The 57,671-nt window shown below is 61.8% G+C and carries 47 protein-coding genes; 23 read left to right on the forward strand and 24 right to left on the reverse strand.

The annotated features are described in order from the left end of the window. Window positions 1-85: 85 nt before the first annotated feature. The 5 genes from CWS72_RS13010 to CWS72_RS13030 form a co-directional block, all read right to left on the reverse strand. Window positions 86-400 (reverse strand): hypothetical protein, encoded by a 315-nt coding sequence (locus CWS72_RS13010; RefSeq protein WP_146002737.1) that lies wholly within the window; start codon window positions 398-400, stop codon window positions 86-88. A gap of 159 nt (window positions 401-559) precedes the next feature. Then, on the reverse strand, window positions 560-1,246 hold the full coding sequence (locus tag CWS72_RS13015) for a prepilin peptidase (protein WP_101251053.1): 687 nt from the start codon (window positions 1,244-1,246) through the stop codon (window positions 560-562). After that, window positions 1,243-1,854 carry a lytic transglycosylase domain-containing protein gene (locus CWS72_RS13020; protein ID WP_158240639.1) on the reverse strand — a complete coding sequence of 204 codons (612 nt, stop codon included), beginning with the start codon at window positions 1,852-1,854 and terminating at the stop codon, window positions 1,243-1,245. Before CWS72_RS13020 ends, CWS72_RS13015 begins: the two co-directional genes overlap by 4 nt. Window positions 1,855-1,909: 55 nt before the next feature. Next, window positions 1,910-2,602 (reverse strand): hypothetical protein, encoded by a 693-nt coding sequence (locus CWS72_RS13025; protein ID WP_101251055.1) that lies wholly within the window; start codon window positions 2,600-2,602, stop codon window positions 1,910-1,912. Between the two features lie 313 nt (window positions 2,603-2,915). Further along, window positions 2,916-3,731: an oxidoreductase gene (locus CWS72_RS13030; protein ID WP_101251056.1), complete on the reverse strand. Its 816-nt coding sequence runs from the start codon at window positions 3,729-3,731 to the stop codon at window positions 2,916-2,918. An 83-nt stretch (window positions 3,732-3,814) separates the two neighbouring features. On the opposite strand from CWS72_RS13030, the gene CWS72_RS13035 reads away from it, so the two are divergent. Continuing rightward, window positions 3,815-4,252 carry a winged helix-turn-helix transcriptional regulator gene (locus CWS72_RS13035; protein WP_101251057.1) on the forward strand — a complete coding sequence of 146 codons (438 nt, stop codon included), beginning with the start codon at window positions 3,815-3,817 and terminating at the stop codon, window positions 4,250-4,252. Window positions 4,253-4,316: 64 nt separating this feature from the next. Continuing rightward, on the forward strand, window positions 4,317-5,120 hold the full coding sequence (locus tag CWS72_RS13040) for a 2-keto-4-pentenoate hydratase (RefSeq protein ID WP_101251058.1): 804 nt from the start codon (window positions 4,317-4,319) through the stop codon (window positions 5,118-5,120). Between the two features lie 108 nt (window positions 5,121-5,228). Here the strand turns inward: CWS72_RS13040 and CWS72_RS13045 are convergent, their stop codons facing one another. The 4 genes from CWS72_RS13045 to CWS72_RS13060 all read right to left on the reverse strand — a co-directional run bounded on the left by CWS72_RS13045 (window position 5,229) and on the right by CWS72_RS13060 (window position 9,432). Beyond that, window positions 5,229-5,987 carry an SDR family oxidoreductase gene (locus CWS72_RS13045; RefSeq protein ID WP_101251059.1) on the reverse strand — a complete coding sequence of 253 codons (759 nt, stop codon included), beginning with the start codon at window positions 5,985-5,987 and terminating at the stop codon, window positions 5,229-5,231. Between the two features lie 227 nt (window positions 5,988-6,214). Next, a complete protein-coding gene (locus CWS72_RS13050; protein WP_101251060.1) occupies window positions 6,215-7,786 on the reverse strand; it encodes a DHA2 family efflux MFS transporter permease subunit in 1,572 nt (523 codons plus the stop codon). Then, window positions 7,783-8,892, reverse strand: a complete 1,110-nt coding sequence (locus tag CWS72_RS13055; protein WP_101251061.1) for an HlyD family secretion protein — start codon at window positions 8,890-8,892, stop codon at window positions 7,783-7,785. Before CWS72_RS13055 ends, CWS72_RS13050 begins: the two co-directional genes overlap by 4 nt. A gap of 39 nt (window positions 8,893-8,931) precedes the next feature. Next, complete coding sequence (locus CWS72_RS13060) at window positions 8,932-9,432, reverse strand: winged helix-turn-helix transcriptional regulator (RefSeq protein ID WP_101251062.1); 501 nt, start codon at window positions 9,430-9,432, stop codon at window positions 8,932-8,934. A 141-nt stretch (window positions 9,433-9,573) separates the two neighbouring features. On the opposite strand from CWS72_RS13060, the gene CWS72_RS13065 reads away from it, so the two are divergent. Together CWS72_RS13065 and CWS72_RS13070 are read left to right on the forward strand one after the other, a co-directional pair. Continuing rightward, complete coding sequence (locus CWS72_RS13065) at window positions 9,574-9,975, forward strand: tautomerase family protein (protein ID WP_158240640.1); 402 nt, start codon at window positions 9,574-9,576, stop codon at window positions 9,973-9,975. A 31-nt stretch (window positions 9,976-10,006) separates the two neighbouring features. Further along, complete coding sequence (locus tag CWS72_RS13070) at window positions 10,007-10,465, forward strand: PaaI family thioesterase (protein WP_101251151.1); 459 nt, start codon at window positions 10,007-10,009, stop codon at window positions 10,463-10,465. Window positions 10,466-10,513: 48 nt separating this feature from the next. On the opposite strand, the gene CWS72_RS13075 is transcribed toward CWS72_RS13070, so the two are convergent. From CWS72_RS13075 to CWS72_RS13085, 3 genes are read right to left on the reverse strand one after another with little or no spacing between them, the layout of a single operon-like run. Next, the gene (locus CWS72_RS13075; RefSeq protein ID WP_101251064.1) at window positions 10,514-13,627 is read right to left on the reverse strand and encodes an efflux RND transporter permease subunit; all 3,114 of its coding nucleotides are present in this window, start codon (window positions 13,625-13,627) and stop codon (window positions 10,514-10,516) included. Then, a complete protein-coding gene (locus tag CWS72_RS13080; RefSeq protein WP_101251065.1) occupies window positions 13,624-14,724 on the reverse strand; it encodes an efflux RND transporter periplasmic adaptor subunit in 1,101 nt (366 codons plus the stop codon). The genes CWS72_RS13075 and CWS72_RS13080 overlap by 4 nt, the downstream gene beginning before the upstream one ends. Next, window positions 14,708-16,264 (reverse strand): efflux transporter outer membrane subunit, encoded by a 1,557-nt coding sequence (locus CWS72_RS13085; RefSeq protein WP_101251066.1) that lies wholly within the window; start codon window positions 16,262-16,264, stop codon window positions 14,708-14,710. The genes CWS72_RS13080 and CWS72_RS13085 overlap by 17 nt, the downstream gene beginning before the upstream one ends. A gap of 543 nt (window positions 16,265-16,807) precedes the next feature. Here CWS72_RS13085 and CWS72_RS13090 point away from each other — a divergent pair. Beyond that, a complete protein-coding gene (locus tag CWS72_RS13090; RefSeq protein WP_338056188.1) occupies window positions 16,808-17,827 on the forward strand; it encodes a GlxA family transcriptional regulator in 1,020 nt (339 codons plus the stop codon). Between the two features lie 354 nt (window positions 17,828-18,181). Here CWS72_RS13090 and CWS72_RS13095 read toward each other — a convergent pair whose 3' ends face one another. The 3 genes from CWS72_RS13095 to CWS72_RS13105 form a co-directional block, all read right to left on the reverse strand. Continuing rightward, window positions 18,182-19,531 carry a c-type cytochrome gene (locus CWS72_RS13095; protein ID WP_101251067.1) on the reverse strand — a complete coding sequence of 450 codons (1,350 nt, stop codon included), beginning with the start codon at window positions 19,529-19,531 and terminating at the stop codon, window positions 18,182-18,184. A 114-nt stretch (window positions 19,532-19,645) separates the two neighbouring features. After that, complete coding sequence (locus CWS72_RS13100) at window positions 19,646-21,904, reverse strand: xanthine dehydrogenase family protein molybdopterin-binding subunit (RefSeq protein ID WP_101251068.1); 2,259 nt, start codon at window positions 21,902-21,904, stop codon at window positions 19,646-19,648. Then, a complete protein-coding gene (locus tag CWS72_RS13105) occupies window positions 21,901-22,362 on the reverse strand; it encodes a (2Fe-2S)-binding protein (RefSeq protein WP_101251069.1) in 462 nt (153 codons plus the stop codon). The genes CWS72_RS13100 and CWS72_RS13105 overlap by 4 nt, the downstream gene beginning before the upstream one ends. 634 nt (window positions 22,363-22,996) lie before the next feature. Between CWS72_RS13105 and CWS72_RS13110 the strand changes: the two genes are divergently transcribed. The 5 genes from CWS72_RS13110 (at window position 22,997) to CWS72_RS13130 (ending at window position 28,157) form a co-directional block, all read left to right on the forward strand. Then, window positions 22,997-23,551 carry a flavodoxin family protein gene (locus CWS72_RS13110; RefSeq protein WP_101251070.1) on the forward strand — a complete coding sequence of 185 codons (555 nt, stop codon included), beginning with the start codon at window positions 22,997-22,999 and terminating at the stop codon, window positions 23,549-23,551. Beyond that, window positions 23,548-24,345 carry a carboxymuconolactone decarboxylase family protein gene (locus CWS72_RS13115; protein WP_199175675.1) on the forward strand — a complete coding sequence of 266 codons (798 nt, stop codon included), beginning with the start codon at window positions 23,548-23,550 and terminating at the stop codon, window positions 24,343-24,345. Before CWS72_RS13110 ends, CWS72_RS13115 begins: the two co-directional genes overlap by 4 nt. Window positions 24,346-24,398: 53 nt before the next feature. Continuing rightward, on the forward strand, window positions 24,399-25,559 hold the full coding sequence (locus CWS72_RS13120; RefSeq protein WP_101251072.1) for an iron-containing alcohol dehydrogenase: 1,161 nt from the start codon (window positions 24,399-24,401) through the stop codon (window positions 25,557-25,559). A 183-nt stretch (window positions 25,560-25,742) separates the two neighbouring features. After that, window positions 25,743-26,648: a LysR family transcriptional regulator gene (locus tag CWS72_RS13125; RefSeq protein ID WP_101251073.1), complete on the forward strand. Its 906-nt coding sequence runs from the start codon at window positions 25,743-25,745 to the stop codon at window positions 26,646-26,648. Window positions 26,649-27,035: 387 nt separating this feature from the next. Further along, window positions 27,036-28,157 carry an alpha/beta hydrolase gene (locus CWS72_RS13130; protein ID WP_199175676.1) on the forward strand — a complete coding sequence of 374 codons (1,122 nt, stop codon included), beginning with the start codon at window positions 27,036-27,038 and terminating at the stop codon, window positions 28,155-28,157. A gap of 221 nt (window positions 28,158-28,378) precedes the next feature. On the opposite strand, the gene CWS72_RS13135 is transcribed toward CWS72_RS13130, so the two are convergent. Beyond that, a complete protein-coding gene (locus CWS72_RS13135) occupies window positions 28,379-29,107 on the reverse strand; it encodes a RibD family protein (protein WP_101251154.1) in 729 nt (242 codons plus the stop codon). A gap of 134 nt (window positions 29,108-29,241) precedes the next feature. After that, window positions 29,242-29,727, reverse strand: a complete 486-nt coding sequence (locus tag CWS72_RS13140; RefSeq protein ID WP_199175677.1) for a cyclophilin-like fold protein — start codon at window positions 29,725-29,727, stop codon at window positions 29,242-29,244. Window positions 29,728-30,017: 290 nt separating this feature from the next. On the opposite strand from CWS72_RS13140, the gene CWS72_RS13145 reads away from it, so the two are divergent. Beyond that, window positions 30,018-30,911, forward strand: a complete 894-nt coding sequence (locus tag CWS72_RS13145; RefSeq protein ID WP_101251074.1) for a LysR family transcriptional regulator — start codon at window positions 30,018-30,020, stop codon at window positions 30,909-30,911. Between the two features lie 394 nt (window positions 30,912-31,305). Here the strand turns inward: CWS72_RS13145 and CWS72_RS13150 are convergent, their stop codons facing one another. From CWS72_RS13150 to CWS72_RS13160, 3 genes are read right to left on the reverse strand one after another with little or no spacing between them, the layout of a single operon-like run. Beyond that, window positions 31,306-31,536 (reverse strand): non-oxidative hydroxyarylic acid decarboxylases subunit D, encoded by a 231-nt coding sequence (locus CWS72_RS13150; protein ID WP_101251075.1) that lies wholly within the window; start codon window positions 31,534-31,536, stop codon window positions 31,306-31,308. Window positions 31,537-31,571: 35 nt separating this feature from the next. Continuing rightward, on the reverse strand, window positions 31,572-32,996 hold the full coding sequence (locus tag CWS72_RS13155) for a non-oxidative hydroxyarylic acid decarboxylases subunit C (protein WP_101251076.1): 1,425 nt from the start codon (window positions 32,994-32,996) through the stop codon (window positions 31,572-31,574). A 53-nt stretch (window positions 32,997-33,049) separates the two neighbouring features. Beyond that, a complete protein-coding gene (locus CWS72_RS13160) occupies window positions 33,050-33,625 on the reverse strand; it encodes a non-oxidative hydroxyarylic acid decarboxylases subunit B (protein ID WP_101251077.1) in 576 nt (191 codons plus the stop codon). A 168-nt stretch (window positions 33,626-33,793) separates the two neighbouring features. Here CWS72_RS13160 and CWS72_RS13165 point away from each other — a divergent pair, with 168 nt between their 5' ends. Together CWS72_RS13165 and CWS72_RS13170 are read left to right on the forward strand one after the other, a co-directional pair. Next, on the forward strand, window positions 33,794-34,207 hold the full coding sequence (locus CWS72_RS13165) for a MarR family winged helix-turn-helix transcriptional regulator (RefSeq protein ID WP_101251078.1): 414 nt from the start codon (window positions 33,794-33,796) through the stop codon (window positions 34,205-34,207). 354 nt (window positions 34,208-34,561) lie between these two features. After that, a complete protein-coding gene (locus CWS72_RS13170; RefSeq protein WP_101251079.1) occupies window positions 34,562-35,761 on the forward strand; it encodes an MFS transporter in 1,200 nt (399 codons plus the stop codon). 6 nt (window positions 35,762-35,767) lie between these two features. On the opposite strand, the gene CWS72_RS13175 is transcribed toward CWS72_RS13170, so the two are convergent. Both CWS72_RS13175 and CWS72_RS13180 read right to left on the reverse strand, forming a co-directional pair. Further along, window positions 35,768-36,298 carry a response regulator gene (locus CWS72_RS13175; protein WP_199175678.1) on the reverse strand — a complete coding sequence of 177 codons (531 nt, stop codon included), beginning with the start codon at window positions 36,296-36,298 and terminating at the stop codon, window positions 35,768-35,770. Between the two features lie 242 nt (window positions 36,299-36,540). Then, the gene (locus CWS72_RS13180) at window positions 36,541-37,269 is read right to left on the reverse strand and encodes a nitroreductase family protein (RefSeq protein ID WP_101251080.1); all 729 of its coding nucleotides are present in this window, start codon (window positions 37,267-37,269) and stop codon (window positions 36,541-36,543) included. Window positions 37,270-37,450: 181 nt separating this feature from the next. Between CWS72_RS13180 and CWS72_RS13185 the strand changes: the two genes are divergently transcribed. Beyond that, window positions 37,451-37,948, forward strand: coding sequence for a MarR family winged helix-turn-helix transcriptional regulator (locus CWS72_RS13185; protein WP_101251156.1), 498 nt, complete (start codon window positions 37,451-37,453; stop codon window positions 37,946-37,948). Here CWS72_RS13185 and CWS72_RS13190 read toward each other — a convergent pair. Next, on the reverse strand, window positions 37,938-41,498 hold the full coding sequence (locus CWS72_RS13190; RefSeq protein WP_101251081.1) for an EAL domain-containing protein: 3,561 nt from the start codon (window positions 41,496-41,498) through the stop codon (window positions 37,938-37,940). The genes CWS72_RS13185 and CWS72_RS13190 overlap by 11 nt on opposite strands. Before the next feature lie 283 nt (window positions 41,499-41,781). Between CWS72_RS13190 and CWS72_RS13195 the strand changes: the two genes are divergently transcribed. The 5 genes from CWS72_RS13195 to CWS72_RS13215 all read left to right on the forward strand — a co-directional run bounded on the left by CWS72_RS13195 (window position 41,782) and on the right by CWS72_RS13215 (window position 48,650). Further along, window positions 41,782-43,281 carry an MDR family MFS transporter gene (locus tag CWS72_RS13195; protein ID WP_101251082.1) on the forward strand — a complete coding sequence of 500 codons (1,500 nt, stop codon included), beginning with the start codon at window positions 41,782-41,784 and terminating at the stop codon, window positions 43,279-43,281. Window positions 43,282-43,590: 309 nt separating this feature from the next. After that, window positions 43,591-44,214, forward strand: coding sequence for a RibD family protein (locus CWS72_RS13200; RefSeq protein ID WP_158240641.1), 624 nt, complete (start codon window positions 43,591-43,593; stop codon window positions 44,212-44,214). Continuing rightward, window positions 44,214-44,984 (forward strand): hypothetical protein, encoded by a 771-nt coding sequence (locus CWS72_RS13205; protein ID WP_101251084.1) that lies wholly within the window; start codon window positions 44,214-44,216, stop codon window positions 44,982-44,984. Before CWS72_RS13200 ends, CWS72_RS13205 begins: the two co-directional genes overlap by 1 nt. A 9-nt stretch (window positions 44,985-44,993) precedes the next feature. Beyond that, window positions 44,994-46,850, forward strand: coding sequence for a WD40 repeat domain-containing protein (locus CWS72_RS13210; protein ID WP_101251085.1), 1,857 nt, complete (start codon window positions 44,994-44,996; stop codon window positions 46,848-46,850). 114 nt (window positions 46,851-46,964) lie between these two features. Then, entirely contained in the window at window positions 46,965-48,650 is a 1,686-nt protein-coding gene (locus CWS72_RS13215; RefSeq protein ID WP_146002739.1) for a hypothetical protein, read from the forward strand. Between the two features lie 84 nt (window positions 48,651-48,734). Here the strand turns inward: CWS72_RS13215 and CWS72_RS13220 are convergent, their stop codons facing one another. Beyond that, complete coding sequence (locus CWS72_RS13220; RefSeq protein WP_101251087.1) at window positions 48,735-49,958, reverse strand: hypothetical protein; 1,224 nt, start codon at window positions 49,956-49,958, stop codon at window positions 48,735-48,737. Window positions 49,959-50,069: 111 nt separating this feature from the next. Between CWS72_RS13220 and CWS72_RS13225 the strand changes: the two genes are divergently transcribed. From CWS72_RS13225 to CWS72_RS13240, 4 genes are all read left to right on the forward strand, one after another. Beyond that, window positions 50,070-51,215 carry a glycosyltransferase family 4 protein gene (locus CWS72_RS13225; RefSeq protein WP_101251088.1) on the forward strand — a complete coding sequence of 382 codons (1,146 nt, stop codon included), beginning with the start codon at window positions 50,070-50,072 and terminating at the stop codon, window positions 51,213-51,215. 8 nt (window positions 51,216-51,223) lie between these two features. Further along, the gene (locus CWS72_RS13230; protein WP_158240642.1) at window positions 51,224-53,362 is read left to right on the forward strand and encodes a GNAT family N-acetyltransferase; all 2,139 of its coding nucleotides are present in this window, start codon (window positions 51,224-51,226) and stop codon (window positions 53,360-53,362) included. After that, window positions 53,359-54,222 (forward strand): glucosamine inositolphosphorylceramide transferase family protein, encoded by an 864-nt coding sequence (locus CWS72_RS13235; RefSeq protein ID WP_101251090.1) that lies wholly within the window; start codon window positions 53,359-53,361, stop codon window positions 54,220-54,222. Before CWS72_RS13230 ends, CWS72_RS13235 begins: the two co-directional genes overlap by 4 nt. A 249-nt stretch (window positions 54,223-54,471) precedes the next feature. Next, window positions 54,472-57,468, forward strand: a complete 2,997-nt coding sequence (locus CWS72_RS13240) for a DUF748 domain-containing protein (RefSeq protein WP_158240643.1) — start codon at window positions 54,472-54,474, stop codon at window positions 57,466-57,468. Window positions 57,469-57,671 lie beyond the last annotated feature (203 nt).

A 57,671-nucleotide genomic window follows, 5' to 3' on the forward strand; every position in this document is an offset into this window, starting at 1 on the left:
TTCTCCTGCGCGTTCTGCTGTACGCCCTGCTTGGTGCGTTGGAAGGTTTCGGTGGCCGGGCAGCCTGTCAGCAACGGCAGCAGCGTCAACAGGGCGGCGTGATCGATACGCCCTGGGGGGTGAAGTTCGCGACCAGCCCAACCGGAGCAAGCGCGTCGGACAAGGTCTGGCGCCATGACGTCCCGCCCCGCCAGTCGACATGAAGGTTCCGGTCGGCGACGCCATCGAAAGTGACGGAAAGACCTGGGGGAACAATCCAATGAACCGCCTGATCGAGAGGCATCTGCGCGCCGAAGCCGTCGATCGGTCCATCGGCGACAATGGCCTGTTTGTCCTGCGCGGGCAGCAGCGACTGAGGTTGTTGGGTCGCCATCGCCAGGGACGCCGGCGGGATCGTCATGGCGATCCATATCCCGCAAGCGACCATGATCGCCGGGACATGACCGATCTTTTTCCCCGCCTGTCGCGCGGGAACGAAGAGGGCATTCGGTCTGCTATCATGCCTTGCTCGCATATCGGCTCAGGTCCTCTACAATGGTCATTCAGTTCAAATAATTGATTAAAATTTTGTCTGATATATTTGAGCTACTGAAATTATACCTGAAGAAAGTAGTAGATATGGTCCAAATGGTATTTCGGTAATTTCATCTATATTTTTTTCTTTGCTCATTTTATTATTTTTTATAACTAAAATTACTATCCCGAGCGCCAGACTCAGGCAGCCGCCGACACCCCCCAGCCAGGCCCCGATCGCCGCGCCGAGTTTGACGTCGCCCTCGCCGAAGACGGTGTCTCCGTCCACGCCCATCCATCGTCCGGCAAAAACCTGTACGGCCTTGAATCCGCACCATGTGACCGCGGCGCCGGCCACGGCGCCAGTCACGGGCATTCCCCGGAGGTGAAATCCATTCGCGGCCAAGCCCGAGACCAGGATGGAAAGGCTGAGGTGATCGGGAATGAGGCCGTGCCGGGCATCGACCGTGGCCGTCACTGCCAAGCTCAGAATGAAGAACGCGTGGCAGAGCAGGACCCAGGGATCGCTGGTCCGGCCAAGAGCGGCGCCAATAAACAGACTGCATGTCAGATGGGGAAAGGCCGCAGGGGTGGCACTGTCGTCCAAGACGTCAAACGGCGAGGGCAGAGCGGTTTGCCACCGGTCAGGCAGGTCGAGCGAAATGCGTCGGGCCACAGTCGCCGATGCCATCAGCGCCAAGGGAAGGCAGACAATGGCGAGCAGGCCGATCATCGCCACCACCGGGAGGAACCTCCGGCCGTCGTCGAGCTGGGCCGCTCAACGGTCATCACGGACAGCTTGACGGTTTTCAGTTTCGGTCTGGGACGGAGATCTGCTGGGGCGATCGAGAGGGTGGGGGCCAATCCTTTGAGGGCGGCGTAGCGTGACGCCACCTTGCCCAGATAGTCCGCCTGGCGGGACGGCTCGCTCGAATGGTAATGGGCGATGGCCGTCGGCCAGCTTCCATGCTGGGCGAGAAGCTCGTTCAAGAGACGCGCCCCATAGGCCACATTGGTAAACGGGTCGAAAGCCTCGGACAAATCGTGGAAGGCGTCTGGATGATAATGCAGATCGATCTGCATGCAGCCGACGTCGATATAGCGGGCTCCCTGGCTTTGCAATGTGCGAACCATGGCCTCCGCTTCGATTTGCGATGCCGGATGGAACGAAACTCCATCGGCATTGATGGCATAGGGGTCGAGTCCGCTTTCCTCGTGGCCGATGGCGAGCATCAGGCCGGATGGAAAAAGATTGGCCGCCTCTGCGGATTGGATATGGTCCCGGCAGGTGGCGGCGAAAGTCGGGGCCGAGACGGACGCGACCGTGAGGGCTGCCATCATTGCCGCCTGGCTGCATCGTTTGGTTCGGCACCGGTTGCGGCCCATCTTGGCTCTCCTAATTTACCTGGCTGGAGAACCAGCCCTTGCTGGTCTCGACGACCCATTCCCCGCCGCGTGAAAAGATGGCGCTGACGTGGCCCAGCAGGTCATAGTCCTGGCCCTCGACGATTTCGTCGGGCTTACCGCTGACGCCGCTGGGTCCGATGATCCAGGCGCGCCCGGCGATTGCTCCTCGGACCCGCCAACCAGGCAGACGTGGGGAGCCGACGGGGACGGGCGCGGCAGGGAGCGCCGCCGGCGCCGCGACGATCACCTGCGACTGCCCGACGGCGGCGGCCGGCAAGGCGTTGCGGGACACGACGATCCCCGGGCCCGTCTGCGCGAAAGTCAGGCCTAAAGGCGCCAGGGCATCGTTTAGAACCTGCTTCCATCCGCGTCCTCCGCGCCAGTCCGCCCGTTGACGGGTGTCGATGTCCGGATTGAAACTCACCGGCAGGGTCCTAGGAACGATCTGGCGGACCACCAGTTCCAGAGGCAGTCCTTTGGCGAAGCCGCTGACGACCGGGCCCTGATCCTCGATTTGGAGTGCCGCAACATCGACGGGAGGAACTTCCGTGGGAGGGGCTGCTTCGAGGCTGAAACTTCCCGCTAGCGCTTGCCCGCCGAAGAGGCTCGCGCCCAGGAACACCACGAGAAAACGTGCCTGACGGATGTGAAGAGCCACGGGCAATGCGGGGGGCGAAGGCATCGGTTATGTCGTTCCATGGAAGCCTAACTGGTGTATAACATACATAGTTTACTATATCAAGGCATTCTCCCGTTCCTGGAATAGCCAGGGGAATAGTCGTCCCCTACACGCTACGACGGCCGATCTGCACCGGTTTTGCAAATTTTAAATAAGCGCCGAGAGGGGGCTCCCCCGGGGAGCTCGTTCCAGCATGGGTGACCCGCATATCTGGGCCATGAGCACGACCGAAACCGAGCTTAGGCTCTTTGTTCCCTTGGCCAGATCTCCTCCTCCATACTGCCGCGACGGTAGCCGGCCATGGCGTGGCCGCCATTTAGACGGGAAGGCCGCTTTGCTTTCTCAGGCTCTTGTCGAACGCCGATTCGGGGACGAAGCGGCGCAGGAAACTGACCTGTCGTGCCATTTTGCCAGCGGCGTAACGGTGTTTCGGGCGAGCATCCGTGGCGGCCTTCAGCACGGTATCGGCGACGACTTCCGGCATGTCGCCCGTTTCCATGGCTTTGCGCATCACCAGGTTCGTGCTCGCGCGGCCGGAATTGTAGATATCAAGCATTTGATCCGGCTTGACCAGATTGTCCTCGAACGAGGTCCGGGTGTAGGCGGGCTCGACCAGGGCGACGCGAACGCCCTGTGTGCGCAGTTCATGGTCGAGCGATTCCGAATATCCCTCAATTGCGTGCTTGGTCGACGCATAAAGGGCATTGAACGGGGCCGGTATCAGGCCAAGAACAGAGCTCATATTGATGATGCGTCCGCTCTTCTGGCGTCGCATGATCGGCAAGACGGCATTTGTCACGCGCATGACACCGAAGACATTGATGTCAAAAAGGCGCTGCGCCTGGGCTATCGAGGATTCTTCGGCGCCGCCCAGCAGCCCGATGCCGGCATTGTTGACCAATAAATCGATGCGACCGGCCTTGCCTTCGATGTCTGCTATCAGTTTTGACACGGAAGCGTCGTCACCGACGTCGCAGGCCAGCATCGTCACGCCGGCAGGGCCGCCGGATGTGGGCTTCCGGCTGGTGCCGAAAACACGAAAACCGGCTTTTGCCAGCGTGATGGCGGTTGCGCGCCCTATGCCCGTGGATGCCCCTGTGACCAGGGCGACGCCGCGATTGGGGTTGCTCATTCGGATTTCTTTCCATGCAAGGGTGGAACGGGTTTGGAAAGTTTGATACTATCATTTCGATATTAAGTCACTATCGAAATGATATGAACAGTAAAAATTTCTCTCAGCCCACCTGTCCGATCGCTCGTGGCGTCGCTTGCGTCGGCGATTCCTGGAGTATTTTGATCCTTCGGGATGCCGCCATGGGCATCCGTCGCTTCGACGAATTTCGAAAGGGGCTTGGGATCGCGCCGACCATTTTGACCAGGCGTCTTGCCGCCCTGACGGACGAGGGGCTGCTTGAAAAGCACCGCTACTCCGAGCGGCCGCCACGGGACGAGTATGTCCTGACCGACGCCGGGCGGGATTTCTTGCCGGTTCTGGTGATGATCGGCGCCTGGGGCCAGAAATATCGCGGCGGAGGCCGGATCGCGCGATATGTCGACGCCGAGACGGGAAGGGATATCCGTGCGAAGGTGGTGGATGCGGAGACTGGTGCGGAAATCGGCAGCCGTGCATTCAAGGTGATCGAGCCGGAGTGATGCGGATTTAACGCTTTCCGCTCTAACAGCCGTTCAAGTGCAAAATATCTGAAGGAGACGTTCGATGAGTGCCGTTTTCGATCCAGGCCCGGCCGCATCCGCCTTGGCTGACGCCCTGAAGACGGGGCGGCAACTGGTGGAATTGCCCGTGGAGATCCGGCCGTCGACGTTGAGCCAGGGCTACGACGTACAGGACCGCTTTCTTGCCCTGTTGGACGAGCCGGTTGCCGGTTGGAAACTGGGGGTCGGCAGTCCGAAGGGAAAGCGGGACACCGGTCTCGATCGGGCCATTGCCGGTCGCGTCCTCACCTCGCGGCTGCATCGTTCGGGAGAGACGGCGCGGTTGCCCAATCGTGCGCCGGCGACTGTCGAATTCGAGATCTGCTTCGTTCTGGGGCGGGACGTCGAACCCGGCGCCGTGTCAGGATCGCCGATGGTTGCCGTTTCCGCCGCGCATGTGGCGTTCGAGTTGGTGTTGTCTCGCTTCGTCGACCGACGTGCGGTTGGCTGGCCGAGCTTCGCCGCCGACAATGCGGCGTTTCAAGCTCTCGTTCTCGGCGAGGCCGTCGATCCGGCCCGGATTGGCGAGATCGCAGGGGCTGTGGTCGTCAGCGCGGATGGCAAGGAAATGGCCGGGGGGCTCGTTGGCGACGACGCCATCGACCCTGTTGGCGCTCTCAGCGAGATGTTCGCCCATGCGCGAGAGCGCGGTATTACGCTTCCCGCAGGGACCCTGGTTTCGACCGGGACGCTTTCCAAACCCTTTACCGTCGCCGGTCATGGCGCGGATATCGTTGCCCGGTTTCCCGGTTCGGCGTTGCGCATCCGCACTTCGGTGCCCGAGATGCCGGATCTCGCAACGCCGTAATCCACAGGAAAGGCTGTCTCGCCGTGACGGCATCCTCTCCCGCTGCCGCCCCTCTCGGGAGCCGGCTCCCGAGAGGGGCGGCCGGATGGCTGGCCGCTGTGTTCTTCCTCAGATCGGAATTGGGTTTGCGATCAGGCTGGCGTTGAAGTCGTTGACGAGCTTGTGCTCGCCGCTTCCGGGATTGTCGCGGATCGCTCGGACATCATCGACGATCACCTCCTCCGCTTCGGTCGCCAGTCCGGCCATCGTCTTTTCGATGAAGATGTCGAGCGGCATGGCGCGCGGGTCTCCGCTTTTCTTGATGAGATCGGTATCCACCCACGGCGGGGCGATTTCCTGAACCGTCACGCTTGTTTCCCGCAGCATGAAGCGCTGTGACAGCGCATAGGAATGCAGCGCCGCCTTGCTGGCGGAATAGACCGCGGTGACAGCCAGCGGCAAGTAGGCGAGAATCGATGTGTTGTGAATAATCGTGGCGCGAGGCTTCCGTTTGAAATGTTCGATCAGCGCCGATGTCAGCCGGATGGGGCCAAGCAGATTGGTGTCGATGATCTTGCGGGAAACCGTGTCGTCGATCGCTCCGCCCGCATCGTCGAAAGGCATGATGCCCGCATTGTTGACCAGCACGTTGAGCGAGGGGTAATCGCGGACGAGCTTTGCCGCGACCCGCTCTATGTCGGCTGGATCGGCGATATCGAGTTCGATTCCGTCGATGCCCGGATTGGCCGTGGAAACCGCATCGAGAAGCGCCTTGCGACGCCCTGCGATGATTACCTTGTTGCCTCGCCTGTGGAAGGCTTCCGCCAAAGCGCGGCCAATGCCCGAGGTGCCGCCGGTGATGAATATCGTGTTGCCTGTCATCTGCATGATCGTTGCTTCTTCTGATGTGTCCGCGGCCCTGATCCAACACTGCGGCACCTTGTTTCGATGGAGGCATCATGGTGCAAATGTGCGGTGTCTCAAATGACATATAAACATCAAAATAAGACATTGGCGCAGGCGGCACCGGTATTGGCTTCGCCCTTGCCAGGCCTTCGTCGGGCGCTCTGGCCGACGCGCTCGGGCTGGGCTGCTTCGTGAGGCTGGCGTTCTTGTCAGTGGGCGCCGGCTGCGGCGGGGCGCGGGTTGACCCCCGCTTTCCGCAGCAGCGGCACCAGAATCGTGGCGAAGGCGAAACAGGCCATGATGGCCAGAAAGGCGTCGGCGTAGGTCAGGGTTTGCGCCTCGCGCATGGTCAGCGACCACAGCATTTTCAACGCCGCGGCATGGCCATGCAGGGGGTCGCCGGCCATCGCCGCGGTCTGGCTCACCGTCATCCGTTGCAGCAGGCCGGTCATTGCCGCATTGCCGCTGGTCAGATGCTCGGCCAACCGCAGGAAATGCAGATTGATACGGTCGTTGAGGATGGTGCCGCAGGCGGCGATGCCGATGGCGCCCCCCAGGTTGCGCATCAGGTTGAACAGGCCGGACGCCAGTTTCAGTCTGTCGGGGGCCAGGCCGCCCAGGGTCAGGGTCACCGTCGGCGCCACCATGAACTGCTGCGAGAAGCCTCTCAGTGCCTGCGGCCACAGCAATTCGCGCCAGCCCCAGTCGTGGGTGATTGGCTGGAACAGCAGCATGCTGAGGGTGAAGGTGGCGAGTCCCAGCATCAATAACCATCGCAGATCGACCCGTCTGGCCAGGAAGGCATAGATGGGGATCGAGCAAACCTGAAACAGCCCGGTCGAGAAGACCGCCAGGCCGATCTGCCAGGCGCTGAAATCGCGCACCCGCCCGAGGAACAGCGGCGTCAGATAGACCACCGAGAAGATGCCGACCCCGCTGACGAACGAGAAAAAACAGCCGAGGGAAAAATTGCGGCTTTTTAGTGCCCGGAGATCGACGATCGGACGGGCGAAGGTCAGGCTGCGCCAAATGAAGGCAATGCCGGCGATGCCCGCCACCCAGGCGGTGGCGCGGATGGTGCCGTCGCTGAACCAGTTCCAGCGCGGCCCTTCCTCCAGCGTATATTCCAGCGTGCCGAGGAACAGCGCCATCAGCCCCATTCCGGGATAGTCCGCCCCCGCCAGCAGTTCGGGATTGGGCCGGTCGACATGGACCAGGATGGGAACAACCACGGCGACGAAAAGGCCCGGTACCAGATTGATGAAAAACAACCAGTGCCAGGAATAATTATCGGTGATCCAGCCGCCGACGGTTGGGCCCAGGGTCGGCGCCAGCGATGCCAGAGACCCGATCACGGCGGCGGCGATGATTCGCTGGTGGCCCTGGAAGAAGAAGAACGACGTGGTGAACACGGTGGGGATCATCGAGCCGCCGAGGAACCCCTGCAGGGCTCGGAAAAAGATCATGCTCTTGATGTCCCAGGCCCAGCCGCACATCAAACTGGTGATGGTGAATCCCGCTGCCGAGACACAGAACAGCCATCGGGTCGACATGACCCGGGACAGCCAGCCCGACAGCGGAATGACGATGATTTCGGCGATCAGGTAGCTGGTTTGCACCCAGGCCACTTCGTCGGCGCCGGCCGACAATCCGCCGCCGATATCACGTAACGAAGCGGAGACGATCTGGATGTCGAGAAGCGCGATGAAGAAGCCGACGGCCATGGTGCCGAAGGCGAAGATCTTGGCGCCCGTCGTCATCTGGTCCGACGTTGGGCTCATGATCCTCCGTCCCTTTCGGCCCGCTGGTAGACGTTTGCGGTGACCGACAGGCCCGGCCGTAATTGACCGAGGTCTCCAGCCGCGCCGTCAAGCAGGATACGGACAGGCACCCGCTGGACGATCTTGGTGAAATTCCCCGTGGCATTCTCGGCCGGCAATACGCTGAACTGGGCGCCGGTGGCAGGCGCCAGACTGGCGACATGGCCATGGAAGACCTGTCCGGGCAGAACGTCCGCCTCGACGGTCACGGCTTCTCCCGCCCGCATGCCCGCCAATTGATTTTCTTTGAAATTGGCATCAACCCATAACCCCCTGGCCGGTATGACCGACATCAGGGATGCGCCGACGGTGGCATAGGCTCCTTGACGGGCACTGCGATTGCCCACCGTACCGTCGAAGGGCGCCCGCAATTCGGTGTAACTCAGATTGAGCCGGGCCGTTTCAAGGTCGGCATCGGCGGCGGCCATGGCCGCTTCCGCCTGTTGCCTCTGGGTGTCAATCACGTCCAACTGGCGTTCGGTGGCGTCGAGCCCGGCGCGGGCCCGCTGATCGGCGGCGACCGCCTGTTTGTAGTCGGCATCGGCTTTCTGGAAAGCTTGGATAGAGGTTGCCGCGCTCGCCGATAGTTGCTGGTAGCGAACCCGGTCGTGGTGGGCGCGTTCGGTCTCCGCGGCGGCGGCCGTAATGCCGGCCCGGGCCTCGGCCACTTTGGCTTGCTGCAGCCGGCGGGACGCCTCCAGGTTGGCCAAAGTCGCCCGCTGGCCGACGACCAGGGCCTCCGCCTTGGCCAGGGCGGCGCGATAGTCGCGGTCATCGAGTTTCAACAGAAGATCGCCGGCATGGACGGCCTGATTATCGCCGACCGGCACCTGCGCGATGAAGCCCGAAACCTTCGGAGCCACCACGGTCACCTCGCCGCCGACATAGGCGTCGTCGGTGGTTTCGATGAAGCGTCCGACGGTCCACCAATCGAAGCCGTACCAGATTGCCCCCGAGGCGGCGGCCAGTGTCAGTCCGGCAAGCGCCAACCGCCTGGTGCCGAAGGTGCGCCGAATGCGTTCCGGACCGATCGCATTCTTGGTCTTTTCGCCAACCGTCGCATCCATGTCACCTCCTGGAGTGGCTAAGAGCGTTTCTCCGCGTCCTTAAGCTTCGGCGTGGGGACCCCGGTGGCGCGCGTGGCGCAGGCGAATCGCCTCGTCGGCGGCCGGTCCCGGCGCCGTACAGAACGCCGGATCGGAGAGCGGGCGACCGCTGGTGCGATCGACCAGCACCGGATCGGCAACCGTTCCGGTTTCGCGATCGATGATGACGACGCTCGGTCCTTCCGGCGCGAAATGCTTGTTGCCCCAGACCAGCAACGTCTCCAGAACCGGCTGAAAATCGCGTCCGCGGATGGTCAGCACATATTCGAATCGCGGCGGATGTTCGTTGTATTGCCTGCGCTCCAGCAGCCCAGCCTCGACCAGACCGTTCAGGCGGCGGGTCAGCATGTTGGGAGCGATTCCCAAGCTTTTCTCGAATTCGTCGAACCGCGTCAGCCCATAGAAACAATCCCTGAGGATCAGGATGCTCCACCATTCGCCGACCCGTTCCAGACTGCGGGCGATCGGGCATTGCATATTGCCGAAGCTTTTTCGCTGCATCGGATCATGTCCAGGTTGATATCATTATAAAAGTAATCTAGCCTTACTCGATATCATGATGCAAGTGTAATGCGACTTGGTTCCCATGCACCCGACGCCGCATGGGAGTCACAATCAGACGAATCTGAAGAGGAGAAGGTCATGCCCGTAGCCGAAATACACGTCCACGAGGGCCGCTATGACGAGCCGCGGCTGGCAAAGTTGGGAGAGGCGATTCAAGGCGCGCTCGAAGCGGTCCTGGAGGTCCCTCCTGAGGACTACTTCCGCATCGTCCACATCTTGCCGTCGCATGGCTTCACACACACGCCTTCCTTTCTCGGGTTGACCTACAGCGAAGACTTCATATTACTGAAATTGACTTTCATCGCCGGGAGACCAAAGGAGGTCCGGCTTGCGCTGCTCAAAGAGCTCAACGTGCGCATTGTCGCTGCCACCGGCGTCTCGCCCGACGACCTCGCCGTCCTGCTCCATGAATTGCCGGGCGAGAACATCTCTTTCGGTCAGGGGCTGGCACAGCGGGCGCACATTTCGGGTGGAACGTGAGCAATTCCGCGATCGAAAGGACGAACCGCCGATGGATGTGTTTCGCAAGAACGACGGCGATCTGAACGGGCTCGACCAGCTTCGAGCCCTGATCTCCACCGGTCAGCGACCGCCCATGGCGGAATCCATGGATTTCAACCTGACGGAAGTGGAGCAGGGCCGGGCGGTTTTCGAAGGGATGCCGAGCCGTGCCCTCTACAATCCGATTGGTTCGGTCCACGGCGGCTACGCCGCCACGCTGCTCGACAGCGCCTGTGGTTGTGCCGTGCACAGCTGTCTAACGGCTCCGCAAGGTTACACGACGGTTGAGTTGAAGATTTCCTACCACCGAGCCCTGACCGACAAAAGCGGCCCTGTGCGGGCCGAAGGAACGATCTTGTCAGTGGGGCGCCGCGTTGCCTTCGCCGAGGCCAAGCTGACCGATGCCGCTGGTCGGCTTTGCGCGTCGGCGACATCGACATTGCTCATTTTCGATAAGGTCTCGGGCTAAGCAGCTTTTCTGCCGCTTGGCCCGAGACCTTAGGGTGTGTCCGCTGCTTCACTCGTCGAGGGCCAGCCCCAACTCATGGCTGGGACGGTGGCTGGTGGCAGGCGCCCCTCCCGGCACCGGCCGGACCTTGAACCAGATGGCGTAGAGCGCCGGCAGGAAGACCAGGATCAGCACCGTTCCGCCCGCCGTACCACCGATCAGTGTATAAGCCATGGAGCCCCAGAATACCGACTGGGTCAGCGGCGTAAAGGCCAGCACCGCCGCCAAGGCCGTCAGGATCACCGGACGGGACCGCTGCACCGTGGCTTCGATCACCGCGTGGTAGGGATCGAGTCCTTCCTCCTGATTGGTGTGGATCTGGCCGATCAGGATCAGGGTGTTGCGCATCAGGATGCCGGACAGGCCGATAAGGCCCAGGATGGCGTTGAAGCCGAAGGGCTGGTGGAAGACCATCAATGTCGGCACCATCCCCACCAAGCCCAGAGGTGCCGTCAGGAACACCATGGCCATGGCGGGGAGAGATCGCACCTGCAGCACGATGACCAGCAGCGTCAGAAGAATCATCACCGGGAAAATCGGGGCCAGTGCCTTGTTCGCCTTGGCCGATTCTTCGATGTTGCCCCCCATGTCGATGTGGTAGCCGTCGGGCAGGCTGGCGACGACAGGGGCCAGGGCCTGCCACACTTCCGCAGAAACCTGCGGCGGTTGCAATGCATCATCGATGTCGCTTTCCACCGTAATGGTCGGAATGCGATCGCGTCGTCGCAGGATGGGATCTTCGGCCCGGATTTCCGCATGGCCGATCTGGCTTAAGGGAACCAGGCGGCCATCGTTGGTGGTAAGGGTCATGTCGGCGAGTTTGGAGGGATCCAGCCGTTCGGCTCCGGCACTGCGCGCCACCACATCGACCGTGCGGATACCCTCGCGCACCTGGGTCAGGGTCGTCCCGGTCAGCAGGAACTGGATCTGCTGCCCGGCTTCGCTGGGCGAGAAGCCCAACAGACGCAGCCGGTCCTGGTCGAGGACGAAATGCACCGTGGGGGCCCGTTCGCCCCAGTCCTGAGTGACCCCACGGGTATTGGGGTTGGCCCGCATTACGGCCTGCACCTGATCGGCGAAGTCCCGCAGGCGCTGCTCATCTGGACCAGAAACGCGGAACATCACCGGGTAGCGGGTGTAAGGGCCGAAAACCAATTGGCTGACCCGCACCCGCGCCTCCGGCGCCAAGCCGGCCGCCACGGCGGCTTGCAGGCGCAGCTTCAAGGCCCCCCGCGTCTCGGCGTTCTGGGTAAGCACGATGATTTTGGCGAAAGAGGGGTCGGGCAGTTCGGGGTTGTAAGAAAGGAAGAAACGCGGCCCACCCCGTCCGAGATAGGTGGAAACGATTTTGGCCTCGGACTGCTGCTTGAGCCACGCCTCAACCTTGGTGGCGGCAATGCCGGTGGCCTCGATGCTGGTACCTTCGGGCATTTGCACCTCCACCAGGACTTCCGGCCGGTCGGACGTGGGGAAGAACTGCTGCTTGAGTAGCCCTATGCCGGCCCCGGCGACCAGGAAGGTCGCCAGCACGGCCCCGGCCACGGTGAATTTGTGGTCCACGGCCCAGGTGATGAGGTGGCGCAACCGCTGATATCCCGGCGTGGCATAGATGGCGGCATGCCCGCCAGGGACGGGTTTGATGTCGGGCAGAAGCTTGACCCCCAGGAAGGGGGTGAACACCACCGCCACCAGCCAGGAGGTGATCAGGGCGAAAGCGACGATCCAGAAGATGTTGCCGGCATATTCCCCGGCGGCTGAATGGGCAAAGCCCACCGGGGTGAAGCCGATGATGGTGACCAGGGTACCAGACAGCATCGGGGCCGCCGTATGGCTCCAGGCGTAGGAGGCGGCCTTGACGCGATCCCACCCCTCTTCCAACTTCACCACCATGATTTCGATGGCGATGATGGCGTCGTCGACCAGCAATCCCAAGGAAATGATCAGTGCTCCCAGGGTAATGCGGTCGAAGGAGCGGTCGGTCGCCATCATGACGACGAAGACGGCGGCGAGGGTCAAAGGCACGGCGGCGGCCACCACGATGCCGACACGCCAGCCCAGGCTGATAAGGCTGACGATCATCACCACGCTGAGCGCCACGAAGAACTTCAACATGAATTCGCCGACCGCCTCCTTGATGTTGACGGTCTGGTCGCTGACCTTGGAAAAGGAGAGGCCGGCCGGCAATTCGGCCTTGATTCTTGTCTCTTCCGCATCCAGCGCCTGGCCCAAGGTCAGGCCGTTCCAGCCGTCCTGCATGACCACCGCCAGCATCATGGCGGGGTCTCCATCGTGGCGGATGAGGAAGCTGGCAGGGTCCTCATACCCCCGCTCGACCGTCGCGAGGTCCGACAATCTGAAGCTGCGTCCACCGGCGACGATGGGGGTGTCGCCGATTTTTCCCAGATCGTCATAGGCGCCATCCAGGCGAATGAAAACCTGCGGACCATCGGTATCGATTGATCCGGCGGGGGTGACGGCGTTCTGACGCTGCAACGCTTCGAAAATGGCGCGCGGCGGCACCCCCAGCGTCGCCAGACGGGCGTAGGAGAAGTTGACGAACACGCGCTCGGGCCGTTCGCCCAGGATATCCACCTTCTTGACGCCGGCGACATGCAGCAACCGCTGTCGCAAGATTTCCGTCTCCCGCGTCAACTGACGGGGCGGCATCCCCTGCGCCTTCACCGCATAGATCGCGAAAGCGACGTCGGAGTATTCGTCGTTGACGAAGGGGCCCAGGGCGCCGAGCGGCAGATTGCGCGCTTCATCGCCGAGCTTCTTGCGGGCCTGATAGAACTGTTCCGCCACTTCCGAGGGCGGGGTGGTGTCCCGCAAGGTCAAGGTCATCAGCGCCAGACCAGGCCTGGTGAAGCTTTCCACCTTGTCGTACCAACGCAATTCCTGCAGCCGCTTTTCCAGCGGTTCTGCGACCAGATTCTGCATCTCCTCGGCGGTGGCTCCCGGCCACGCGGCGCTGACGGTCAGCACTTTAACCGTGAAGGTCGGGTCCTCGGCACGCCCCAGATGAAAAAAGGCAAAGACGCCCGATGCGGTGATCGCGATCAGCAGAAACAGCGTGATAGCCCGCTCGCGGACGGCGATGGCGGAAAGATTGAAGCGGCTCATTTCACCACCGCCTGCTGGCGCTCGGCAATCCGGACCTGCTGGCCCTCATGCAGATAATGACCGCCCAAGGCTACGATACGGTCACCGAGTCGAAGACCGCCGCTGAGAATGGCTCGCTCGCTTTCAAGCTGGAGGAGCTTGACCGAGCGAAAGGAAACGGTGGACGCTGGTCCATCAAGAACCCAAACGCCAGGCCCCTTTCCCGTATCATTGATGGCCCCAAGCGGCACTGCGACACCGGCCGTCGGCAGGGGGGCGGTGAGATGAACGGCGACCGTTGCGCCCAGGGGGGCGTTGGCCGCCTTGCCGTCCAGCACATAGCGGGCTTCGAAAGTGCGGGTGAGGGGGTCGGCCGTGCTGGAAAGCTGCCTGAGCCTTGCCGGAAAGCGTTCGCTGGCGCCGTATAGACTTGCTTCCGCAGTCGATCCGATGGTCGGTCGCAAAGTCTCGGGCAGATTGACGACGGCTTCGCGGGGACCGGCATGAGCGAGATGCATGACGATCTGGCCTGCCGCCACATACTGCCCGGGCTCGGCCAGGGTATCCATGATCACGCCTTCGGCATCCGCCACCAGTGTGGCGTACTCGCCGTCATCTGCAGCGATCTTCATCTGTGCCTCCGCGGCGGCGAGCAGGGCTCGCGCACTGTCCGCGGCGGCCTTCGCCTGGTCGTAGGCTGACTTTGAGACCGTGCCCGACTCCACCAGCCCCTGGTAGCGCGCCTCGTCCGCCGCCGCTTGGGTCAGACGGGCCTTCGCGGCCGCGACATTGCCCTGTTGGGCGGCGAGGGCATGCCCGTAGTCCGTGCGGTCGATTCGCATGAGCGGCTGGCCGGCTCGGACCGTCTGGCCGGCGTCGACCAGTCGCTCGATCACCTTTCCGGACACGCGGAAGGTCAGGCTGCTCTGGACCCGGGCGGCCACCAGGCCGGTGAATCCTCGTTCCGACGGCGCTGCCGGCTGGACTTCGGCGATCTCGACGAGTTGCGTTTCCGTACGCGGGTCGCGGTCGGCGGATGAGGCCGGGTCGCAGGCGGTCAATCCTGCCGCGGCACCGGCCAAGCCAAGGGCGAGGCCGTATCTAATTATTCTGGGCATGGGGAAGCTCCGAAGACGCCAATATGTTTGAAGACCAGCCGCCGCCGAGGGCGCGAAACGCCGAGACGGCCGAACGCGCCACATCGGCCCGGGTGCGGGCCAGTTCGTCCTGTGCCGACAGCAGTTGCCGGTCCGCGTCGAGAACGTCGGTCAGGGGGATGAGGCCGCCCTGGTAGGCGGTCTGAGAGTGGTCGCGCGCCCGGATCAGGGCAGCGACTTCGCTGTCCAACTCTTGCGCATGGGCATCGAGCTGGACGAGGGCGGTGAAAGCGTTCTCGACATCCTCGGCGGCGTGCAGAACCGTTTGCCGATATCGCGCCAGGGCCTCGGCCTCGGCGCCCTTGGCCTGGGCGACTTCGGCATCGATCCTGCCGAAGTCGAACAACCGCCAGCGCAGGCCGAGAAGCCCTTGGGGTTGAAAGGTCGAGGCGCGAAACAGGTGACCGGCGTCGGTGCTTTCGAAGCCCAGGAGGCCGGAAAGCGAGAATTTGGGATAGTAGCCGGAGATCGCTTCGCCGATCCGGGCATTGGAGGCGGCAAGACGTCGTTCGGCGGCGATGATGTCGGGGCGGCGGCGCAGCAGTTCGGTCGCCTCCGCGTTCGCCATGCCGGGCGCGGCAGGGATGTTTGCCGGTACGCTCAGTTCCGCCGCATGGGTCCCCGGCTGGGAGCCCATCAACACATCCAGCCGGTTCAACTGGCCTTCCAGATCGATGCGCAGGGGCTGCAGCGAAGCGCGCGCCGCAGACAACAGAGCCTCGGCCTGCGCCACTTCGCGGTCGGAGCCAAGCCCGCGGGCAAAGCGGAGACGGACGAGATCCAGCAGCTTGGCATCGGTCGCCACCTGGTCGGTATTGATGGCGAGGCGCGTCTGATCGCCGCGGATCCGGAGATAGGCGTCCGCGGCATCCGCGGCGACCGATACCCTTGTTCCCAAGTGCGCGGCCTCCGCCGCTTCCGCCTCGGCCGTCGTCGCTTCCGCGGCGCGGCCGAGGCCACCGAAGAGGTCGATCTCCCAGCTCGCGGCGACGCCGGCATCGTAGAGAGATTGATCCCGGTCGTAGCCGGGCAGATGCCGGGCGATCGAGCCGATGGGACTTTCAAGCGACTGGCGCTGTTTGCCAGCCTGTGTGTTCAGGTCGAAACTCGGCAACAACCGCGCGCCTGCCCCGTGGGCGGCGGCGCGGGCCTGTTCGACACGCGCCAACGCGGCGGCGAGATCGAGGTTCTGATCGAGGGCGCGGCCGACGACACGTGACAATTCCGGATCATTGAAGCCGCTCCACCAGCTGTCGAGCCGTGGCGCGGGCAGGCCGGTCGCACGGGATAGGGCGGCATCGGCGCTGTGGAAGGCCGCGAGATCGGAGCGTGGCGGCTGATAATCGGGACCGACCGAGCATCCGCTGATGGTCAAGCTGAGAAAAAGGCCGGCCAATACCGTCACGGTTGGGGGGGGGCGCAACGGTATTGGGCCGGCGACCACCGTCGCGGCGGGGGGATGGTTCCGCAACGGTTGGTATGTGTCGGGGAAGGCGGACATCAGTGGGGGCTCCTTCGGTGACGGGGCTGGTGCGGCAAGATGGTTTCGCCGGCGGCCGGCGCCGGTGCCGCGCAGAACATCGAATCGGCGAAGAGCCCGGTGTCGTCATCGATGACGACAGCTGGCGGCCCTCCCGGAGCGAAATGCATGTTGCCGAAACTCGTGTGTCGCATCGGATTACGGCCCTGTCGATATCATAATGAAAGTCATATAGCCTTGATGGCTATCATGATGCAAGTTTATTTTTGTCCCTCGTCATTACCGGGAATCGCCCGTTCCTGGCGGCGAGCCCCTGACGCGGCCCGCCGCCACGAGTCCCTCGCCGGACGGCGATCTTCATCGGTCCGGATGCCGTTTTTCATGGCTGAAAACGTAGGATGTATGACATTTGAGAAATGCCGGTGCGCGGTTGGTTTCCTTGTCACCACCTCATTTTCCGAAGAACAACAAAGGGATCGACATCATGGGAACCAAAGGAACAGCCCTGGTGACCGCGCCCGTGAAGCCCCGTTTCCGCCCGACGACGAGTGAGCATTGATTGACATGACCGGCTTCGCCATGACAGGAATCGTGGTAAGCGACAAATCAAGATGCGGTGAGGCGGGCATGGCGGCCATCGGCGTTGTGATATTCGACGGATTTCAGGTCATGGGACTTGCCGCGCTGTCGGCCTTTGAAATGGCGAACAGTGTGCTCGACAGAAAAGCCTATGAGGTCGAGATCCTTTCCGAGCACGGTGGTCCCGTTCGCAATTCGCTTGGCTTCACCATCGATACACGACCGTTCGCGACAAGGGACTTCGATACGGTGATCACCATCGGAGCACTTAACGTGGCACCGTCTTCGCCGGCGCTGCTTGAGTATCTTCGCTTGGTGGTCCGAACCGCCCGGCGGGTCGCGGGGATTTGCACCGGGGCTTTCGTGCTCGCCGAGGCCGGATTGCTTGATGGCAGGAGGGCGACGACGCACTGGAGCTACGCAAGCAAACTGCAGATGCTTTACCCGGAGGTCAGGGTCGAGCCGGACCGGATCTTTATCGCCGATGGCCAGGTCTGGACATCGGCGGGAATGAGCGCTGGGATCGATCTTGCGCTCGCTCTCGTGGAGAATGATTTCGGCCAGGAGGTCGCCAAGGCGGTGGCGCGCAATCTCGTCGTCTATCTGCGGCGTCCGGGCGGCCAGTCACAGTTCTCGACGCTGCTTGAACTCGAGCCGAAGTCCGATCGCGTACGGCGGGCTCTCGTCTACGCCAAGGAGAATCTCAGGAACGAGCTTTCGGTCGACGAACTGGCGGAGGCCGCACGGCTCAGTCCGCGCCAATTCAGTCGCGTTTTCCGCGACGAGACGGGTCAGTCGCCGGCCAAGGCCGTCGAGCATCTTCGCCTCGAAGCGGCGCGGGTGATGATGGAGGAGGGGCGCCATTCGATGAGCGAGGTCGCACGCGAGACGGGCTTTGCCGACCGCGAGCGCATGCGCCGCGCCTTCCTGCGCTCCTACGGCCAGCCGCCGCAGTTCATCAAGCGTGCCGCCGGGAATGCCCGCACGGCAAGCTCACCTGACTGAAGAATCGTTGCTAGCGCAGTCATCGTTTTGAAAAAAAACGCCGGGACCACCATCAATATAACCGGTCGCGTCACGACATTCAAAACGGACTAGGGTCTGTCGTCATTTACCGCTCTTCCGGTATTTTGGTTTGGCGATTCAATCAAAAGACGTCATGCCCGGCCTTGAGCCGGGCATCCACGCCCCCGAACAAGTCTCCGCCGTTCGCTCCCACCACGTGGATGGCCGTGTCGAGCACGGCCATGACGGTTTCTGGGGCCATCAGCACGATATCCCGGCAACTGACGACACGCCCTAGGGTCTGAGGACATTCAGATGAGCTCAGAACCTGGTTGGCTGAATGCATGTGCGGGATCAGCGCATATGCAAGATGATGACGCTGCTGTTTGCGGGATCTGTGCTTTCGCGAAGGTGTTTCACCTCCTCCGGCTTGACCGGCTCGCCATTGTTTCCCCATGAGGATCGGGCGAAGGACAGGACGTCGGCAATCTGCCGATCGGACAACTGCTCACGGAAGGGCGGCATGCGATAGGCATCCGGGATGCCGTCGGCAACGACCCGTTTCGATCCGTTCAGCGTCACATTGATGGAGGAGGCGTTTTCCCGCGCCATCAAGGACGCCGCACCGGCCAAGGGGGGAAACCACTGACCCTGACCGCGCCCGTCCGCACCGTGGCAGAAGCTGCATTTCGCCAGGAAGGTTTGAGCCCCGGGCGTCTTCAGCCGGGCATTGAGGGCGAGGGTATCGTTGGATTTCGGATCGTAATGCCATGCGGGCCCATCCCGACGGGGATCGCCCGGCAGCGATTTCAGGTAATGGGCGATCGCCCTCAGATCCTCGTCCGTCATGAACTGCGTGGAATTGTTGAAGGCATCCGTCATCGAGCCGAAAACCACCGCATGGCGGTTGCGGCCCGTCTTGAGGAACTGGTGAAGCTCGTCCTCGCTCCACCGGCCGAGTCCCCTGTTGGGATCGCCCCTGAGGCTCGGCGCATACCAGCCGTCGAGCAGCGCGCCAGAGAGGAAAAGGGGATTGCTGTCGTCGAGAGCCCTCTCGTTGAAGGCAAGTCCGCGCGGCGTATGGCAGGCGCCGCAATGCCCAGGTCCCTGGACAAGGTAGGCGCCCCGGTTCCACACCGCGTTTTCCGAGGGCTGCTCATGGTGGCTACCGTGATCCATGAAAAGAGCGCTCCAGAACGCCAGGGGCCAACGTATGCTGAGCGGCCAGGGGATATCGCTCGCCTTGTTCGCATGGCGGGCAGGCTTCACGCCATGCATGAAATAGGCATAGAGCGCGCGCACGTCGTCGTCGCTGAGCTTTGCGTAGGATGGATAGGGCATTGCCGGATAGAGATGATGGCCGTCACGCGCGACGTCGTGCCGCACCGCTCGATCGAAGTCGGCCAGACTGTAGTTGCCGATCCCGGTTTCCTTGTCGGGCGTGATATTCGTCGCGAAAATCGATCCGACCGGTGTCGCCATCTCAAGACCGCCGGTGAAGGGGGGCTGGTCCGGCGAACCATGGCACCCCACACAATCGGCGAGCCGGGCGATATATTCGCCGCGCTGAATGAGTTCTGGCGACGGTGCTTGCGAACCTGCGACGCCGTCGAACGGTGAAGACGGTACGCGGGTGGCAAACCAAGTCACACCGGCCGCTGCCAGCACGATGACCGGCAGCAGGACTGACAGGAGCTTTCTCAATTGTCTTTCCGTCCCTTATCCGTTTGATCTCGTCGGCGACCAGCATCTTTGGCGTCCACCCCCGGCCGGGGGCGGGGAAATGCCCGATCGCATCGACAGGGGAGGCGCCTCATCCTAGCTTTCGAATGTATGGCGGGAGAGGGGCATGCTGCGGACCCGTTGGCCGGTCAGCCTGGAAACGGCGTTCGCCACGGCCGGCGGAACCGCCGGAAGTCCGGGCTCTCCGATACCCCCCATCTTTGCCCCGCTCTCGATGATCCGCACATGCACGCGGGCCATGCGATCGGAGGGAAGGATGGGATACAGATCGTAATTCCGGGCTACCGGCTGGCCGTTCTTGTAAACCGCCTCCTCCAACAGCACTTCCGACAGCCCCAGCGCGACCGCCGAATTGACCTGAGCTTCGATGATGGCGGGATTGACGATGCTTCCCGGATCGATCGATTGCCAGACGTCATGCACCCTGATCTGACCGTTTTCGATCGAGACCTCGGCGATTGCCGCCGTTTCCGTGCCAAACGGCGAGGCCATGGCGATACCCCGCGCGCGCCCCGTGCCGTCTGTCGCGGTGAAGGGACCGCGCTTCCATCCGCCTGAGAGGTCGACAACCGACTGCAGCAGAGTGGACAGGCGCTGATTGCCCCGCAAAAGATGCAGTCTCAGTTGATAGGGATCCTGCCCGCCTTTGTCGGCCAACTCATCAAGGAATGCCTCGTAGAGGAAGTCGTTCATGGAATTGCCGACCGAACGCCAATATCCGAGCATTACCGGATTTTTCACATAGATCTGCGCAATCCGGTGGTTGGGAATTGCATAGGCCTTGCCAGCCAAACCTTCGACCGCACTGGGATCGATTTTTCCATCCTTGTGGCCGGAAATACCCTCCGTTGGGCCTTCGCACACGGTTACGGCCTCAAGGGCGACGGGCAGTCCGTTCGCGTCGAGGCCGCCGCGAAAACGGACCGCCGCCATGGGGCGCAGCGTGTCGCGCAGAAACTCCTCCTCACGGCTCCAGATCAGCTTGATCGGTCGTCCGACCTCTTTCGCCAGTTGAATCGCCTGGGGATAGGGGGTGGCGGTGTTGTAGATGAAATGCCGTCCGAAGAAACCGCCCAGCAGCGGCGAATGGATAATGATCCGGGAGGGATCGAGACCGGTTCGCCTGGCGATATCGGCCTGGAACATCTCTGGCGCCTGGTTCGGTATCCACAGCTCAAGGGTGCCATCGGGATTGAAGCGCGCCAGAGCGGATGGAGGCTCAAGCTGCGCGTGATTGACATATTGCGAGCGATAGGTGGCGCTCACCACCGTATGTGCATTTTTCAACGCTCCGGCGACATCCCCGACATTCTCCGCCTCCTGGCCAGAACCGGGCGTGTTTGCGAGGAGGTCACTGAATGCGGCGGTCGAGAAGTCGGCCGGCATGTAGCGCACATCGGACTCCGGACCCGGTTCGCGCCAATCCACCTGCAATGCTTCCGCCGCGCGCTTCGCGCTCCACCAGCGCTCGGCCACCACCGCGACGGCGCCGGGCAGGCGATGGACCGAGTGGACGCCTTTCATGGCGCGAACCGCGTCCTCATTTCGGACATTCCCGACCGTCAGACCGAGCCGCGGCGCATGCTGCACAGCGGCATACAGCATGCCTTCCGCGCGGCAATCGATGGCGAAAATCGCCTTGCCCACCGACTTCTCATAGACATCGAGGCGTGCGAGCGGTTTGCCGATCCAACGGAACTGGCCGGGGTCCTTCAGTGTCACGCTTTCCGGATCTGGCACCGGCAGATCCATGGCCCGTTCGGCGAGTTGCCCATAGGGGATCGATCTGCCGGATGGTCCGTGGATGACCCGGCCCGGTTCGGTGGTGAGTTCGCCGACCGGCGCGACCAAGCGCTCGGCTGCCGCCTGCAGCATCATCTGGCGGGCAAGCGCGCCGAGGCGGCGCATCGTCGAATAGCTCATCCGGACCGACATGCTGCCGCCGGTGATCCGCATGCCGTTGCCCATAACCTTATAGTCGGATCCAGCCGGAGCGTTTTCCACGATGAAGCCCGCCGGATCGGCATCAAGCTCCTCGCCGACGATCTGCGCCATTGCCGTGAAGATACCCTGGCCTCCTTCCACGAACGGGCTTTGCAGATGCACCGAGTTGTCCGGACGGATTTCGAGAAATGCGGGAACTCTCGTTCCGGGCTTCATCGTTCCGGAAAGGCCCTCGGCGCGCGCGCCTCCGACCGGAAGCCCGAAGCCGAGAACAAAGGCGCCAGCGGTGGTTCCCGCCGACAGAAGAAGGAATCGTCGCCGGGAAAGGTTCACCGGCGCGCCGGTCAGCAGAGATGTGTCCGGGGAAAGCAAATTGGCCGGTTTCGTCATTGCCCGGTCCTCTCGTCGCCCGCCAGATCGTGGATCGCCGCGCTGATCGCGTTGTAGGTACCGCAGCGACACAGATTGACCATCGCCGCCGCGATCTCGTCATCGCCGGGGTGCGGGGTTTCCTTGAGCAGAGCGGTCGCCGCCATCACCTGGCCGGACTGACAATAGCCGCATTGCGGAACCTGATGCTTGACCCAGGCGGCAACGACCCGCTTGCCAACGGGATCGTTTTCGATCCCCTCGATCGTCGTGATCCGGCGATTTTCCAGGCTTTCGATCGGCGTGACGCAGGCCCGCGTGACGATGTCGTCCACCATCACGGAACAGGCCCCGCATTGGGCGATCCCGCAGCCGTATTTCGTGCCCGTCATGCCGAGTTCGTCCCGGAGAACCCAGAGCAAGGGGGTGTCGGGCTCGGCCTCCACCTGGTGGGTAATGCCGTTGATCGTCAGCTTCATGGGGCACTCCTTGATTTGGTCTGCGGTATGTTGCGACATACCGCTTGGCACAAGACGTCGACGCTTATCCGGCATGATCCGCATATTCTGCAGATGCGGAGTTTTCGGACGCGCCAGACCTGGGGACCGCTTGTCTTCTTGTTATTCAGCACAACCGCCACACCAACATGGTGTGTGTCGCAGCAGTTTATTATATCCGGAAATCCGCATGCTCTTATGAGCGGTACACATAAATAGTCCCGCTATTGGGTGGCTTTGACGCCCTGCCTGCTCCGGACGAATGCTCCGCTCTTTTGGACTGCCGGAAGCGTCTCCTGGACCCCGATCCAACACGTCGATAGCGAGCCGAACGGATGATCCGTCTGCGCTCATTGTAGATCTGTGGGCTACAAGTCATGGAAATCATTTCGCCACTGATGCGCAGGGATCCGTAGTAGGTTGTTTTCATCGCGAAGGCGACAAGGCGACAGTAAAAAGCGCTATTTCATCGCATTAATTCAGAATATCAGAACTAGTTAATTTAGTATAACGTATACTGCCATGTTTTTATTAAAACAAAAAGTAAATATGTTTATAACAACTATAGTATTTTTTTTGTAATTTAATCAACATTCGTCGTTGTGAGGAAAGTCAGATGTTAATTTCGATCGTCTACGACAGTGGTTATGGCCGTACGGCCCGGCAAGCCGCAGCCGTCGCCGAGGGTGTGCGCCAAGTGCCGGGAGCGGACGTGAAGGTCATCGCGGTGGCCGACGGCTCCATCCCGTGGGATAGACTGGAAGCGAGCGATGCCATCATCTTCGGCTCGCCGACCTACAACGGCACGCTGAGCGCCCGGCTCAAACAGTTCATGGAGGAGACAACCGGGCCGGTGTGGCGCGAACTGAAGTGGCGCAACAAGCTTGCCGCCGGCTTCACCACCTCGGGGGCCAATAACGGCGACAAGCTGAATACGCTGGTTTCGATGGCCTTATTCGCCGCGCAGCATGGGATGATCTGGGTCGGTCTCGACCTGCTTCCGGGCGAGGGGGACGACGCCCTCAACCGGCATGGCAGTTGGATCGGCGCCATGGCGACATCCCTCCAGGGTGAAGACCCCGAGACGGCAATGGTCGCGGGCGATCTGAAAACGGCGTCTTACCTCGGCAAGCGCGTCGCCGAACTCGCCGGGCGGCTTGCTGGCAAATGAGCAGGGGCACGCCGAGCCCGCGCACATCTGAACGACCGCAACACATTCAACCCGTGGAGACCAAGACAATGGCCGACTGGAATCCGAATACGTCCGAGGTGACGCCTGAGGATATTCGCGCGGTTGCCCCCGTGCTTGAGAAGTACACCGTCAACTCGATCGTCAAGGATCTGTGGACCCGTCCCGACCTGACTGCGCGCGACCGGGCGATCATCACCGTGTCGGCGCTGGTCGCTCGCGATCAGTCGATCGCGTTACGCCACTACTTCAATGTGGCGCTGGATTCAGGAGTGACGCCCGGTGAGATCTCCGAGATCCTCACTCATGTCGCCTTCTACGCGGGATGGCCGAACGCCTTTTCCGCGGTCGCGATCCTCAAGGAGATTTTCGTGGAGCGTGGCGTCGGCGCCGATCAACTGCCGGCCATTGAGCCGAAGCTTCTTCCCATCGAGGAGGCACTGCCCGACGAGAACATCCGCGTCGCTTTCGGCGATCAGCAGATCGGCCCGGTCTCCTTGGGATTGCGGCATTTCACCGATGATCTGCTTTATCATGAGGTTTGGTTGCGACCCGGTCTTGCGCCGCGTGACCGGAATCTCGTGACCGTTGCCGTGCTGGTCGCGACCGGCCAATCGACCTTTCTTCCCTTCTACCTCAATCGCGCCGTCGAGAAGGGCATCACCCGTGCCGAGGTCGGGGAAATCCTGGCCCATCTTGCCTTCTATTCCGGTTGGCCGGTGGTGATCACAGCGACCGCCGCGGTGAAGGACTTCTTCGCTGGCCGGGCAGCCTGAGCGGTTCGTCCTTCGGCCACTGCCAACACTCTTTTTTGCTCTGGAGAACAAACGTGTTTGATTTCGAATTCCAAAACCCGACACGGATCGTGTTTGGCAAGAACAGCGTCGCCAAGCTCGACGCCCTCGTACCGGCCGACGCCCGGGTGCTCGTGCTGTTCGGTGGTTCCAGCGCGGAACGCACCGGTACGCTTGCCGAGGTGCGAGCCGCCCTCGGTAAGCGCGAACGGCGCGAGTTCGGTGGCATCGAACCCAACCCGACCTATGAGACGCTGATGCGCGCGGTCGAACTGGTCCGCGCCGAGAAGCTGAACTTTTTGCTGGCGGTCGGTGGCGGGTCGGTGATCGACGGGACCAAGTTCGTTGCCGCCGCCGCCGGCTTTGAAGGCGATCCCTGGCGCATCCTGGAAACCTTCGGCGGGGCGGTGACCAGTGCCCTTCCGTTCGGCACAGTCCTCACTTTGCCGGCGACGGGCTCCGAGATGAACCACAACGCCGTTGTCACCCGGGCGTCCACCCATACCAAGGCGTTTTTCGCCAATCCCCTGGTTTTCCCGAAGTTCTCCGTCCTCGATCCGACCAAGACCTACACTCTGCCGTCCAATCAGTTGGCCAACGGCGTCGTCGACGCCTTCGTCCACGTCGTCGAACAGTACCTTACCTATCCGGTCGAGGGGTTGGTCCAGGATCGTTTCGCCGAGGGGTTGCTGCGAACCTTGATCGAGGTTGGTCCGAAAGCGGTCTTGGAGCCGCGCGTCGACTATGACACGCGCGCCAATCTGATGTGGTCGGCGACGATGGCGCTCAACGGCGTGATCGCCGCCGGCGTGCCGCAGGATTGGGCGACCCATCTGGTTGGTCACGAACTGACCGCGCTTTACGGGATCGACCACGCCCGTACCCTCGCGATCATTCTGCCGGCCATGTTGGGCCTGCGTCGCGACGCCAAACGCGCCAAGCTGCTGCAGTTCGCAGCTCGCGTCTGGGATATCACCGACGGTGGCGAGGACGAGCGGATCGATCAGGCGATCGAGAAGACCCGTACGTTCTTCGAAAGCCTGGGTGTCAAGACCCACCTGTCCGATTACAATATCGGTGCCGACGCGATCGATGGTCTGGTCGCGAAGCTTGAGGAGCAAGGCCTGACCAAGCTTGGCGAGCGCCAGGACGTCACGCCGACGATCGCCCGCCGGGTCTACGAGGCGAGCCTGTAGCGCCGGAGAGATGGCGCCTGCCGGTCTTCTCCATCGCGCCGGCCGTTTTTTGCCGGTCCTCGCGATGATCGGGAGGCGCCATTGCCGCAATCCAAGGCATTGCTGCGCCGATCGAACGGATCCGTCCTATCTTCACGATGATCTGTTCTGCCGTCGCAAGGCGGTCATGGAAGGAGTTCGATAATGCGCGATAGACTGGACGGGGTCGCGGTGTTTGTCGAGACGGTGGAAGCGGGCGGCTTCGCGAAGGCTGCCCAGAGATTGGCGCTCTCACGTTCGGCCGTCGGCAAGACGATCGCGCGATTGGAAGCGCGCCTGGGCGTCCGGCTGTTTCATCGGACGACGCGGATCCAGACCCTGACAGAGGACGGACAAGTCTACTACGAGCGCTGCCTGCGTGCCCTGGAAGAACTCCGCACCGGGGAAACGCTGCTCGAATCCGGACGGAGGGAGGTTGCCGGGCGCCTGCGCGTCTCCATGTCCGTTCTGTTTGGCCGCCACTGCGTGGCGCCGATTCTGGTCGAGATGGCGCGGCAGCATCCAAAGCTGGAACTCGATCTGAGCTTCAGCGACCGGCCGGTCGATCTCGTCGCCGAGGGGTTCGATCTTGCCATCCGCAGCGGTTCGCTCGGGCCGGGCAACGGGTTGATGGCCCGGCGTCTCGCGACCTATCGGAAAGTGGTCTGTGCAGCCCCCGCCTATCTGGCGATTCGGGGGCGGCCACGAGTCCTCGCCGCACTCGGTGATCACGACACGCTTCTCTACGTACGCGGCGACGCCACCCATCCCTGGCTTTTGCCGGCGGGAGACAGCGGGGCGACCGATGTGACCCCCACCTCGCGCTTCCGCTTCGATGATCTCGAAGTGATCGCGGACGCGTCCGTGGCCGGAATGGGGATCGCCTATCTGCCTTTCTGGCTGATTCGAGAACGCATCCGATCGGGTTCGCTCGTTACGCTGTTCGACGATTTGCCCGCAGCCCTACTGGATTGCTACGCGGTTTGGCCGGAAGCCCAAAACCTGCCGCTGCGATTGCGCTTGGCCATCGATGCCCTGGCGGCGGAATTGCCGAAGTCGATCGCTCTCTAAAGTCCGGTCGACAAAATTGAAATGATAAACAGGAAGGGCGCGATGACGGGTCTTGGCGGGCACCTCCAGCACACCGCCATATTTATCGGTTTTGCGCATAAGTGCATGCATTCGAACCTGTCTAATTTTGTCGATGAGAGGGTGCTAGTTTCTCTTTAGGCATTTGAGGCGGCAATTGATCTGAAGTTGGCTCACCGCGGGATTTCGACTCCAAACTCGGTGTCGATGCTGCGGTCGGGCGCGAGCTTGCCGGTGTTGCGGGATTGATGAACCAGAATCACAACACCGAACTAAGCGCACAATCGGATACGCGGCCGTCGCGCCACAAGATTTCCACTGCAACGAACCAATCCCGCAGGGCAATCCTGCAATGAAAGGGCCCCACCCGTGACCACGCAGAATTCCGATGAACGCGCTGTGGAAGAGCTTGTCGGCTTCGACATTGGCCGGCGTAACCTGATGAAGATGACGGGCGCCAGCGTTGTAGCACTCGGTGCGATGTCGGTTCTCGGTACCCCCTTTGCGATGGCTCAAGACCTGTCCAACGGGGCCGACAACTTCTACACCAGCGACAAGGCGATCCTCCAGAAGGTCTCCTTCAAGAGCCAATATCAGATGAACGTCGCAGGAAACCTGTTCGTTCCCAAGAGCCTTGACCGGACTGCGAAGCATCCGGCGATCATCGTCGGGCATCCGATGGGCGCGGTGAAGGAGCAAAGCGCCAATCTGTATGCCGCGAAAATGGCCGAACGCGGATTCGTGACCATGTCCATCGACTTGCCTTTCTGGGGCGAGAGCGATGGCCAGGCCCGAAACCTGGTTTCGCCGGACGTTTACGCCGAGGCCTTCAGCGCCGGAGTCGATTTCCTGGGCACGCAACCGTTTGTCGACAGGGCACGGATCGGTGCGATCGGGATTTGCGGCAGTGGCAGCTTTGTCATCAGTGCGGCCAAAATCGATCCGCGCATGAAGGCGATCGCGACGGTCAGCATGTATGACATGGGGGCTGTCAACCGCAATGCGCTGAGGCACTCGCAGACCGTGGAACAGCGAAAGCAATTCATCGCCGCGGCGGCCGCGCAGCGCTACGTGGAGTTCACCGGCGGCGAAACCGAATACACCAGCGGAACGGTGAATCAACTGACGGCGGACACCGACCCTATTCAGCGTGAGTTTTATGACTTCTACCGCACGCCAAGGGGCGAGTATACGCCCGAAGGTGCGACGCCCCTGACCACGACACACCCGACGCTGACCAGCAACATCAAGTTCATGAACTTCTATCCGTTCAATGACATCGAGACGATTTCCCCCCGTCCGCTTCTGTTCATCAGCGGCGATCAGGCCCACTCCCGCGAGTTCAGCGAGGATGCCTACAGACTCGCTGCCGAGCCGAAGGAGCTTTACTGGGTTAAGGGGGCTGGTCACGCCGATCTCTACGATCGGGTGAACCTCATCCCGTTCGATAAGCTCCGATCGTTCTTTGATCAGCATCTCGCCGCTGTGTGAGCCAAGCTGACGTCAGCGCCGCTGACGGCAATTGGTTTTCCGGAGGCCGGGAGAGCCTGTCAGCTCTCCCGGTTTTACCGAGACCGGAGGAGGTGGCGTTGGTTTTTCCGAAACCATCCCACGAATTTTCTGATGGACGATGATCTGCGGATCTTAAGGAAAGCCGCTGAGTGGCATGCCGCAGGCGAACAGACAGCCTTGGCAGGCCAGCGCGCATCCGTTCAATGTCGAGGGGAAGGGGGATTGGCTTCAACTCCGTATCGGAGCCAGACCATGCCGCCATCCAGCATTTCCGTGGCGGTGTGGCGGAGAGACAGGCCGGCGGCAGGTTTTTCATTTGGGCCGCCGAGATAGTCGAAGATGCCGGGCGCCTTGGCCAGTCCATCGATTGCGGGATAAACGAGCAGGCTGATCTCGTCGATCAATCCCGCTTTCAGAAAGGCGCCGTTGATGATCCCGCCTCCTTCAAGAAGGATAGTCCTGATGCCGAAAGCCTCGCCCAGAACATCCATCGCTTGGCGTAAATCGTATCCATCGGGACCGGCAAACAGATAGGAGACGCCGCCTTCGCGCAATTCGGAGAGATAGGCGTCAGAGACCCGTTCGCCCAATATGGCGACGAGATGATTGCCTTCGGCCTCATCCTTTTCGTAATGGAGCTTTCCTTGCGGATCGATGGCAACGGCGACGTCCCGTCCCCGGCGATCGGCGATATGAGCTTGGCGTGGACTCTTCCCGGCACTGTCCGGTGCTGGCGCCGCCGCATTGGCGTAGTATTCCATGGTTTTGCGGCCGACCATCCAGCCGTCGGCGTCGAGGCGTGCGGCGACCTCTTCATAGTGCCGACTTAGCACGTCCCCATCGATCCCCGCGGCTGGCGCTGTCCAACGGTTTACCTGCAAAGCACCGTCGATCGAGCTCACCATGTGGCAGATAATTTTGGGACGCATGTGGATTCCTTCAATGAGATCGGCCATGGTGCGGCCATGTGTATAAGCAGAGTTCCCCAAACCCATTTCGTCGCCGTCTTGACGGATCTTCGGGGACGCGCGGGACGTCGATCAGGCCAAAAGTTTCGGTCCCGCTATTTTGCGTCGAGCTCGAGCGTCACCTTCACCGACCCGGATACATTCAGAGCCTGCATTCCGGACTCGATCTTGGCGATGGTGATGATGCCGGGGGAGGGGACGGTCTGCCCGTCGTGCCGGTAGTAGATTGCGACATCGGGACCGGGAGACCAATAAATCAGATCTCCGACGGCATAAGTTCTCGTTCGCTGTCCGCCTTCCGAAATGGCCCTCGGAAGATGGGCGAATTTCTCCCGTCCGAACAGGTCTTCCATTGTCAGGGTGAGCGGCAGCAGGGATACGAAATCCCGGGCGGTTTCGCTGTCGACCAAAGTGGCCGTAATGACGTTGCTTTCGATCTTGAGACGGATCCTCATGACGTGAGCCTGTTCAGCGGATCTTTCCAACGATGGCTTTATACCGGAGTTGCTGCTGTCGGCGCCGTAGGCGACCTTGGTGAAAGCCATCGCCGCGGCGATAGGCAGGAACAGAAATCTCTTCATTCTTGCCTTCCCTTCGCGCCGGAAAGTTCAAGTTGTTTTTGGCGGGACGCGACCCTTTCCGGCAGTCATTGCGTTAAATCTAGCAAGCGAATTGACGCATGATTAGATGGCGAAATGCGCAAGGAGTTATTCGGCATGCACATGAATGCGTCGTGAAAAAACGAACTCCGGCGGCGGAAGTCAGTCAGCAATAATCGCCGGTTATCCCGGTTTCCTGCACATCTGTGGCTGGCAGGGATGGGATGGGTTATGTTTGGGCCTGCGAACGAACTTATGAAAGATGACCATCAATGCCGCGCGAAATTGTTGGCGACCTCCGTGTTTTTCTCGCGGTCGCGCGTGAGCGGAATTTCACCAGGGCGGCCGCGCAGATCGGGATGTCCCAGTCGGCCCTGAGCCATGCCATCCGTGAACTTGAGGAGCGGCTTGGCGTTCGCCTGCTGACCCGCACCACGCGGAGCGTTTCCCTGACCCAAGCAGGCGAACGCGTGCTTCAAGCCGTGGGCCCCCGGCTCGGGGAGATCGACACCGCACTCGCGGCTTTGAGAGAATCTCGGGAGAAGCCTGCCGGCACTGTTCGGATTACTGCCACCGAGCATGCCATCGACTCCGTCATTTGGCCGAAATTGGCGAAGGTTATGTGGGAGTATCCCGAGATCAAAGTCGAATTCGTCATCGATTACGGCCTGACCGACATCGTCAAGGAGCGATACGATGCCGGCGTGCGTTATGGCGAGTATGTGGCGAAGGACATGATCGCCGTGCGTATCGGACCGGACACACGTGTCGCGGTCGTCGCCGCCCCCTCCTATTTCGCAAAGCGGTCACGGCCCCAGACACCGCACGATTTGGCCGCTCACGACTGCATCAATCTGCGCACGCCGACACATGGCGGATTGTTCGCCTGGGAGTTCGAAAAAGAAGGTCGTGAGCTCAATGTGCATGTCGAGGGGCGGTTTATCTTTAACGGCATGTACCAGGTGGTGAATGCGGCGCTGGACGGATATGGCATCGCTTATATGGAGGAAGAGTTCGCGTTGGCGCATATCGCCGACGGACGCCTCGTGCGGGTGCTCGAGGACTGGTGCCCTCCCTTTACGGGTTACCATCTCTATTACCCCAGCCGGCGCCAAGCATCGACGGCCTTTACCGTGGTGGCCGAAGCGCTTCGTTACCGCGGATAGCCGCGATGGGAACGCGCCGGCAGTGCATCCCACGTGCGTCGGCCTCCCGGCTTCCGGCCTTGCTCCTGCGAAAACGAGGAGGTCCGCCAGCATAGGAGAAAGCCATGCTGGCGGACGGTTATCGGTGGCGGCGGGATTCGTGCCGGGCAACCTGCGGCGGGACACGATCCTCCGCGTAATACCAATTCTCGGTGATCGGAACCGATCACCGAGCCCTCAATCGCCGGGCGGGATACATCCGTATCCGTTGCTTGGCCATCTCGGCCTCCGGCCCGCCTGCGTCGTCGTTTGCCCTTCGGGCTGCAAGGCTTCGCGCCAACGATGGCGCGGACCCTCAATGGGCCGGGCCAAGTCTCGATGAGTCATCCTCATCGAGACTTGGTATAAGACAGTGTTATCGCTGGTTAAGCAGCGGCGGGATGGTCGGGACCTGCGGAGCGTTATCGATGTCCGCCTGGGTCATGCGAAACTCCTCCGGATAATGCTCTCGGCTGGTCCGCCGCAGCGGCTCGGTCGAGCGCCAGGTGTAGAGGCAATGCTGGCACTGGTAGACTTCCCAAACGCCGGGAACCGGCGACAGCGCCAGGGTTTCGATTTTTTCGTCGGCACAACGGGGGCATATCATGGCGGAACTCCTGCGAATTTCTAATGGGGCCGGCATCAGCGCCGTGCCAGCAAGGTCGACAGCTTCTCGGCCCAGGCCTTCGCTTCCGGCAGGTCGCGGACCGGCTGGCTGTAGTGGCCGCGCTTGTCGGGAGCGACGGGCGTGGTGGCGTCGATGATCAGCTTGTCGGTGATGCCGGCCGGCGACGAGCCGGGATCGAGTTCCAGCACCGACATGTTGGGCAGTTGCACCAGATCGCCCGCCGGGTTGACTTTGGCCGACAGCGCCCACATGACCTGGGGCAGATTGAAGGGGTCGACGTCCTCGTCGACCATGATGACCATCTTCACATAGCCAAGCCCGTGCGGCGTGGTCATGGCGCGCAGGCCCACGGCCCTGGCGAATCCGCCATAGCGCTTCTTCGTCGAGATGATGGCGAGCAGCCCGTGCGTATACATGGCGTTGACCGCCTGAACCTCCGGGAATTCGGCCTTCAGCTGTTGATAGAGGGGAACGCAGGTGGCCGGGCCTATCAGATAATCGATTTCGGTCCAGGGCATGCCGAGATAAAGGGATTCGAAGATGGGCTTGCGGCGGAAAGACGCTCTGTCGATCCGCACGACGGTCATGTTGCGACCGCCGGAATAATGTCCGGTGAATTCCCCGAATGGCCCTTCGATCTCGCGCTTGCGGCCTTCGATAACTCCTTCAAGGATCACTTCGGATCCCCAGGGGACATCGAAACCGGTGAGCGGCGCGGTGGTGATGGGATAGCTTTTTTCGCGCAAAGCCCCGGCCATTTCATATTCGGACTGATCGTAACGCAACGGCGTTGCCCCCATCAGGGTAATGATAGGGTCGTTGCCCAGCGAAATGGCGACGGGAAGGTCCTCGCCCCGCTCCTCGGCCATGTGCAGATGCCGGGCGATATCATGCATCGGCACGGGCTGCAGGCCGAGTTTGCGCTTCCCCTTCACCTCCATGCGGTAGATCCCGACGTTCTGCTTGCCGAAATTATCGGGATCGAGCGGATCACGCGAAACGACGCAGGCCTTGTCCAGATAGAAGCCGCCGTCGCCGTCATTGAGACGGAATAAGGGCAGGATGTCGAAAAGATTGATCGCGTTCCCCTCGACGGTGTTTTCCGCCCATGGCGGGTTGTCGCGCCGTTCCGGAGCAACGGGAAAGGTCTCCCAGCGGCGGATGAACTCGTCGACCTGGGGCTTCGTCGGCGTGGTGGGCGCCAAGCCCATGGCGATCGCGTGATTGGCCCAGGAGCCGAGGGTATTCAGCGCCACGCGGGCGTCGGTGAAGCCGGCGATGTTGTCGAAATAGAGCGCGGGCGCATTGTCGCCGATACGGCTGACGGCGTTGGCGGCGGCCGCAAGGTCCGGCTCGGCCGCCACCTGCTCGCTGATTTCGAGTAATTGCCCGTTCTGTTTGAGTGCCTCGAGGAATTCTCGCAGGGTGTCATAGGCCATCAATGTTTCTCCTTGGATGGAATCGGGAATCGGTTGGGGATCGGAATAGAGAGTCAGCGCCGGTCGTGGTCGAGGCCTGCCCACCGCTTGGCTTTTTTCCAGGGGACGCCGAACTGGTCGAGCACGCGGGCGACCACATGGTCGGTGACGTCGCCGATGCTTTCCGGATGGTTGTAGTAGGCCGTCATGGGGGGCACGAGGCGCACGCCCATGCGGGACAAGGCCAGCATGTTTTCCAGATGAATCGTGCTGAGCGGCGTTTCCCGCGGCACCAGGACCAGTTTGCGTCCTTCCTTGAGGATCACGTCGGCTGCCCGCCCGATCAGTTCGTCGGCGTAGCCGGCTCGAATGCCGGCCAGGGTCTTCATGGAACAGGGGATGACGATCATGCCGTCGGTCAGGAAGGAGCCGGATGAGATCGCCGCCGCCTGGTCGCCCGGACGGTAGACGTGGTCGGCCAGGGCTTCCACGTCTGCTATGGAATAGGACGTCTCGGACTCGATGGTGACGCGTGCCCATTTGGAAATCACCAGATGGGTCTCGATGCCGCCGACCTCCCGCAGGGCTTCGAGTAGTCTGACGCCCAAGGGCGCGCCGGTCGCGCCAGTCATTCCGACGATCAATTTCATAAGATTTATCGCCCATGCCGTTCTGAGGAAATCCGTTCCTATACGAACTATAAGGATGCGATCGACCAATATAGTTCGTATAAGAACAATTAGGCTATGCTATTCCTCTGGCTCATGCAAGGGCATATTGTTCGCACCCGAACATATCAGGCGACCGAAGGAGGCGTTATGGAGGGACGGCTTGAGCAGGAAGTCTTTCACGTGATCCGCCGGCTGATGCATGAGCATACGGCGCGCTGGCAGCAGATGTTGCCCGACCTTACCAAGCCGCAATATGCCGTGCTGAGCGCCATCGCCGAGCGCCCGGGCATCGAACAAATGCGGCTTGTCGATGCAGCTGCCTCCAGTAAGGCCACATTGGCCGAAATGCTTAACCGCCTCGAGGAGCGCGGCATCATCGTGCGCCGGCAGGACGATATCGATCGGCGCCGTCGCTTCGTCCATTTGACCGAGGCGGGGCAGGCCATGCTTACCACCGCACAACCGTTCGCCCGACAAACCGACGAGGTATTCCTCAACCGGCTGTTACCGTCCGAGCGCAAGAATCTTCAGAGGTTGCTCGGCCTCATGCTGGTGCCCTGACCACTTGCACGAGGCAGATGATGTTTCGGCGTCGTGCCACGCCGTGCCTCATGCGGAAATTCTTGGATCGATTAGCTGATTTATGCACAGACGCCATATGTTCATGTGCGTCTTATCATCTAATCGCGAGGAGGCCTCGCTGTTATATGTCATGCATCATAAAGCGACGGGATGAACAACCAACACTGTGTTCGTTGAGACTGTTGTCCTCCATGAGTGCTGTGATTCGTTGTGATGTTTCTGGAGAAGATGATTGAGGCCAGGCGGAATTTTTGCCCGCGCCGGAAATCACCACAATTCAATTAGTTGGTGGGGGTCACTCGGCACTCGTTAGAGTTTTGAGGTAATGTGGAAATGCTGGTCAAGGTCGCTTCTGAGTGCCGCGAAGGCGAGAATGGATCGGGGGCGTGGGGCGCCGTTTTTGCGATGTCCCTGGGTGCATTCGCGTTGATCGCATCCGAGTTCATGCCGGTCAGTCTGCTAACCCCGATCGCGGCTGATCTCGGGATAAGCGAGGGGCAGGCGGGACAGGCTATCTCCGTATCCGGCGCGTTCGCCGTTCTGACGAGCCTGTTCATTTCGTCGGTGGTCGGACGACTCGACCGCAAACTGGTGCTTCTGTCGTTGACACTCCTGATGATCATCTCGGGAACGATCGTGGCATTCGCTCCGAACTACGTCACGTTTATGATCGGCCGGGCGCTCATCGGGGTCGTCATTGGCGGATTCTGGTCGATGTCGGCCGCGACGGCAATGCGGCTGGTGCCGGACCATCACGTGTCGCGGGCTTTGGCGATCCTGAACGGCGGAAATGCGCTGGCGACCGTTGTCGCCGCGCCCATGGGAAGCTTTCTCGGCGCGATCATTGGCTGGCGCGGAGCCTTCTTTTGCGTCGTTCCGATCGCGATGATCGTTCTTTGCTGGCAGTTTATGAGCCTTCCCACGATGAAGGCCGAACACGGGGCGGCTTTCGGAAACGTCTTCAGGCTGCTGAACCGGCCTTTGGTCGCCTTGGGCATGGCGGCGGTCAGCATCATGTTCATGGGTCAGTTTGCGCTGTTCACCTATCTGCGGCCGTTCCTCGAAACGGTGACCCGTGTCGATGTTTCCACGCTGTCGCTCATACTTCTCATGATGGGCGTGGCCGGCTTCGCCGGCACCACTCTTATCGGAGCGTTCTTGAAGGAAAGCCTCTACAGGACGCTGGTTATTATCCCGGTATTGATGGCTGCGATCGCAGCGGCTCTCGTCGCATTCGGGGAATCGGTTGCCGTGACGGCTGTGCTGTTGGGCATTTGGGGGCTGATCGCCACGGCGGCGCCGGTCGGATGGTGGACATGGCTGGCGAAGACGCTGCCGCGCGATGCGGAGGCGGGCGGTGGACTTATGGTGGCGATCATTCAGCTCGCGATCACGATGGGGGCGACTGTCGGCGGTCTGCTGTTTGATACGCGCGGCTACCAGAGCACTTTCGATGCCAGCGCGCTGCTGCTCGCCGTGGCGGCCCTCCTGGCTGTCATTACGTCTCGCACGGGTCGGCTCAAGACGGCCTGATCGGCCTTATGTCTCGACATTTTCGATAAGGAATGCGGGCTGCGGCTGGCGAAATGGGCCCGCGCCATCGTCGGCGGAGCGCAGCTCGCGCCGGGCGACGTCGAGGCGCCAGCCGCCAAAGCAAAGCGTCGGCCGTGTTTCGCTGGAGGCTGGGATCATCGCACTCTCGGCCGTTCGTCTCAGCACGGCCTTGACGCGCGCCAGCAGTTCGCGCTGGTCGAACGGCTTTGTCAGATAATCATCCGCTCCGATTTCCAGGCCGACGACACGATCCGTATGGTCCGCCATGGCGGTCAGCATGATGATGGGGACCCGTGACACGGTCCGCAATCGCTGGCAAAGGCTGAAGCCGTCCTCGCCTTGCAGCATCACGTCGAGAATCACAAGGTCGATTGTTTGCTTCTCAATGGCATTGAACATGGCGATACCATCTTGGGCGGTCGAGACGTTGTGGCCATGTTTGCGAAAAAACGTCATCAGCAAGGACAAAATATCCTTGTCGTCATCAACGATCAGAAGATGGGGCATCGCACTCATTTCCTAACGCTAGCACGTGCTGATGACGGCTTGATGTCCGGATTTCCATAATTTGTTTCAGATCATACACAATATGTCTGGTCATCTATAAGGAGCACATCAAGCTGATATTTACTCGAACACTCGATCCCATGCCTCTAGTGCATTGACACAAGCGAAAGATACAACAATTTCGTCAATGCACGACAGTCCGCGCGGCGCTTGAGCGATGAAAAAGCGGAGCTTTTTCGCTCTTGCAGACTCTAGTGTAAAACAACCACGTCTGTTATCGGACGACGCCAACGCTCTTCAATTCTGGCATCCTGGGCGCGATACCCGAGTGCGATGACGATTGGGATCACAGTCCCCCGTGACAGTCCCAGAATTTTGGCGACCTTCGACGCGGAAAAGCCTTCCATCGGACATGAGTCGATCCCTTTCGCCGCGGCTCCGAGCATGAGGGTTTGAGCGGCGAAGATCGCATTGCGCGCAGCCCAATGACGACTGCCGATGTGACCTACCGGGAGGAGGGACAGACTGGGTCGAATCAGCGCGGCAAGAAAGAGAAGGGGAGACCATAACGCCGAGGATCCGATCCCCAGGATCTTCTGGAACTTCCCTATTTGTTTCCGGTAATAAGCCTTCGAGTTCGGCTCAAGGGCCGCCGATGTTTCAACATGCGCGAGTTGCGCCATAGCGGTTCGTTTTCCCAGCGAGGGACTTGCCGCAACGACAATAAGATCTGTCGCAGATGCTGCCGCTTTCTGTCCGTTGCATGCCGACGCGACATTCGCTTTCAAGGAAGGATCTCGAATCCAATGCAACTCATAGGGCTGCAAATTTCCGCTTGAAGGCGCGAACGCAGCTTCAGCAAGCAATGCGCACACGTCCTCCTCGGGAATCGGGGTTGAGTCAAATTTGCGAATTGCCCGGCGAAAGCGATTCGCGGCTTGGAAGGCGGCCCAGGGCCGCAAATCATCTTGTGTTTTCATGACGTGAATAGTCCGGGTAGGAGTTCAATGGGCGACAAGGTCAGCGGCATCCATAAGATGGACCGTAACAGGCTTCGCCAGACCGGCCCTCCCGCGCCGCGAATCGACATGGTGGCTGCAAATTGTTCTTCATTCCCATCTCTATATGTGTAATATGCACATATTAAGGCGAGAAGAATCGATGTCAATAAAAAACGTGCAAAATACACATATTAACCTTCGGCTTCGCCAGCTCCATGGGGCTCTGCTTGAGATCGTTGGTGTCATGAACCGTCCTCAGCGCGACGAGGCGATGGTTCGAGAGGCCGGCATCTCTCTCGATCGCGCGTTGTTTCCTTTGCTGGTTTTGGTGGAGCGGCTAGGTCCCATCGGCATAGTCGAGTTGGCCGACCGCGTCGGGCGAGATCACACCACTGTCAGCCGGCAGATTGCGAAGCTGGAAAGCCTCGGTTTGGTCGTCCGCCAGGAAAGCGCGAGCGACCGTCGCGTCCGCGCGGTCGTTGTCACCAAGAGCGGCAAGGTGATGACTGACCGCGTCGATGAGGCGAGGGAAAGAATCGGACAGGCTGTTTTTGCCACGTGGGACAATCAGGATTTCGAAGACCTGGTGCGGCTCATGCGCAAGTTTGCTGACGATATCAAGGGGCACACATCGCCTGATTCGGAAGCTATTGGCTGACCGATGTGAGAGTCCGCAGCGACATCTGGAACTCGTCCAGCGGCAGAGGTCGTCCGAAAAGGAATCCCTGGTAGGCCTGACACCCCAAGCCGGAGAGAAAGTCCCTCTGGCCTTCCGTTTCCACCCCTTCGGCGATCACCGACAAGCCCATGGTCTGTCCCAAGGCGATGATGGTTCGGGCAATGGCCGCGTCGTTGGGGTCCGTGAGCACCTCGCTCACGAACGACCTGTCGATCTTCAACTGGTCCAGAGGCAGGCGTTTCAGGTAAGACAGCGACGAATAACCGGTGCCGAAATCGTCGAGGGAGAATCTCACGCCACGAGAGCGAAGCGCCGTCATCTTGGCAATGACATCCTCGACATTGTCCAGCAGCATGCTCTCGGTGAGCTCCAGTTTGAGATTGTGCGGATTGGCCCCGGTCTGCTCCAGCGTCGCGAACGTCCGTTCGATAAAGTCCGGCTGCCGGAATTGAAGGGCGCTGACATTGACGGCGAGAACGATATGGGCGGTGTCCTCCCGCGCAGCCCAGGCCGCGATTTGGCGGCAGGCCGTGTCCAACACCCATTGCCCCAAAGGCAGGATCAGTCCGGTTTCCTCGGCCAGAGGAATGAAGTGTCCGGGCGCAATTACACCGTTCTCCGGATGGTTCCACCGAATCAGCGCTTCGGCGCCGACAAGGTGTCCATCGTCGATTTGCGGCTGATAGTAGAGTAAAAATTGATCTTTCGCTATCGCAAGGCGAAGTCCTTCCTCCATCGCCACGCGCGAATTGATCGCCACCTGCAAGTCCGGAGAAAAGAACCGCAAGGTGTTGCGGCCCGCCGTCTTCGCCTGATACATCGCGATATCGGCCTGGGTCAGAAGCTCGTCAGTGTTTTCGTTCCGTCCGCCGAACATGGTGACCCCAATGCTGGTGGTACTCCGGCATTCCCGCCCGGCGAGCAGGTAGGGCTGACTGATGGCGTCGAGAATTTTCGCCCCGACCGCCTCCGCCTGTATTGCGGCTTCATCACGGTTCTCGCTTAAGTCTTCGATCAGGACGATGAATTCGTCCCCTCCCAATCGCGCGACCGTATCGGCCTCACGCACGCAGGCGGCAAGGCGCTTGGCGACCTCCTGCAACAACGAATCACCGATGGCATGGCCGCTGCTATCGTTCAACGTCTTGAAGTCATCGAGATCGACGAACAGCAGTGCGCATTTCCGCTTGTTCCTGGTGGCGGCGGCCTGGGCATGGCGCAAGTGGTCCGTCAAAAGCCGCCGGTTGGGCAGATGCGTCAACGGATCATAGAATGCGAGAGTCTTGATCTCCTCCTCGGCCTTCTTGATATCCGAGATATCCCGCGTGATCGACAAAATGCAGAGCTTGCCATCAAGTTCGATCAGCGATGCAGACATCAAACCCCAGATCAAATCCCCGTTCTTTTTCCTGAACTGGGCTTCCATATTCCGGCAAGTCGAGGCATGTCTCAGCTTCTCGACCAAAATTTGCCGATTTTTGAGATCGGCCCAGATGTTGATGTCCAGCGCCGTGCGCCCCATGACGTCATCGTGGACAAATCCCGTCATATCGGTGAATCCGTCGTTGATATCGACGTATGCACCGTCGTCCAGACGGTTGATGGCGATGGCATCCAGGCTGGTCTGGAAGACGAGACGATAGCGGGTTTCGCTCGCCCGCAGCGCCGCCGCCGACTGGCGGCGGTCCGCCTCGCGGGCGAAATTGTCCAGGGCGAAGCTGATGTCCATCGCCATTTCGAGCAACAATTTGCGTGCGTCTTCGTCAAACGCATTGATCGTGCCGGAATAAATCACCAGACATCCGACTGCGGCTCCATTTCGGCAGAGCGGCAGCGTCGCCGAAGACATCCAACCGGCTTTTTTTCCGAATTCATGCCAGGGGGCCGTAATGGGATCGTGAAGGTAGTCTTGGCTCCATTGCGGCTGATTATTGCGAACGGCGGTACCCGTCAGGCCGCGGCTGCGCGGATCGCCTGCGTCCACCGTCACCACTGGAATGTTTTCCGGAAATCCGAGTTCATGGCCCTCGCCGTACCAGGCGACGGGCCTGATCTGTTTGCTGGTCTCGTCGACGAAGCCGATCCAGGCCGTCTTTACGAAACCGTATTCCACCGCGCAGCGGCAAATCTTCGGAAGAAGCTCAGTTTCGTCCGCGCAATGCACAATCGCCTGATTGCATTGGCTCAAGGCGGCATAGAGATTGGAGAGACGCCGGTTTCTGGCTTCTGCCGCCTTGCGCTCGGTGATGTCTCGGGCCGAGCAGAAGATCAGCCTCTGGCCTGCCTGCTCTATCGGGCGGGACGTCACTTCGATGTCCAGACGACTGCCATCCTTGCGCCGATGTTGGGTTTCCACTGTCTGCACCTTGGAGACCAGGCCGAGTCGGTCAACGATTTCCTCGTAAGTGAGACCGGCCAGCGGCACATCCCATTCGTTGACGTTCATGCCGATCATTTCGTCTCGCGAGTATCCCAGCATGCGGCAGAATGCGTCGCTGGTCTCAATGATATTGTTCTGGAAATCGAGGATATGGATGCCGTCGCTGGCATTGCGCAGCAGTGAGCGGCTAAGTTCGGTGGCAGCCTCGGTCCGCCGCAGGAACCAGGCCACGGATATGGAGCCCGCAAGAAAAATCGCGGCGGCCGCGATGCCTTTCCACAAGAGACCCCGCCACTCGGTCAGATAGTCTTCCGTTCCCATTCCCGCTGACAAATGGAAGGGCACGGCGGACAGACGGCGATAGGCAAGCGTACGTTCGATTCCGTCGCTCGCCGGCGCGAGATGAAAGAAACCCGCGCCATCCCCCGACGCAACGATGTCCATCAATTCCCTGGAGGGAGCTCTGCTGCCGATCAACTGGGAGGGAAGGGGGGAGGGAGGGGTTCGAACGATGATGGCGAAATCGGCGTCTCGCAACATCGCGACGCCATGGGGGCCAAGGTTGAGATTGGCAAAGAGCAGTGCAAAAGAACTGGCGGGAACGGATGCCGTTATCACGCCCGCGAAGCGGCCATCGGGATCATTGTAACGACGCGTGAACGAGATCACCCAATCGTTGTATGCGCGATCAAACACCAAATTGGTGACGATCAATCCGCTGTCTTTTTGATTATTGTGGGCGGCAAAGAAGTCGCGGTCGGCAAGGGGGGGCTCGTCCTTCGACACGCAACCGCCGCTGCAGTATCTGACCGCGCCGGAAGCATCGGTCACGCGAAACGTCGCGGCGAACCCCGACACCCATGCCCGCCGACTGTCCAACAACGCGATGACCTCGCGATCGTCAATTCCGCCGTGCCGCCGCAGTTGTTCTTCCAAATGGTCCCCGGTTGCGCGCAGGGAGAGATCGATCCTGCCAACCGCTTCGGTGATCGAACGGTCAAGCAGGGATGTCACGTTTTCAATGGTGGTGCGAATCTCGTTCTCTCGCTGCCCCCTGGCGGTGATCAGCATATAAGCGAGCAGGCCGCTCACGAAAATATTAGCGGCGAGAATGGCTGCACTCAGGACAAAACGCGGATTTTTCGACATATAACCATTATTTATCAATACGTATATTTTTATAGTACTATGAAAATAGTAAGTATTTCCACATGCTTGAAAGTGTCATTAGCCACTGGACGGTGGCGTTGCCAATCGCAAGGAGAACCCTGCCCGGCGATTGAGGGCTCGGCACTGGACAACGGGCAAGCAATATACAAGATATGCCGGGGCGTTTCCGTTCCGGAGGCAAAGGACCGATGGTGCTCCATCGGTCCTGCGGCGGGAAGCTCCTTGCTTTTTCGGTTTCCTTGTTTCAAGTGAAAGACTCCCCATGCCGGACCACCCCAGTTCCTTGCGGCCTTTGATCGTCGCATCGGTGATGATGTCGATGTTCATGGTCGCCATGGAGGCGACGATCGTCTCGACGGCGATGCCCCAGATCGTGGCCCAGTTGGGGGGCTTGCGGCTGTACAGCTGGGTCTTCTCCTCCTTTCTGCTCACTCAGACGGCCGCGACGGTGATTTTCGGCAAGCTCGCCGATCTGTACGGCCGCAAGCCCGTCATGCTGGCCGGCATCGGCATCTTTCTCGTCGGCTCGCTCTTCGCCGGTTTCGCCTGGTCCATGTCTTCCATGGTTCTTTTCCGGCTGATTCAAGGTGTCGGCGCGGGCGCCATCATGCCGGTGGCGTTGACCATCATCGGTGACCTTTATCCTGCCCGGGAACGGGGAAAGGTGCAGGGCTACCTGGCCAGTGTCTGGGCATTTTCGGCGGTCGTCGGGCCGATGATCGGCGCTTTCATCGTGACCAGGTTGTCCTGGGCCTGGATCTTCTGGATCAACCTTCCCATCGGGCTCGCCGCGGCCGGTGGGTTTGCCTTTTTCCTGCGGGAGGAGGCGCGCCAGCAGCGCCCGTCGATCGACCTGGTGGGGGCGGGGCTCTTCACCTGTGCCATTGCGGCGTTGATGGGGGCGCTGACCGATATTGCCGCCATCGACCGGACCACGCTGGCGGCGCTCGTCGCCGTCTTTTTCCTCTGCCTGGCTCTTTTCGTCATACAGGAGCGGCGCGCCCGGGATCCGATCATTTCCTTCGATCTTTGGAAAAGGCGCGCCATCGCCGCAGCCAATGGCGCGGCGTTGATCATCGGGATGGTCCTCATGGGGTTGACCACTTTCCTGCCCATGTATGTGCAAGGCGTTCTGCACCGCTCTCCCGTCGTCGCCGGATTGGCCCTGACCATGGTGATGGTGGGATGGCCCTGCGGGGCCACCTTCACGGCACGCGCGTTTCCACGATTAGGCCTGCGGCCAATCCTCCTGGCCGGAGGAGTGCTTCTGCCCATTGGCGCCGGCGTTTTCGTTTTCCTGACCAGGGACAGTTCGCCGGTCCTCGCCGGTGTCGGGTCATTGCTGATGGGATTGGCCATGGGGTTTGTCAGCGTCAGTTCCCTGGTCCTGATCCAGGAAATCGTCGAGCATTCCGAGCGGGGAAGCGCGACCGCGTCAAATCTCTTCGCCCGAAATCTCGGCAGCACCCTGGGGGCGGCCGTCTTCGGCGGAGTGCTCAACTATGGTCTTTCCCATACCGCAAACGCCGGGAGCGTTACGTCGGAGCAGCTCAAGGAACTTCTTCAGGCGGGAACCGCGTCGGTCGACGCGGCCTTGCAGATGGCGCTGCAGCACTCGTTGCACATCACCTTCTGCGCCATGTTCGTGATTGCGCTGATCAGCATTGTCGTCACTCTGCTGGTTCCCTCCGCCGTTACCCGCCGGATCGGCCAGGCGCCGGCCGAAGCCATTCGCCTGGCGCCTCTCGACGACAACGGCTAGGCACGCCTAGCCATCCACCAACTCGTTGAGACAGTGGCCCAGCTTCTCGGCTTTCGTCGAAAGATAGTTGCGGGTTTCGGAGCCAGAGCGGGGCGCCGGGGGGGATCCGCTACCCCAAATGCCTGCCCGGAATGATCGCCTCCGCCAGCGCTTGGACGACCGTCGGGATATCGCATCCTGTCTTCATGACGACATCATCCATTTGCATTAAAACGATAGTAATAGTTATTAATATGCATCTTTAAGTTGCATCGACGGGAGACGTGATCATATGATCATCTGAATTAATATTAAAGAGCGATGGCGGCGATGGGGCGTCCCTTCATCCACATCAACTTCGCGGCGGAGGAAACCGGGGTGGAGGAGTCGCCGCAGGGGTTTTCGGGCAATGTGTCCTGTCATGACGACTGGCGCCGGGTTCATTTGCTTCGTGAACGTTATGACGCGATCGCGGTCGGCGGGCGGACCTGGAACCTCGATCGGCCACGTCTGAGCGTTCGTGCCGAAAGGCTGGGACGGGAGCCCCGCCGCCAACCGGTCCGCGTCATCTTCGCGGGTTCCCAGCCTTGCCTGGTACCGCCGACCGGAACCGCCGCTTTCGTCGTCGGTAACTGCCGCGACCCCGGCCGGGGCGCGACGGCCCTGAGCATGCGCGGCCACGATCTTCGAGCCCCCTTGCAGTCGCTTTACGCGCTTGGCGTCGGCAGTCTATTCGTGGAGGGCGGTCCAACCCTGCTGCGGTCGTTCTTCAGCCAGGGATTCGCCGACGCGGTGACCATCTTCGTGCGGGCCGGAACGGCCGAGGCGGCGATTCGGGAAGCCCGAGGACGCCTCGGCCCCCTGCCGGGCGCGTTCAGCGCGCGTCTCTTCGGAGAGGGGTTCCTGCTGGAGGCGGGAAGCGCGGAAACCGGCATGGCGGCGGCGGCGTCGTGATGGCGCCGACGCCGGCACGGTTCGTCATTTTCGCCGCTCCGCGGACGGGCAGCAATTTGCTGTGCAGTCTTTTGAATGCCCATCCGGACATCCTTTGCCATCACGGCCTTTTCAATCCGCTCGGCATCCATGGTGCCCGCAACGGCCGGGATTGGAGCGGGGTTTTGGGAACTGTGGCCGATCGTAACAGCCATCCGCGGGCCTTCCTGCGCCGCGTCTGGGCGGCCGTGGAGCGGGAACGCGCGGTCGGCTTCAAGATGAACCGGGGGGAGGATGCCTTCGCCGTGGATGAGCTGCTTCGGGACGACCGCGTACGGAAGATCCTGCTCAAACGTCGGAACCGCGTGCGGACCTATGTGTCCGAGATCTTGGCTCAACTGACCGGCTTTTGGGAAAGCTACGGCGAGCCGGATGGCGCTCCCCTGCCGGTCATTCATGTCGATCCACTCGCTTTGCGGCGGCATGCGGATAAGAACGCCACCTATTACGCGGCCTTGGAATCCGTTCTGTCGGCGACAGGACAGGCGTGGCTGGAAACCCATTACGAATCGCTGGGCGACAGGTCCGAGATCGGGCGAATCCTCTCCTTCCTGCAGGTGCCGGCCGGCCCGCCGCTGCGCGCGGCCTGTCACAAGCGCGGTCCATCGGACCTGGAGACGGTGGTGGCCAACATGATCGATCTGGCGGATGCCCTGCGCGATACCCCGTTGTTCGGCGACCTTCACCAACGGGACATGTCCGACCTTCACCTCCCTCAGCCGACGCCTTAGGAGTTCCCGATGCCGTTTGCCGACGCCCGCGCCGTGACGACCGGAGCCTTCACGCGCCACAGAGGGCCCGTCACGTCGGTCGCCGCCGTTCCCGGCAGTACCCTGGCGGTGAGCGCGGCCTATGATGGCGCGGTCGCGCTGTTCGACCTGGCGACGGGGGCGGTCGACCTGCTGGGATACCATCGTCATCTGGCCAACCACGTCACGGTCAGCGAAGACGGCAACTGGGCGGCCTCGTCGTCTTCCGACTACGACATCTATATCTGGGATTTGCTTCATCGGCGCCTACACCTGGTCTTGCGCGGACACAGCGATGATGTGGAATGTTTCGCCTTCGTCGACGAGTGGACCGGAGTTTCCGCCTCGCGCGATCACCGGATCGTCGTCTGGGACCTGCCCAGCGGAGCGATCCGACAAATCATCGAAGGCCATGAAAAGGACGTGTTGTCGGTCGTCCATCACGATGGGCGCATCTATTCGTCAGGCGACGATATGACGCTGCGCCAGTGGGATCTGGCGACCGGTCGCCAGCTTCGCATCTGGGGGCCTTTCGAGACCGAGACGGACAGTTGCGCCATCGACACGGTGAACGGCCGGGTGGTGTTGGGATGCGACGATGGCGTCATTCGTGTCTTCGACAGCGAAAATGGCGCGGCCGTCGCCACGATCGAGGCGCATCGTTCGGGCATCAAAAAGGTGGCGGTCTCGCCCGCCAATGGCGACATCCTGTCCTGCGCCTATGATCAGCGGATCAGACTCTGGGACGCGCGGACCTTCGCCGCCAAGGGGGAATTGGAGCCGCATCCGGCGAAATGGGAGAGATCCTTCGGTTGGACATCGGATGGCCGGAATATCCTTGCCGGCACCTTCGACGGCACCGTCGTGCAATGGGACGCCCTGTCCGGCCGGAGGCTGTGCGAAAGGGGAGGAGGGCCTGATGAGGGGGGGAATGCCTGCTTCAACGAGGCATCCGGAACAGTAGACGGCACGGTCGCCCTGGCGGCTGACGACGGTCTGGTCCGGCTGGTCCGCTTGACCGACGGGGCGGCCGGCCTGATCGCCCGCGCCGAACCGGCCGGGGGCCGCCGGCTGATGAACGCGGTGACCCTGGATACCCGGTCGAACCGTCTCGTCGCGGGGGCGCATGATCACAGACTGCACGTCTTCGCTCGGACGGAGCATGGACTGGAAAGCCTGGCCAGCCTGCCTCTGGGGCAGGGGCCCATCAACTCCGTCCGGATCGCCGGTCATCCGGGCCATGAAGGAGCCGTGTTCGCCGCCTGTTACAGCGGTGCGATCGTCCGCGTGTCGCCGGATGGGCGGGAGGTCCGGGCGCATGCCCTGCATGATGGGGCGGTGAAGGCGCTGCGCCTGCATCCCGGGGAAGCCCTGGGGGTCAGTTGCAGCGCCGACGGCGGGCTCATGAGCTGGACGCTGGATGGCCGGCCGGTCAACCGTTTCCCGGGGCACACGGCCATCGTCGACGATGTGGACTTTTCGCCGACGGGCGAGCGGATCGCCAGCGCGTCCCGCGATTTTACGCTAAATGTCTATCAGGTGGCGGACGCCCGTCTCACGCACTCCATCGCTCTGGGCCGGCGTTCTCCCAAATCGGTGTGTTTCTGGGATTCGGACACGGTGATCGTGGGGGATTACTGGGGGACGCTGTTGGCGGTCGACCTGCCCACCGGAACGGTGCGACGCAAAACCATCGCCGCCAACGGCCTCAGTTCGCTCTCGCGATGCGCCGACGGACTGGTCGCATCCTCCTATGACGGCTGCGTCTATCTGGTATCGGTGCCGGATCTGTCGGTGCGCAACCACTATCGGGCCATGGCGCAATGGGTGGACAGGCCTGCGGCGTGAGGGGAAAAACCGCTCCGGCCACCGCTAAAATCAAAGAGTGAATGTTTGGCGATAGTGATCACGTGAAAAGAGCGTCTTGAAATACATCTTTTACGATTAAAAATAGGAGATTTTATGAATAAAAAGTTGCTATTTGGGGCGTGCGGCTTGGCCTTGCTGCTGACCGGCATCGCCGTTCAAAATTCCGCAAAGGCACAAGCCCTGCCGCCTCCGGCTCCGACATGCGCCGTCAGTTCATCGGTTTTCAGTAGCTGGCAGGGGCCGTCTACGGGGGGCAATTTGAGTTTCGTCCCGCCCAGCAGCGCCGGTTTCACCAATGCCAACGGATTCTGCAGCTTCTATCAGTGGGGCTCGCAGATGTTCCTGTGGCTGACGAGCACGGACTCGTCGGGCAACCTGCTCATCTTCTCGCCGACCTTCTACACGGCGGAGGAAAACCCGAAGGCGTTGGAAAACCCGGCCACCAGTTCGTTCAACTTCACCCAGAACACGGAAGGCAGCAGCCTGCCGAAAGCCGCCGCGAAAGCCGGGCCCTTCCGTTCGCTGTTCCGCGTGCGGGTCAATAAACCCAAGATGTCGGTGCATCAGTTGAAGCTCGCGGCGGCGCAGACGCCAAATGCGGGATCGACGGCCCAGGCCGGCGGCGGCGGCGTCCTGGTGGTGAACGGCCAGCCGGTTCCCGTGCCGACCAATACCACCTATGCGACCTATCCGATCGTCTACTACACCATCCAGGTCAACGACGTTTACGCCGGGCTGGCGCAGAATCTCAGCAAGGTCAACTACTACAACAACGGGCCGAACGCCGGTAATTTCCCCATAACGTCGCAGCAGGCCACGGACATCCAGACGGCGGCGGGCAAGACCTACGGCGACATCAATCAGCTCGCCCTGGAGGTAAAAAGCGCCTGGGTCGACACCGCCTATCTGACGGCGGCGCAGTCGGCGGGACTGATCAAGATCGCGGCGGATGTCCCGGCTTTCACCCAGTCCACGGTGAACGGACTCGTCGTTCTGACCTCGGACGGCAAAACGACGGCGACGCGCACCTTGGCCCTGGTCGGCATGCATGTGGTGGGATCCGTGGCCGGCCATCCGGAAATGATCTGGGCGACGTTCGAAACGACCTTCAATGCTCCGGACGCGACCTACAGCTATTTGAACAACAACCTCAACAGCCAGGGAACGGCCTGCAACCCCAATACGCAATGCATTACCACCGTTCCCTTGAGCACAAGCGACTCCACTCCGACGATCTTCTACAACGGACAGGCCGGAGCGCCGGTCGCCCCGTCCGCCATCACCGAGACGGCGACCTCCAGCACGGCCAGCAACGGAAGCGTCGCCATCACCTTCAGCTCCAGTTCCACCCCATCGCCCCTGTCGCTGACGCCCTCCAGCGTCGTGCGTCTCAATCCCTGGGGCAATCAGCAATCGAACACCCAGGCGGTTACCGATCCCGTGCTGGTCAACAATACCCTGCTGATCTCGCTGCAGTCCTCGCTCAGCGGCCAGCTGGCGGCGGCGGGCGGCAACGGCACCGTTCTGGCCAACTATTTCCAGAGCGGTGCGCTGTGGAGCAACGGCGTGATTCCGTTTCTGTCCGGCAGCCAGCAGTTCGGGTCGTTGTTCCTGGCCAATTCCACCATGGAAACCTTCCAGCAACTCACGCCGGGAAGTCTCACCCAGGCATCGGCCAGCCAGCCCGCGAGCAACTGCTTCGTCTGCCATGGCGACTATACGAACCAGCCGCCCAGCCCGGCAAATCCCGGTGCCGCCATCAGTCACGTCTTTCCCTAGTCCCGACGGATGGGAGATCGGCTGCGGATGCCCTCCCCCTCCGGGGAGGGCATCCGCAAGCACCGGGGTCGAAGGACCCTTGCTTCAGAACCGGATGGCGTGGCGGTGGAACGACCGGGACAGCAGGGGGTCTCCTCCGCGCGTGAAATAGCCGTCCCGATAGTCGCGCGCCGTCAGGCCGTTCACGCTGCTGTTGCTGTGGTCGGAACCATAGAGGAAGAGGCCGGGAGCGCGTTCCGCCAGGCGGCCGATCCAGTCCTCGTAAAGGCGGCGTTTATCTTTCAGGCCGTGGTGCCGGGCACTGTAGATGGTGCTGAAGGCATTGCTCCACCAGATGACCGCGCCGGGTTCGTCGCGGATCCATGCCAGCAGGTCGTGGGGATCGAGGATATTGCAGAACCGGTATTCATGATGCAGGTTCCGGTAGCGTCGCCAGTGAGCCGCGAATGCCTCGGCCCCTCCCCAGCGGGCCAGTTCGGCCGTCCACAGGCGTTCCAGTTCGGTCCAGTCCATGTTCCCGGCGTCGGCTCCGGGCCACAGATAGTAGTGGGCGCCATCCCGCCTGGCGAAAGCGGTGCGCAGATAGGTCGGATAATCGTATCCGTCCCAATCGGCATCCAGCCGGCGCCGAAAGTCCAGCGCCTGCCTGCTGTAGTCGAAGAAGACCACCCGGCTTGTCCGGCCGATGCCGTGGGTTTCCAGGATGCGGTTCGGTTTCAGTCCCGCGGCGACGCAATAAAGCGTCGAGACCGGTCCGCGAAAGCCCGGAGGCACCTCCTCCACGTCTTCATAGGATTCGTAGTTCAGCACGAACACGCCACGGCCGGCCTTCTCGCACATCGCGTCAAGGAAGGACAGGAAGGCGCCGCCGGCGCCGAGATCGGCACCGAGATCAAGAAGATGGCTGTCGAGGTCCGCACCGAAGGGCAGGGGGGGGGCCGCATCGACGGATGGCATGCCGTTCCGTTGCCAGGCCGCGAGATCGACCAGCAGGCAGCGGTCCGCGATGCCGGCAAAGGTGAAGTCGTGGGTGCGCGTCCAATCCTCCAGGGCTTGGAACGCGCTGCGGGCTTTTCCTCCGTTGGGACCCGCATGTTCGATCAGGATGTGTCCATGGCCCTGAACGAGGCAATAGCGTTGTCCCACCGCGCCGGCCCGCAAGAGGAGCCGCCCGAGATCGTCGTCCTCCAGAACGTCGCCGGAATAGTTCCAGCGCAGCCAGGAAACGGTCAGGTCGCGCGCCCGGATAGCCGCCGCCATGTCCTCCGTCGCCGATGCGGCCAGGAGTCCGCAGACAAGTCCATGCACCTGAGCGCCCCATAAATCTGTTTATCATTGGATGAATAATATGATGTATTTTCCACCAATAGGGGAAGCTTGTATTGATGGTTCCGGTGGTCATGGCGCCCATGGTCGGGGATGAGTGAAAAGATCCTTCTCTTGCAGGACGCTCTGTTTCTGCCTTCCCTCGGGGGGGGCAACAAGGCCAACCGCCTGTTGATGAGTGAACTGGCGGCGCGGGGATTCGATTGCCGGGTGGTATCGAGGATGCCGGGGCCGCCATATGGCCCGGAATTCCTGGCCGGCCGGGATCTGGAGGTTCGGGTCGATGGGGCGGGGACGCTGTCCTATCATCATCAGGGTGTCGGCGTCATGGCGGTGGATACCGCTTCTCCCGATGCCGTCTCATGCGTGGAGAAAATCGTCCGGGCGGAGCGTCCCGACTGGATCCTGGTCTCGGACGACCATCGTGCCGTTTTTCTCGACGCGGCTTTAAGGCTTGCCCCGGACCGGGTGGTGATCCTGGTTCATACCCATTTTCATCTGCCTTTCGGACCCGACGCCCGGACCATCGATCCCGACCAGCATGCGCGGATGCGGCGGGCCCGCGGTATCGTCGCGGTCAGCGATTACAGCCGGCGTTATCTTCGCGATCATGGCGGATTAGCGTCCGTCCTCGTCCGCTTTCCGGTGTTCGGCCGTGGCCCGTTCGAACATCCGGGGCGGCCCGAGGCCGGCCAGGTCACGATGATCAATCCCTGCCTGATCAAGGGGCTTCCCATCTTTCTGGATCTGGCCGATCATTTCCCCGATGTCTCCTTCGCGGCGGTGCCGACATGGGGAGCAGATGACGCCGTCCTCGGCGCGCTGTCCCGGCGCCGCAATATCACGCTGTTGGAGCCATCCGACGACATCGGGAGCATCCTGCGGGAGACCCGCATCCTTGTGGCGCCGTCGCTGGTGCCGGAGACCTTCGGTTACGTCTCGATTGACGCCATGTTGCGTGGCATTCCCGTTCTGGCCGGCGGGCTCGGCGGCCAGCGGGAGGCCAAGCTGGGCGTCGATTTTACCCTGCCGGTCCACGAGGTTCGTCCAGCCGAGGGCGGCGGCCATGCCTCGTCCCGCCAGCCACGAATGCCGTGGCGGAAGGCCCTGGAAACCCTGTTGACGGATACCGCGGCCTATCTTCGCTGTGCCACGGCGTCGCGCCGGGCGGCCTTGGACTTTCTTCCCGAAACCGAGGTCCATCATTTCATTGGCTATCTTGACGGCCTGCGAGGATGAGGCGGTCCTTGCCGTCTCCCCGCACCCTTGCCATCGTCGATCCCTACGATGCGGGGACCATGCTGCCAGCCGCCTTCGCCCGATATGGCGTTTCCTCGGTCATGGTCGGCAGCACACCCGATATTCCCGGGGAGGAGACGGTGTCCTTCGATCCGGCGGAATTTCACCGGCTGCTGTTCTGGCGGGACGATATCGATGCGACGGTGGCCGCGCTGCGCGAGGACGGGGTGGATTCAGTGATCGCCGGTTCCGAGCGGGGGGTGATCCTGGCCGACCGGTTGGCCGAGGGTCTGGGAGCGCCCGGCAACGGAACCGCGCTCAGCCCGGCGCGCCGGGACAAGTTTCTGATGATCGAACAGCTCCGTTGTCACGGTGTGCGGGGGCCGCGACAGCTTCAATCCGACACTCTCGACGCCATCCTGTCCTGGAGCGAGGCGGGCGGGCATTGGCCCATCGTCCTGAAGCCTCGTTGCTCCAAGGGGGCGGACGGGGTGCGCCTGTGCGCCTCGCGCGAGGCGGTGGTTCGGGCTTTCCGGGATATCCATGGCCGGGTCGACCGGTTGGGGTTTCACAATGATACGGTCCTGGCGCAGGAATATCTGCGCGGCCGGGAGTATGTCGTCGATACCGTCAGCCGCGACGGCCGCCATCGTCTGGCGGGCCTGTGGGTCTATGGCAAGCCCGCGCCGGATTACGACACGCTGGGGCTGTTGGCGACCAAGGAACTGCTGGCGACGGATGGACCGCTGGCCAATCGGCTTTTCGACTTCGCCAAAAGGGTGCTGGATGCTTTGGGCATACGCCATGGCGCCGGGCATTGCGAGATCATCGTCGATGACGTGGGGCCGGCCCTGGTGGAAATCGGCGCGCGGTTGCATGGCGGGCCGCCGGCGCATCTGATGAGCCGGGCCGTTTCCGGCGACAGTCAGCTCGACATGCTGGTCCGATCCTGCGTGGCGCCGTCGGATTTCCTGGCGGAAGAACCCATCCCCACCGTCCGGGCCGGCGGTGCGACGATGGTCCTGCTGCGCGATGGCGGTCTCAAGGGAACGATCGAACGACTGCCCTCCGCCTGGAGCGTCGTCTGGAACGGGCGGGAGGGCGGCTCGCTACCGGCTGTGGCCGGGCTGGCCACCCTGATCCATGCCGACAGGGCGGATCTCGAGGCGGATCTCGAGATCGCCACGGGACGCCTTTCCTGCGACCTCCTGACAAGCCGGGACGCCGTGGCGGCCATCGTACCGGCATGGCGTTCGCTGCTGTATCGGTCGCGCTGCAACCGCGCCTTCGGCAGCCCGGCCAGGTATCTGGCGGCGCTGGACGCTCAAACCGGCGGGGTCGAGCCGTTGGTGGTGAGCGCATTTCGCGACGGGGTGCTGGCCGGGATTTTTCCCCTGGTCCGGGACAAGGAGCGGAGCATGGCCCGTTTCGCCACCCCGCTCAGCGATTACAACGACGTGGTGGTGGCTGTGGGCGATCTCGCGGCGGCGCGGTGCCTGATGGCTTTCGCAAGGGGCCGTTTCCCGAACCTCGACCTGGCCTGCGTTCGTGCCGACGCCGATTGCGCCCTGGCCGAGGGGCGCCCGCCCTTTCTCACGGACAGGAAGTTTCTCTGCCCCTTCGCCGACCTATCGGATGGCTTCGACGACTGGCTGGCATCGCGGAGTCCGCGATTCCGGGAACGTTTGGGGCAGGCCGAGCGCCGGGCGGCGGCCCAAGGGCTGCGGGCTGCGCGACTTGAACCGCGTGATTTCGGGACACAGGATCTGTCGGCCTTGTTCCTCGAGATGCAGGACGAGCGGTTCGGCGCGCGGAGCCTTTTCATGCGCGACCCGATTGCCGCCGCCTTCGTGACCAGGGGATTGCCCCGGTTGTTTCGCGACGGCGACGTCCTGCTTTTCGGTCTCCGGGCGGAGGAGAGGCTCGTCGGGCTCAACATCTGCGTGCTGGGCGCCGCCGGCTTGGGATATTGGAACGCCGGTTTCCGGTCCGCCGTCGCGGCTTTTTCCCCCGGTACGCTGATGATCCATGCCGCCTTGCGCGAAGCCTGCGTTCAAGGGTTTTCCGAGCTCGATTTTCTGCGCGGAGAGGAGGAATACAAGATGAAGTGGTGCAGCGGAGCGCGGGAAATCGGCCGATTGTCATGACGAACTCTCCCTTGCCCGACGATCCCTGGTCCATCGGCCTTTACGCCGGACCCGGCCCGCTGGCGGTGGCTCCCCTGCCGGGGCTCGCCGGTACCGTCATGACCCGGGATCAGGTGAGCGACGTGCCGGCGGCGTTCGTCGCCGATCCGTTTCTCATCCGTCACGGCGGCTTGTGGCACTTATTTTTCGAGGTCCTGCACCATGGTCGCCGGATGGGGGAGGTCGGCTGGGCCCACAGTCCGGATGCCATTGCATGGACTTACGGCGGAATCGTCCTGCGCGAACCTTTCCATCTGTCCTATCCTTGCGTTTTCGACCATGGTCCCGCAGTCTATATGGTACCGGAGACCCTGGGGGCGGGGGCCGTGCGTCTCTATCGCGCCAATCCCTTTCCGGCGCGTTGGGTGCATGTCGCCGACTTGGTGAAAGGCTCTCTCGCCGATCCGACACCGTTCCTGTTTGACGGCTGTTGGTGGATGTTCGGCTGTCCGGCGCCGTCCAGCCATGACATGTTGACGCTGTTTTGCGCCGATGACCTGTTCGGACCGTGGCATGAACATCCCGCCAGCCCCCTGATCGTGGGCGACAGGACCCGGGCGCGGCCGGCCGGACGGGTTGTCGCGTGGGAAGGTGGACTGTATCGCTTCGCGCAGGATTGCGCTCGCCGCTACGGCGGCGGGGTTCGCGCCTTTTCCGTCACGCGCCTGACCCGGACCGCCTATGCGGAGGAGGAAATCTCCGGCAGCCCGATTCTGGAGGCCTCGGGGGCGGGGTGGAACGGCAAGGGCATGCATCACATCGACGCCCAGCCCCTGGCGCCTGGCCGATGGATCGCCGCAGTCGACGGAATCCGTCTGTGACTTGCGGTGGCGGCGGGAGCGTACACCAAATCCCGGTACCATTTTTCCGGGTGATGGTTATATGTTTAAAATTTCCCGCCTCGTCGGCGGGAGATCGTTTCGAGTGATGGGAGCCCCGGGAATGAGGGGCTATCATATTGATATGAACTGACTATCCGGGACCTTTTGATGCCGACCGAGCCGCCAAGCAGTCATGCGCCCCTGCATCGGAAATCTTCACCGGGCGAGGGCGGTCGAGCGGGGAGATCCGTGCCCGCCATCCTGCGCGCCTGGTTGGGCACACCCCGAATCTGGCTCGATTTCCGGCGGAAGCGTTTCTGGGTCGTCGCCCTTTTCCTGATTTACACCTTGGCGGGCTATTTCGTCGTTCCCCCGATCTTGCGCCATGAGATCGTCGTCTCGGCGCAGAAGACCCTCGAACGGCCGGTGACCCTCGACGATCTTCTCATCGATCCGTTCGCCCTCAGCATCGATCTGCGCGGCTTCCATATCGATGAACCCGACGGCTCTTTGCTGATCGGCTTCGACCGGCTTTATATCCGGTTCTCTCTCGCCAGCCTGGTGCATTGGGCTTGGAGTTTCGACGATATCCGGCTGGACGGCGTCAAGGGCAACATCATCCGCTATAGCGAAACCGACACCAATATCGGACGCCTGATCAGCGCCGCCGGGAAATCTTCCGATGGAACCAAGCCCGAGACGGATCATGGACTGATGAGGCTTGTCGTCAACCGTCTGAAGATCCTGAACGCGACGGCGACTTTTACCGATCATGCGAGGGCGAATCCGTTCCAGACCCTGATCGGTCCGGTGACCGTGGAGATCGGCCGTTTCAGCACATTGCCGCAGAGGACGGGCGAGCAGCATATCCTGGTCGAGATGGAGGGGGGCGCGACGCTGGAATGGACCAGCGAATTCGGACTCAATCCCCTTATTTCCGCCGGCCATGTGAGTGCGAAAGGCCCGTATCCGGCTCTTCTAACCCGATATTTCGGAGACGCGATCAAGATCTCGGCACCGACGGGGTCGGTCGATGCCGGTCTCGATTATCGCCTGCGGGAGCGGCCCGATGGTGTCCTGGCGTTGACGGTCGAGCATGTCGGCTTGGCTATCAGCGATCTGGCCTTGCACGAACAGGGGGCGGCGGCCCCGTTTCTGACCCTGCCGGAACTCCGCCTGGCGGGAGGGCATCTGGCCTGGCCGGAGAAAAAGGCCGGCGCCGACGCCCTTGCGATCAGCGGAGCGACCCTCGCGCTGCGACGGCAGGAAGACGGTCAGCTTGGCCCGGCGCCGTGGCTGGCTGCTCCGCAACCGGCCGTCGCTCCGGCACCGCAGCCCACGACCGCGACGGCGCCACCCGGCATGGATTGGGCTGTTTCGCTCGGTAAAGTCGAGGTCAAAAATGCCAAGGCGCGGTTCGAGGATCAGGCGATCGGCGAACCGGGAAAGATCGAGATCTCCTCTTTCGATCTCGCCGTCGACAGCTTGTCGAACACCTCCGGAGCGGAGTTCCCCTTCTCCCTGGCGGCGGGGATGGAGACGGGCGGTCTCATCAAAATGCAAGGCCGTTTCTCGATCCTGCCCGATCTGCGGCTCGACGCCAAGCTGACCGCATCCGATCTGCGCATTGCCGCCGCGCAGGCCTATCTGCACGATATGGCCCGGCTCACCATCGATGACGGACGTTTCGACGGCGAGACCGATGTCAAACTGCGAGAGGGGGGGCTGAGCGTCGCCGGTCACGGCGAGATCCGGGGGGTGAAGCTGCGGGATGAAGTCGAAAACACGCCGGTTCTGTCCTGGGACAGACTTGGCGTTGATCGTTACGAGTTCCGTCAGGCGACGAACGAACTGCAGATTTCGCAAGTCACCATCGGCGGATCCTATCTTCGCTTCCGGGTGGCGGAGGATCAGTCGACGAATTTCGACCACATCATGGTGGGGCGGAACAAGTCTTCCCCCGACGCCCGGCAGGCGGGAAGGGCCGGGCGGGCCAAGCCGACGGTTCCGGGCGAGGCTGCCGGGGCCGCCCCGCCGCTGAAGGTCAGCGTGGGAAAGATCGTCATTGCCAAGGGAACGGCGGATTACGGCGATGCCTCGCTGCCGCTGCCGTTTGCGGCCCATATCTCCGATTTGCAGGGCGAGGTGGCCACTCTGGCTTCCGCGTCGTCGTCGCCGGCACGGGTGACGCTGCGTGGTCAGGTCGGCGAATTCGGACAGGTGAAAATCGACGGCAGTCTGACCCCCTTCAATCCCGGCAAGAGCACGAAAATCAATGTTCTCTTCCGTAATGTCGAATTTCCCGGACTTTCCCCCTACACGGTGAAGTTCGCCGGACGCCGCATCGCCAAGGGCCGGCTGGATGTCGATTTGCAATATTCGATCGATGAGGGAAAACTGAACGGCGCCAATCGCGTCGTCATCCGGGATATGGAACTGGGTGAGAAACTCGATGTTCCGGGCGCCATGGATTTGCCGCTGGAACTGGCGATCGCCTTGCTGAAGGATCAGGACGGCAAGATCGATGTCGACCTCCCGGTCAGCGGAAACCTCAACGATCCGCAGTTCGACATCGGCAGCGTCATTTCGAAGGCGACCTTCAATCTGCTGACGAACCTCATCACATCGCCGTTCCGGGCGCTTGCCGGTCTTCTGGGCGGCGGGGACGACGCGCTCGACCATATCGATTTCGCGCCGGGCCGCGCCGTGCTCGATCCTCCGGAAAAAGAGAAGATCCTCCACCTCGCCCGGGCTCTCGAGATGAGGCCTCATCTCGGTTTGGTGGTGCCGGGGGTGGTGGATCCGGACGTGGATCGCATCCAGCTCCAGCTGGATGCTCTCGACGCGCGGATGGCCCGGGAATTGGGGGATCGCAACACGGTGAAAAGGCAGCGGCAGCTTTTGGAGCAACTGTTCGAGGAGCGGATCGGCAAGGAGCAGCTCGAATCCTTGACGCAGCCCGCCCCCCATTCGCGGGAGGGGACGGGCGATTCCGGCGCCGCCCTCGACGAGCCGACTTATGTGGCGGCACTGCGCGGGCGTGTCGCGACGACGGAACCGATTGGCGAGGCTGGTCTGGCAAGCCTCGCGCAGGCACGGGCGGAAGCGGTGGTCGGCGCCTTGAAGCTTATCCCCGGCTTTGATCCGCAGCGGGTTTCCCTGCGCGGCAGCACGACCGCCCAGGCGGGAGACGACGGGGCGATTCCCCTGAAACTCGATGCCGCCAGCACAAGCGGCGGCGATTAGGGCTTGTGGACATTCACCCTAACATCTCCCGCCAGAGGCTACGGCATTCACACATCTTTTTTTCGGTAGCGAAAACAAAGATGAAGCAATCCTACGAGTGGCACCGGCGTCCCTGCCCATAGGCGCTAGCATAAGAAAAATATCCCCTCGCCCCTTGCGGGAGAGGGGACGAGCGTAAGCGAGTGGGGTGAGGGGACTTACAC

This window comes from Telmatospirillum siberiense, from assembly GCF_002845745.1.
In the GTDB taxonomy this organism is placed as follows: domain Bacteria; phylum Pseudomonadota; class Alphaproteobacteria; order Rhodospirillales; family Magnetospirillaceae; genus Telmatospirillum; species Telmatospirillum siberiense.

Coding starts and splice junctions, on each gene's coding strand:
- CWS72_RS13010 (WP_146002737.1), bottom strand. CDS start 400: ATGACGATCCCGCCGGCGTCCCTGGCGATGGCGACCCAACAACCTCAG.
- CWS72_RS13015 (WP_101251053.1), bottom strand. CDS start 1,246: ATGATCGGCCTGCTCGCCATTGTCTGCCTTCCCTTGGCGCTGATGGCA.
- CWS72_RS13020 (WP_158240639.1), bottom strand. CDS start 1,854: ATGATGGCAGCCCTCACGGTCGCGTCCGTCTCGGCCCCGACTTTCGCC.
- CWS72_RS13025 (WP_101251055.1), bottom strand. CDS start 2,602: ATGCCTTCGCCCCCCGCATTGCCCGTGGCTCTTCACATCCGTCAGGCA.
- CWS72_RS13030 (WP_101251056.1), bottom strand. CDS start 3,731: ATGAGCAACCCCAATCGCGGCGTCGCCCTGGTCACAGGGGCATCCACG.
- CWS72_RS13035 (WP_101251057.1), top strand. CDS start 3,815: ATGAACAGTAAAAATTTCTCTCAGCCCACCTGTCCGATCGCTCGTGGC.
- CWS72_RS13040 (WP_101251058.1), top strand. CDS start 4,317: ATGAGTGCCGTTTTCGATCCAGGCCCGGCCGCATCCGCCTTGGCTGAC.
- CWS72_RS13045 (WP_101251059.1), bottom strand. CDS start 5,987: ATGCAGATGACAGGCAACACGATATTCATCACCGGCGGCACCTCGGGC.
- CWS72_RS13050 (WP_101251060.1), bottom strand. CDS start 7,786: ATGAGCCCAACGTCGGACCAGATGACGACGGGCGCCAAGATCTTCGCC.
- CWS72_RS13055 (WP_101251061.1), bottom strand. CDS start 8,892: ATGGATGCGACGGTTGGCGAAAAGACCAAGAATGCGATCGGTCCGGAA.
- CWS72_RS13060 (WP_101251062.1), bottom strand. CDS start 9,432: ATGCAGCGAAAAAGCTTCGGCAATATGCAATGCCCGATCGCCCGCAGT.
- CWS72_RS13065 (WP_158240640.1), top strand. CDS start 9,574: ATGCCCGTAGCCGAAATACACGTCCACGAGGGCCGCTATGACGAGCCG.
- CWS72_RS13070 (WP_101251151.1), top strand. CDS start 10,007: ATGGATGTGTTTCGCAAGAACGACGGCGATCTGAACGGGCTCGACCAG.
- CWS72_RS13075 (WP_101251064.1), bottom strand. CDS start 13,627: ATGAGCCGCTTCAATCTTTCCGCCATCGCCGTCCGCGAGCGGGCTATC.
- CWS72_RS13080 (WP_101251065.1), bottom strand. CDS start 14,724: ATGCCCAGAATAATTAGATACGGCCTCGCCCTTGGCTTGGCCGGTGCC.
- CWS72_RS13085 (WP_101251066.1), bottom strand. CDS start 16,264: ATGTCCGCCTTCCCCGACACATACCAACCGTTGCGGAACCATCCCCCC.
- CWS72_RS13090 (WP_338056188.1), top strand. CDS start 16,808: ATGACCGGCTTCGCCATGACAGGAATCGTGGTAAGCGACAAATCAAGA.
- CWS72_RS13100 (WP_101251068.1), bottom strand. CDS start 21,904: ATGACGAAACCGGCCAATTTGCTTTCCCCGGACACATCTCTGCTGACC.
- CWS72_RS13105 (WP_101251069.1), bottom strand. CDS start 22,362: ATGAAGCTGACGATCAACGGCATTACCCACCAGGTGGAGGCCGAGCCC.
- CWS72_RS13110 (WP_101251070.1), top strand. CDS start 22,997: ATGTTAATTTCGATCGTCTACGACAGTGGTTATGGCCGTACGGCCCGG.
- CWS72_RS13115 (WP_199175675.1), top strand. CDS start 23,548: ATGAGCAGGGGCACGCCGAGCCCGCGCACATCTGAACGACCGCAACAC.
- CWS72_RS13125 (WP_101251073.1), top strand. CDS start 25,743: ATGCGCGATAGACTGGACGGGGTCGCGGTGTTTGTCGAGACGGTGGAA.
- CWS72_RS13135 (WP_101251154.1), bottom strand. CDS start 29,107: ATGCGTCCCAAAATTATCTGCCACATGGTGAGCTCGATCGACGGTGCT.
- CWS72_RS13140 (WP_199175677.1), bottom strand. CDS start 29,727: ATGAAGAGATTTCTGTTCCTGCCTATCGCCGCGGCGATGGCTTTCACC.
- CWS72_RS13145 (WP_101251074.1), top strand. CDS start 30,018: ATGCCGCGCGAAATTGTTGGCGACCTCCGTGTTTTTCTCGCGGTCGCG.
- CWS72_RS13150 (WP_101251075.1), bottom strand. CDS start 31,536: ATGATATGCCCCCGTTGTGCCGACGAAAAAATCGAAACCCTGGCGCTG.
- CWS72_RS13155 (WP_101251076.1), bottom strand. CDS start 32,996: ATGGCCTATGACACCCTGCGAGAATTCCTCGAGGCACTCAAACAGAAC.
- CWS72_RS13160 (WP_101251077.1), bottom strand. CDS start 33,625: ATGAAATTGATCGTCGGAATGACTGGCGCGACCGGCGCGCCCTTGGGC.
- CWS72_RS13165 (WP_101251078.1), top strand. CDS start 33,794: ATGGAGGGACGGCTTGAGCAGGAAGTCTTTCACGTGATCCGCCGGCTG.
- CWS72_RS13170 (WP_101251079.1), top strand. CDS start 34,562: ATGCTGGTCAAGGTCGCTTCTGAGTGCCGCGAAGGCGAGAATGGATCG.
- CWS72_RS13175 (WP_199175678.1), bottom strand. CDS start 36,298: ATGAGTGCGATGCCCCATCTTCTGATCGTTGATGACGACAAGGATATT.
- CWS72_RS13180 (WP_101251080.1), bottom strand. CDS start 37,269: ATGAAAACACAAGATGATTTGCGGCCCTGGGCCGCCTTCCAAGCCGCG.
- CWS72_RS13185 (WP_101251156.1), top strand. CDS start 37,451: ATGTCAATAAAAAACGTGCAAAATACACATATTAACCTTCGGCTTCGC.
- CWS72_RS13190 (WP_101251081.1), bottom strand. CDS start 41,498: ATGTCGAAAAATCCGCGTTTTGTCCTGAGTGCAGCCATTCTCGCCGCT.
- CWS72_RS13195 (WP_101251082.1), top strand. CDS start 41,782: ATGCCGGACCACCCCAGTTCCTTGCGGCCTTTGATCGTCGCATCGGTG.
- CWS72_RS13200 (WP_158240641.1), top strand. CDS start 43,591: ATGGGGCGTCCCTTCATCCACATCAACTTCGCGGCGGAGGAAACCGGG.
- CWS72_RS13205 (WP_101251084.1), top strand. CDS start 44,214: ATGGCGCCGACGCCGGCACGGTTCGTCATTTTCGCCGCTCCGCGGACG.
- CWS72_RS13210 (WP_101251085.1), top strand. CDS start 44,994: ATGCCGTTTGCCGACGCCCGCGCCGTGACGACCGGAGCCTTCACGCGC.
- CWS72_RS13215 (WP_146002739.1), top strand. CDS start 46,965: ATGAATAAAAAGTTGCTATTTGGGGCGTGCGGCTTGGCCTTGCTGCTG.
- CWS72_RS13225 (WP_101251088.1), top strand. CDS start 50,070: ATGAGTGAAAAGATCCTTCTCTTGCAGGACGCTCTGTTTCTGCCTTCC.
- CWS72_RS13235 (WP_101251090.1), top strand. CDS start 53,359: ATGACGAACTCTCCCTTGCCCGACGATCCCTGGTCCATCGGCCTTTAC.